General features: G+C 43.0%; 34 protein-coding genes and 1 riboswitch. Of the genes, 14 read left to right on the forward strand and 20 right to left on the reverse strand.

The genetic code is table 11. From position 1 onward, the window contains the following. Nucleotides 1-180 (forward strand): hypothetical protein (locus TY49_RS25275; RefSeq protein WP_041966471.1); only part of this gene is annotated, 180 nt, incomplete at its 5' end. Beyond that, a riboswitch (cyclic di-GMP riboswitch) is annotated at nt 157-242 on the forward strand. Its footprint overlaps the gene before it by 24 nt. 20 nt (nt 243-262) lie before the next feature. Next, nucleotides 263-400, forward strand: coding sequence for a hypothetical protein (locus TY49_RS24695; RefSeq protein ID WP_156972684.1), 138 nt, complete (start codon nt 263-265; stop codon nt 398-400). A 120-nt stretch (nt 401-520) separates the two neighbouring features. Here the strand turns inward: TY49_RS24695 and TY49_RS13640 are convergent, their stop codons facing one another. The 4 genes from TY49_RS13640 to TY49_RS13655 all read right to left on the reverse strand — a co-directional run bounded on the left by TY49_RS13640 (nt 521) and on the right by TY49_RS13655 (nt 4,809). Further along, the gene (locus TY49_RS13640) at nt 521-1,879 is read right to left on the reverse strand and encodes an ABC transporter substrate-binding protein (protein WP_041966494.1); all 1,359 of its coding nucleotides are present in this window, start codon (nt 1,877-1,879) and stop codon (nt 521-523) included. Nucleotides 1,880-1,943: 64 nt separating this feature from the next. Further along, the gene (locus TY49_RS13645; protein ID WP_041966495.1) at nt 1,944-2,756 is read right to left on the reverse strand and encodes a carbohydrate ABC transporter permease; all 813 of its coding nucleotides are present in this window, start codon (nt 2,754-2,756) and stop codon (nt 1,944-1,946) included. A 2-nt stretch (nt 2,757-2,758) separates the two neighbouring features. Continuing rightward, nucleotides 2,759-3,679 carry a carbohydrate ABC transporter permease gene (locus tag TY49_RS13650; protein WP_041966472.1) on the reverse strand — a complete coding sequence of 307 codons (921 nt, stop codon included), beginning with the start codon at nt 3,677-3,679 and terminating at the stop codon, nt 2,759-2,761. After that, nucleotides 3,676-4,809, reverse strand: a complete 1,134-nt coding sequence (locus tag TY49_RS13655; protein ID WP_041966473.1) for an ABC transporter ATP-binding protein — start codon at nt 4,807-4,809, stop codon at nt 3,676-3,678. The genes TY49_RS13650 and TY49_RS13655 overlap by 4 nt, the downstream gene beginning before the upstream one ends. A gap of 204 nt (nt 4,810-5,013) precedes the next feature. Between TY49_RS13655 and TY49_RS13660 the strand changes: the two genes are divergently transcribed. After that, complete coding sequence (locus tag TY49_RS13660; RefSeq protein WP_041966474.1) at nt 5,014-5,853, forward strand: glycerophosphodiester phosphodiesterase; 840 nt, start codon at nt 5,014-5,016, stop codon at nt 5,851-5,853. A gap of 26 nt (nt 5,854-5,879) precedes the next feature. Here TY49_RS13660 and glpK read toward each other — a convergent pair whose 3' ends face one another. Both glpK and TY49_RS13670 read right to left on the reverse strand, forming a co-directional pair. Next, nucleotides 5,880-7,370 carry a glycerol kinase GlpK gene (gene glpK, locus TY49_RS13665; RefSeq protein WP_041966475.1) on the reverse strand — a complete coding sequence of 497 codons (1,491 nt, stop codon included), beginning with the start codon at nt 7,368-7,370 and terminating at the stop codon, nt 5,880-5,882. Nucleotides 7,371-7,645: 275 nt separating this feature from the next. Then, nucleotides 7,646-8,200, reverse strand: a complete 555-nt coding sequence (locus TY49_RS13670) for a competence protein ComK (protein ID WP_084135480.1) — start codon at nt 8,198-8,200, stop codon at nt 7,646-7,648. A 668-nt stretch (nt 8,201-8,868) separates the two neighbouring features. On the opposite strand from TY49_RS13670, the gene TY49_RS13675 reads away from it, so the two are divergent. Then, nucleotides 8,869-9,360, forward strand: a complete 492-nt coding sequence (locus TY49_RS13675) for a sigma-70 family RNA polymerase sigma factor (protein WP_041966477.1) — start codon at nt 8,869-8,871, stop codon at nt 9,358-9,360. A gap of 109 nt (nt 9,361-9,469) precedes the next feature. Here TY49_RS13675 and TY49_RS13680 read toward each other — a convergent pair whose 3' ends face one another. Then, on the reverse strand, nt 9,470-9,736 hold the full coding sequence (locus TY49_RS13680) for an IDEAL domain-containing protein (protein WP_041966478.1): 267 nt from the start codon (nt 9,734-9,736) through the stop codon (nt 9,470-9,472). A gap of 344 nt (nt 9,737-10,080) precedes the next feature. Here TY49_RS13680 and TY49_RS13685 point away from each other — a divergent pair, with 344 nt between their 5' ends. Together TY49_RS13685 and srtD are read left to right on the forward strand one after the other, a co-directional pair. Then, a complete protein-coding gene (locus TY49_RS13685) occupies nt 10,081-11,271 on the forward strand; it encodes a processed acidic surface protein (protein WP_041966479.1) in 1,191 nt (396 codons plus the stop codon). Continuing rightward, nucleotides 11,264-11,911, forward strand: a complete 648-nt coding sequence (gene srtD, locus TY49_RS13690) for a class D sortase, LPxTATN-specific (protein WP_041966480.1) — start codon at nt 11,264-11,266, stop codon at nt 11,909-11,911. Before TY49_RS13685 ends, srtD begins: the two co-directional genes overlap by 8 nt. A gap of 81 nt (nt 11,912-11,992) precedes the next feature. On the opposite strand, the gene TY49_RS13695 is transcribed toward srtD, so the two are convergent. Both TY49_RS13695 and TY49_RS13700 read right to left on the reverse strand, forming a co-directional pair. Continuing rightward, on the reverse strand, nt 11,993-13,210 hold the full coding sequence (locus TY49_RS13695; RefSeq protein ID WP_052442190.1) for an N-acetylmuramoyl-L-alanine amidase family protein: 1,218 nt from the start codon (nt 13,208-13,210) through the stop codon (nt 11,993-11,995). A gap of 217 nt (nt 13,211-13,427) precedes the next feature. After that, on the reverse strand, nt 13,428-14,129 hold the full coding sequence (locus TY49_RS13700; protein WP_041966481.1) for an N-acetylmuramoyl-L-alanine amidase: 702 nt from the start codon (nt 14,127-14,129) through the stop codon (nt 13,428-13,430). Between the two features lie 373 nt (nt 14,130-14,502). Here TY49_RS13700 and TY49_RS13705 point away from each other — a divergent pair, with 373 nt between their 5' ends. Then, nucleotides 14,503-16,137: a bifunctional metallophosphatase/5'-nucleotidase gene (locus tag TY49_RS13705; protein WP_052442191.1), complete on the forward strand. Its 1,635-nt coding sequence runs from the start codon at nt 14,503-14,505 to the stop codon at nt 16,135-16,137. A 96-nt stretch (nt 16,138-16,233) separates the two neighbouring features. Here the strand turns inward: TY49_RS13705 and TY49_RS13710 are convergent, their stop codons facing one another. Then, a complete protein-coding gene (locus TY49_RS13710; RefSeq protein ID WP_041966482.1) occupies nt 16,234-16,683 on the reverse strand; it encodes a VanZ family protein in 450 nt (149 codons plus the stop codon). A gap of 391 nt (nt 16,684-17,074) precedes the next feature. Here TY49_RS13710 and TY49_RS13715 point away from each other — a divergent pair, with 391 nt between their 5' ends. Then, nucleotides 17,075-23,386: a pullulanase gene (locus TY49_RS13715; protein WP_084135483.1), complete on the forward strand. Its 6,312-nt coding sequence runs from the start codon at nt 17,075-17,077 to the stop codon at nt 23,384-23,386. A 303-nt stretch (nt 23,387-23,689) separates the two neighbouring features. On the opposite strand, the gene TY49_RS13720 is transcribed toward TY49_RS13715, so the two are convergent. The 4 genes from TY49_RS13720 to TY49_RS13735 form a co-directional block, all read right to left on the reverse strand. Then, on the reverse strand, nt 23,690-23,872 hold the full coding sequence (locus TY49_RS13720; RefSeq protein ID WP_041966483.1) for a hypothetical protein: 183 nt from the start codon (nt 23,870-23,872) through the stop codon (nt 23,690-23,692). Between the two features lie 363 nt (nt 23,873-24,235). Further along, nucleotides 24,236-25,039, reverse strand: coding sequence for a carbohydrate ABC transporter permease (locus TY49_RS13725; RefSeq protein ID WP_041966499.1), 804 nt, complete (start codon nt 25,037-25,039; stop codon nt 24,236-24,238). 79 nt (nt 25,040-25,118) lie between these two features. Further along, a complete protein-coding gene (locus TY49_RS13730; RefSeq protein ID WP_041966484.1) occupies nt 25,119-26,006 on the reverse strand; it encodes a carbohydrate ABC transporter permease in 888 nt (295 codons plus the stop codon). An 89-nt stretch (nt 26,007-26,095) separates the two neighbouring features. Continuing rightward, on the reverse strand, nt 26,096-27,361 hold the full coding sequence (locus tag TY49_RS13735) for a sugar ABC transporter substrate-binding protein (protein WP_232310457.1): 1,266 nt from the start codon (nt 27,359-27,361) through the stop codon (nt 26,096-26,098). Nucleotides 27,362-27,816: 455 nt separating this feature from the next. Here TY49_RS13735 and bglX point away from each other — a divergent pair, with 455 nt between their 5' ends. The 4 genes from bglX to TY49_RS13755 all read left to right on the forward strand — a co-directional run bounded on the left by bglX (nt 27,817) and on the right by TY49_RS13755 (nt 36,299). Next, on the forward strand, nt 27,817-29,988 hold the full coding sequence (bglX, locus tag TY49_RS13740; protein WP_041966485.1) for a beta-glucosidase BglX: 2,172 nt from the start codon (nt 27,817-27,819) through the stop codon (nt 29,986-29,988). Between the two features lie 253 nt (nt 29,989-30,241). Continuing rightward, the gene (locus TY49_RS13745) at nt 30,242-33,601 is read left to right on the forward strand and encodes a GH36-type glycosyl hydrolase domain-containing protein (protein WP_232310458.1); all 3,360 of its coding nucleotides are present in this window, start codon (nt 30,242-30,244) and stop codon (nt 33,599-33,601) included. Between the two features lie 52 nt (nt 33,602-33,653). Next, nucleotides 33,654-35,264, forward strand: coding sequence for a glycoside hydrolase family 13 protein (locus tag TY49_RS13750; RefSeq protein WP_041966486.1), 1,611 nt, complete (start codon nt 33,654-33,656; stop codon nt 35,262-35,264). Between the two features lie 60 nt (nt 35,265-35,324). Continuing rightward, nucleotides 35,325-36,299: a LacI family DNA-binding transcriptional regulator gene (locus TY49_RS13755; RefSeq protein WP_041966487.1), complete on the forward strand. Its 975-nt coding sequence runs from the start codon at nt 35,325-35,327 to the stop codon at nt 36,297-36,299. A 301-nt stretch (nt 36,300-36,600) separates the two neighbouring features. On the opposite strand, the gene TY49_RS13760 is transcribed toward TY49_RS13755, so the two are convergent. The 3 genes from TY49_RS13760 to TY49_RS24700 all read right to left on the reverse strand — a co-directional run bounded on the left by TY49_RS13760 (nt 36,601) and on the right by TY49_RS24700 (nt 38,243). Next, nucleotides 36,601-36,972 carry a hypothetical protein gene (locus tag TY49_RS13760; RefSeq protein WP_041966488.1) on the reverse strand — a complete coding sequence of 124 codons (372 nt, stop codon included), beginning with the start codon at nt 36,970-36,972 and terminating at the stop codon, nt 36,601-36,603. Between the two features lie 110 nt (nt 36,973-37,082). Beyond that, nucleotides 37,083-37,958 carry a UTP--glucose-1-phosphate uridylyltransferase GalU gene (galU, locus tag TY49_RS13765; RefSeq protein WP_041966489.1) on the reverse strand — a complete coding sequence of 292 codons (876 nt, stop codon included), beginning with the start codon at nt 37,956-37,958 and terminating at the stop codon, nt 37,083-37,085. A gap of 129 nt (nt 37,959-38,087) precedes the next feature. Then, entirely contained in the window at nt 38,088-38,243 is a 156-nt protein-coding gene (locus tag TY49_RS24700; RefSeq protein WP_156972685.1) for a YwzD family small protein, read from the reverse strand. A 192-nt stretch (nt 38,244-38,435) separates the two neighbouring features. Between TY49_RS24700 and TY49_RS13770 the strand changes: the two genes are divergently transcribed. Further along, the gene (locus TY49_RS13770) at nt 38,436-39,500 is read left to right on the forward strand and encodes a C40 family peptidase (protein WP_041966490.1); all 1,065 of its coding nucleotides are present in this window, start codon (nt 38,436-38,438) and stop codon (nt 39,498-39,500) included. Between the two features lie 185 nt (nt 39,501-39,685). On the opposite strand, the gene TY49_RS13775 is transcribed toward TY49_RS13770, so the two are convergent. The 3 genes from TY49_RS13775 to TY49_RS13785 all read right to left on the reverse strand — a co-directional run bounded on the left by TY49_RS13775 (nt 39,686) and on the right by TY49_RS13785 (nt 42,187). Continuing rightward, nucleotides 39,686-39,967 (reverse strand): hypothetical protein, encoded by a 282-nt coding sequence (locus TY49_RS13775; protein ID WP_041966491.1) that lies wholly within the window; start codon nt 39,965-39,967, stop codon nt 39,686-39,688. A gap of 304 nt (nt 39,968-40,271) precedes the next feature. Next, nucleotides 40,272-41,507 (reverse strand): efflux RND transporter periplasmic adaptor subunit, encoded by a 1,236-nt coding sequence (locus TY49_RS13780; protein WP_041966492.1) that lies wholly within the window; start codon nt 41,505-41,507, stop codon nt 40,272-40,274. 14 nt (nt 41,508-41,521) lie between these two features. Further along, the gene (locus tag TY49_RS13785; RefSeq protein ID WP_156972686.1) at nt 41,522-42,187 is read right to left on the reverse strand and encodes a hypothetical protein; all 666 of its coding nucleotides are present in this window, start codon (nt 42,185-42,187) and stop codon (nt 41,522-41,524) included. Nucleotides 42,188-42,509: 322 nt separating this feature from the next. On the opposite strand from TY49_RS13785, the gene TY49_RS13790 reads away from it, so the two are divergent. After that, the coding region (locus TY49_RS13790) for an SWIM zinc finger family protein (RefSeq protein WP_052442192.1) at nt 42,510-43,922 on the forward strand (1,413 nt) is incomplete at its 3' end.

Genomic DNA, 43,922 nt, shown 5'->3' on the forward strand with positions numbered 1-43,922 from the left:
CTTGCGTTGGCGCTTGATTTTTCCGAAGTCGGGAATGGTTCGGACATAATTACTAGCTGTGGCGCAGGTTGCCCGAAGGTGAACGAGGTTCAGAGATGTAAAAAAGTAGAAAAAGGGACAAAAGACCTATTGAAAGGCTTTTCACAATTACGATACTTTTATATAGGGCAAAATCATTGAAAAATGATGACGCAAAGCTATAGGGACCTCTTTCCATTGGAAAAAGTCTGCCAGCTACCATCAATCATAAAGGAGAAAATTGATGTCTAATAACGTTTGGCTAACGCCAGAGGAAATGCAGAAGAAAAAAGCAAGACAAAAAACCCTTCTATATGCGGCATTATTATTAGCTACTGTAGTGCTCAGTGCAGCAGTCACAGTCCTTGCTAATCAAATTTAAGCACGAAACGAAAAGCTCCGATAATCCGGAGCTTTTTGATTTTCAATAAAAAAGGAGGCCCCTTCCTCCCGCTGCAAAAACAGCCGTGAAAAAGCGGTTCCCCCTATCCAATAACTCTTGTTACTTCTTCTTCGTCTTATTCGCTATCTCAATCGCCCTGTCTGTTCCTTCAGCCGCCTGGTCCAGCGCTTCCTGAGGCGGTGTTCCCTGGTATAAGTTCTCTAAGGCAGTTACGACCTGCTGGCGTGATTCAGGGAAAACGGAAATCAATGCACCCTGTGTCGCGAAGGATGGTTTTGTATCCTGCAGCTGGTCTACTGTAACCTTGAACTGCGGGTATTTTTCCCACTCTTTTTTCACGATGTCTTCTTCATATGCTGCAGGGTTGATTGCGAAGTACCCTGTTCCGATATGCCATTTTGCCTGGCTTTCAGGTGATGCGAGGAATTTCATGAATTCCCATGCTGCCTGCTGCTTATCATCACCGATTCCTTTACTCATCCATAATGACGCTCCGCCAATCGCTACGCCCTGTCTTTCAACTTCATCCGGGTATGGGATATAGGCAACCCCGACATCGAATGAAGAGTTATTGATCGCGCCGGCTACACCTGCGGATGAATCCATGTACATGGCGACTTTTCCTGTCTGGAAAGCGGCACGGATGTCATCCCAGTTCGTTCCGTAGTTGCCGAAGGTTCCTGCTTTGTTCATGTCGTCAAGGAACTTGAAGACTCGCAGTCCTTCTTCCCCATTGAACACAGCTTTTGTTGCGTCGTCAGAACGGCCATTATCATTGTCGACATACAGACCGCCTTGTGTCGCTACAAGCTGTTCAAAGAACCAGCCATATGTCAGCATCGAGAATCCAAATCGTTCGTCTTTCTTCGTCAGTTTTTCAGCAGCCGCTTTTACTTCACTGAATGTTTGCGGCGCTTTTTCCGGGTCAAGACCCGCTTCCTTAAAAGCATCCTTATTATAGATCATCACCGGTGTCGAAGAGTTGAACGGCATCGAATACAGTTTGCCATCGACCTTATAGTAGTTCAGGATATTTTCCTCCAGCTGGGACAGGTCATAATTGTCCTTATCGATGAATGTTTGCATTGGCTCGATAAAGCCGCTTTCAATCATATACTTAGTCCCTACTTCAAATACCTGCATGATCGCCGGCGCATTATCGGTGCCTCCAACACTGCGCAGCTTTGTCAGCGCTTCTTCGTAAGTACCCTGGAATTCTGCATTGACCACAACTTTATCCTGTGAATTGTTAAAATCTGCGACAATGCCATCAAGCGCTTCCTGGCCCGGTCCGGACATCGCATGCCAGAACGAGATTTCTGTTTTCTCGCCAAGCTTCGTGCCGCCATCCTTCTCCTTGTCTTTGTCATCTCCCTTGCTTGCATCATTGGAACATGCCGACATGACGATTAAGCTGAAAATCGCACTGATCACGAGAAACCATCGAAACTTTTTCATCATCTTGCTGAACACCCCTTTTATTAAAATACTTCTGGATACCAGAAGTTGAACCCGAAATGAACTACTTGAGCGCTCCCTGGGTCAGGCCTTTTTGGAGCTGCCTCTGTCCGGCAAAAAGCAAGAGCAGTGTCGGGATGATGACCACAATCACTCCCGCCATGACGACGCCCCATTCTGTCGCGACTTCCTGGGACTGGAGCTGCTTCAAGCCGATCTGGACCGTCCTTACCTGGTCCGTGCTTGTTACGAGTAACGGCCATAAATACATATTCCATGTCGTAAGGAACCCGTAGGCACCTAATGTAACAAGGCTCGTTTTTGAAACTGGCAGGATCACTCTCCAAAAGAAGGCGAACTTACCGAGCCCTGCCACCTCTGCCGCTTCATGCAGCTCTTTTGGAATCGTCTTAAAATGCTGGCGCAGCAGAAAGGTACCGAAGGCCAATGCGAAAAATGGCACGGTCAATCCTTGATACGTATTCATCCAATCAAGCTTTTGGATGGTAAAAAAGTTAGGGATCATCGTCGCTTCCCAGGGAATCATCATTGTTGATATAAAGAGGAAGAAGATGAAATCCCTTCCCTTAAACGGGATGAACACAAATGCATAGGCCGCAAGACTGCAGACCACCAGCTGGCCGAGCATGACCCCGAACGACACGACGAAGCTATTGATCAGGTAATTCATCAACGGCAGCCGGTCGAACACTTTTACATAGTTATCAAAATGAATCGATTCAGGAAAAAACTTTCCCTGGAGGATTTCCCCGCCAGACATGAAGCTGATCATGAAGGCATACATCACCGGGAAAAAGACCAGGAAGGCAGAAATGACCAGCAAAATATAAAACAGGATTTTTTTCGGTGTCGACATCATCATTGATAGTGCACCTTCTTTTCTCCGAGCTTGAATTGCAGGATCGTCACGATTAAAATGCAGATGAACAAAAAGACAGCCTGCGCACTTGCCGTACCGAACTGGTAGTTGATGAATGCCTCCCGGTATATGGAGTAAACAATCAGGTTTGTCGCCTGGGACGGCCCGCCTTTCGTTAAAATATCGACCTGCCCGAAAGTCTGGAACGCATTGATCAAGGAGATCGTGATGATGAAAAACAGTGTCGGCGACAGCATCGGAATCGTAATCCTGCGTAATTGATACCAGTAGCCGGCACCGTCGATCTTGGCGCTTTCATATAAATATTCATCAATATTCTGCAGCCCGCCAAGCAGGATGAGAAACGAGAAGCCGATATTCATCCAGATCGTTGAAATCGAAATTGACACGAGCGCCCAATCCGGATCAAGCAGCCACTGCACGCCCGGCAAATTCATGACATTAAGCAGCCGGTTGAACATGCCGATGCTTGGATGGAACAGGAACAGCCAGACGACAGAGGAAGCAGCGACCGAAATGCCCATCGTTGAAGAATAGACAGTCCGGAAGAAGCCGATTCCTTTCAGTTTTTCATTCGCAATCAGCGACAAAAAGAGCGCAATGATGACCCCTGTCGGCACGGTGTAGAGAACAAACAGTACCGTCGCCTTGATACTGTTGCGGAATTCCCTTGACTCAAATAAATAGGCATAATTTTCAAAGCCGACAAAAAGCGCAGCTGCTCCCTGCTGGTCAGTAAGAAAGAAGCTCAGGTAAATCGTCCGGAACATCGGATAAAAGATGAACACCGAAAACAGAAGAATTGACGGAAACAGGTACAAAAGAGCCGTGCGTGCATTAAGAGATTTCCTCCATAAGCCAAACTGCTTTGGAGGAGTACTGGCTGCGTCTGCCTTCATATGAACACCTCTTTATCAAAAACATGGTTCTCGATATCCGATGGAGTTTTGATGATTTTTTCCGTCTCACTGTCAAACAAACAGAGAGAGTCGTAATTGATGACAATCGGGACCATGTCCCCGACATCAATCCGCCATTGGCCGGTCCATTTCGCCATCCATTCCCTTCCTCCCATATCGAAGGAGAAGATCGTTTCATTTCCAAGGACCTCTACATTGGTCGTTTTTACATAGACTTTATCTTCTGCTTTCGTCTCTTTTGTCGCCGCCTTCAAATGCTCAGGACGGACGCCGATGATGATTGTGTCGGATTTTAATAATGGCCAATCTTTTTCTGGAACAGCTATTTTTGCTTCCTCGCTGAAAACAATCTCATTTTTTGCACTGCCCACCTTCCCTTCGCCAATATTCATCGGCGGCGAACCAATGAATGTCGCGACAAAAGGATTGGCGGGATTGTTATAAATATCGATTGGCTGGCCAATCTGCTGGATTTTGCCGTCATGGAGGATCATGATCCTGTCTCCCATCGTCATCGCCTCGACCTGGTCGTGGGTGACATAGATCATCGTGATACCAAGACGCCTTTGGATCTGCCTGATTTCCGAGCGCATATGGGCCCTTAATTTAGCGTCCAGGTTGGATAAAGGTTCATCCATCAGGCAAATCGGTGCCTGGTTGACGATGGCCCTGGCCAGGGCGACACGCTGTCTTTGGCCGCCGGACAGCTCTCGGGGTTTCCTTTTCAAATAAGGAGTCAACCCGAGCATTTCCGCCACATCTTCGCATCGCTTTTTTCGTTCAGGCTTTGGCACTTTTTTTACATGGAGGCCGAAAACGATATTCTCCTCAACCGTTAAATGAGGGTATAATGCATAGTTTTGGAAGACCATCGAAATATCCCTTTTGCTGGGCGGGAGCCAGTTCGACTCGACATCGCCGATTTTCAGGACACCACCCGTGATCTCTTCCAGGCCGGCAATCATCCGCAGCATCGTACTTTTCCCACAGCCGGAAGGACCGACGAGGACGAAGAACTCTCCTGGCTCAATACTGACTGTAATATCTGAAATGACTTCAGTTTTTTTATCGTAAGATTTTGAGACACCTATCAATTCCACCTTCTTCATGATTGCCACCCTTTCCGCTTAAAAGCGCTACTCTATGAAAAAGGAGACCACAAATAATGCCTATTCGATAAAGGCAGTAGATGTGGTCTCCTGGTCTCCGTCACAAGTATTAACTTGTCAAGTTTGTAATATATATTGAGAGTATATGTTTTTTATTTTGGTAGTATGTTAGAAAATTACATTTCACAAAAAAGTGAGGGAATCATGAGAAATATATCGCTTTTATTCCTCTGTTTGATTTTGCTGGTAAGTGCCGGTTGTGAGAATCGCAGTGCTGCGCCTGCCTTTGTTTTAACAGATGATTTCATCATCATCGCTCATAGAGGGGCATCAGCCTACGCGCCTGAACATACATTGCCTGCATATAATCTAGCGGTACTATCGGGTGCCAATTATATCGAAATCGATTTGCAGATGACAAAAGACGGCGAATTGATCGCCCTGCATGATGCGGAGGTAGACCGGACGACGAATGGTTCTGGACTGTCAAAAACGCAAACTCTTGATGAAATCAAGGCGCTGGAAGCCGGTTCGTGGTTCAATGAACAGTTTCCGCAACTCGCCGACTCTGCCTATGAAAGTGTCGAAATCCCTACACTCGAGGAAATCTTTCAGCGTTATGGGAGAAGCGCGAATTACTACATCGAAACCAAATCGCCAGGGATGGAAGTGAAATTAATAAATCTGCTAAGGAAACATTCGCTGGTTCACTCTAAATCGAAAGTTATCATTCAATCCTTCCACAGCAATAGCCTGAGGAAAATTCGCAAGCTGGAACCGGGAATTCCACTTGTCCAGCTTTACAGATATTCAGAGAAGGTGAGGTTGACAGACCGGGAGCTACGGTCGCTGAAAAAATATGCCTCAGGAATCGGAGCCAATTTTGGGAAGGTGGATGAAGATTATATTCAAAAGGCCCATCTTCATGGGTTGGCGGTCCATCTTTTCACCGTGAATACGGACGAGGATATTCAGCAGGCTTATGAGATTGGAGCGGATGGAGTGTTTACGGATTATCCTGAAAAAAGGCCAGACACCTATTAGGAATCTGGCCTTATTCGTATAGAGTTTTATTTAAACGCCATCGCAGCATTGACGGCTTTTTTCCAGCCGCTGTACAGCTGATTCCGGTCCTCTTCAGTCATCTTTGGTTCAAACTTCCTGTCAATCGCCCACTGGGAAGCAATTTCCTGCTGATCTGCCCAATATCCCACCGCAAGACCGGCTAGATAAGCGGCACCGAGGGCTGTCGTTTCATTGACGACAGGCCGTTCGACAGGAACGTTCAGTATATCACTCTGGAAATTCATCAGGAAATTGTTTTTAACCGCGCCACCATCCACGCGCAAAGTTTTTAGTTCAATGCCGGAATCAGCCTCCATAGCGGATAGTACATCTCTTGTTTGGTAGGCGAGTGACTCAAGAGTCGCGCGGACAAAGTGTTCCTTACTCGTTCCCCGGGTTAGGCCGAATACTGCTCCTCTGACGTCGCTGTCCCAATAGGGAGTTCCCAGCCCCACGAATGCAGGTACCACATATACGCCCTCGGTGGAATCCACGTTTTCAGCATACGATTCGCTATCGCTCGCGTGCTTGAGCATTCTCAAGCCATCCCGCAGCCACTGAAGTGCCGATCCGGCGACAAAAATACTGCCTTCGAGCGCATATTCCACTTTTCCGTTCAGTCCCCAGGCAAGTGTAGTCAATAGTCCATGCTCTGATTTGACCGCTTTTTCACCGGTATTCATCAGCATGAAGCAGCCTGTGCCATACGTGTTCTTCGCCATGCCTTCCTCAAAGCATGCCTGTCCGAATAATGCGGCCTGCTGGTCACCCGCTGCACCGGCAATCGGAATCTCATGGCCGAAGAAATGGTGCGTAACAGTATTTGCGTAAACATCTGAAGAAGGCTTAACCTCTGGAAGCATGGAAGCCGGCACTCCGAGAATTTCAAGGAGCTCTTCATCCCACTTCAGGTCATATATATTGAACATAAGCGTGCGCGAAGCATTGCTATAATCCGTCACATGGGCACGTCCGCCAGAAAGCTTCCAGATGAGCCAAGTGTCAATCGTTCCGAATAACAGCTTGCCTTCCTCCGCTTTTTGTCTTGCGCCCTCTACATTGTCAAGAATCCATTTCACTTTCGTCCCTGAAAAATAAGCATCAATCAGGAGGCCTGTTTTTTCACGAAAAAGGTCATTGTAGCCCTTTTCCTTCAATTCATCACAATTCCCGCTCGTTTGACGTGATTGCCAAACAATCGCGTTATAAACAGGAATACCTGTTTCTTTATCCCATACAACCGTCGTTTCACGCTGATTCGTAATCCCAATTCCCGCTATTTGCTCTGGCTTAACATTTGATTCTGATAAAACTCCTGCGATGACAGCCAGCACGGAGCCCCATATTTCATTCGCATTATGCTCTACCCAACCCGGCTTGGGAAAATGCTGCGTGAATTCCTTTTGTGAAACGTGTACGACCTTCCCTGCTTTGTCAAAGAGAATCGCCCTTGAGCTTGTCGTTCCCTGGTCTAAAGATAGAATGTACTTTTCCATAAAATAATTCCTCCCCTTGTCAACTTAACCGCTTTCAATTTATCGTTATCTTAACGCGCCAACTTTAGATGTATCCAACTGTCCTGCCTGTTTTTTACCTACTGTATTAACTAATGCTAGAGTTACTGCTACTATACCAATTACCAGCTAAAAAGTCCCTGTGATTGCATTTAAATATTGAGATTTGTAAAGGATTGCTCTATACACTCTCATCTATTGCGCTAGCACTAAATTCACTAAAAAAGAGACATCCAAAACCGGATGCCTCTTTCCTACTATTTACGAATTCTGTACCTATTGATCCCTTCACTCTCACGTATCATCAAGCCTTTTTTAGGCTCCACGTAAAAAGTCAGAATGCCCTGGGAGTTTTTCGTCATTTCATACCGCAGATCTTTCGCAGCCTGTTTTCTTTGGTTGAACTTAGATTCTTTCATGTTAATCACAAAAGTATGGTTGTAACTTAAATATACTTCTGTTTTCCGAATTCCTACAGCTTTTGTTTTCTTTACATGCGTGAGGGAAAACCAGACGCAAAATTCATTATTGTAAGATTTGGTTGGAAATAACCAGATGCCCAGATTGCAGTTTATCTTGATTGGGCACATGTATATATCACCGAGTATTTCCCTGGAACTTTTCCTGCCAGCATTAAAATTTGAACCCAAGCCAAGCAACGTCTTATTAATGACATCAATTGGTTTCATATCGACGAGAAATGTGTCTTCCCCTTCGATTACTCTTGTACACAGCTTTCCATTTTCGTTGTATTCCCCTGTCAGCAACACCGTCTCCTGATTAATCGTGTAATCACTTAATAGGTTCATCATTGAATCCTCCTATGTATTGCTTTATCTGACAAAAAGAGTATACTAACATAGTTGGTATACCCAACACACTTTGTCCTCGGGATTTGTCCGCCACGACTTTATTCCCGGGGATTTTTCAATTCTCTTCGCATCTCAACCTCCTGTCTGATTAAACAGGGCTGCTTGTGTAATTGATCTCGGTGTTGGAAGAACCCCTATAGGTATTATTATATTAATAATGACATTTAAATGTAAATCTGATTTTTTGTTATTGCCTAACACTTAGATCTAATGGAATATTGCTAAAATTATACTTTTTTAGTATAATATATTTTTCTACGGGCCTGGATTCAGGTCCGTTTTTTTATTTATATACGGAGTTTTTCACAAGAAATAACTGGGTTAATTCTACTTCAATAGTAGTAAATACTTTCCATTTAACCCGAAAAAAATTTATCAATAATTGTCTAAAAAATTTCACAATTCGCAATTCTGATATTTGTTACTAATATAGGCATTCTCTTTTAATAGGTCATGAAAATTGAATTTACAAGCCTTTTTTGTTTGTTTTTTAGCCATTTTGACCTCCAAAATTGAATTTTCGTGATTGGTGCACTCTCTCATTTCCAAGTATGTTTTAGCTACCCGGGAATAAAATAGATAGCGCGCGATCTCGAAAGGATTGCAAAGTGGAAAGCTTTGAACAGTTATCCAGACAATATGAGCCAATGATCCACAAGATTATCTCCTCTCTCAATATTTATAAAAACAAGGAAGACTACTTCCATACAGGGCTTGTAGGGCTTTGGGAAGCGGCAGAAGCCTTTGATCCAGAAAAAGGTGATTTTACCAATTATGCTTATTCGTATATAAAGGGACAAATTCTGAATGAGATGAATCGGAATAATCGGTTTGAAGAACGAAGTGTCTATCCGAAAGAAGAATATTGGGAAACCGTTGAAGAGCCAAATGCCAAATATCCGCTCGAACTTGATTTTTTGTTGAGCTACTGCGAGGACCTCACCGAGAAAGAAACAAAGTGGGTCATATACACTTGCGTTCATTTCCTTTCCGTAAGAGAAATAGCAGAAAAGGAAAATGTCTCATTGTCAGCAGTCAAACAATGGAGGAGCGGCGCTAAAAAGAAGCTCAAGGAGCAAATGATAGAGGTTTTAGATTAAGAGGTTTTTCGTGAGCAGTGTCATCCAGCCAAAAAAAGCCTGAAACCGGGTATTCTACTCTTGGTTTCAGGCTTTTTATATTCGCAATATCCCATTCATCACATTCACTCTATAAAGCATCCTTCCAGTTCTCTGAAGTCAATTCCATGAATCTCCCTTTGTCCTTGTTAACTAATGCCAAATCAATTTCTTCCGCTCTTCTCCGCTCCAGGAATTCATTCTGAACCTTCTGGATGATTTTGTTTGCTCCATCTGTATATCTTGTTTTTTTACGAGTTAAGATCAGCTCAGTATTGTCAGGATCCTGCATGGTGTCCATGAACATATTCACGTCTACATTTTGTTTATAAAAATTAGAGTTCTTATCGTTTTTCATGATTATCCCTGCCTTTTTTTGGGTTATGTGTTAGTTACTATTTACCCGATTTTACAGGAATATAACTTTTTGAAGAGTCTTTCATGAAAGAAAGTTCCTACAAACAGGGACAATCCTGTTGCAATAGCCCATATCTCTCGATTTTAATGCTGTTTTTGTCATAGGACGGTAAATTTCTTTAAAATAAAGATTACTATTTACCTTTAGGTAAATACGCAAAGAAATTTGTCAATAGTTTTACCTATAAAAAAGTTATAATTTTACAAAAATACCCACTATCTGGATTTACAGAAAGATTATATAATTCTTTTGTAATATATTTGAATTGTAGGAGGAAGAATTACTTGAAGCGCGTTTTATCTTTTATTTTGGCTTTCACATTGACAGTGGGCCTGCTTCCAATTGCTGCTTTTGCCGCGGTCGATCCACAGGATCAAGAGTTCCAGGATTATCTCCAGAAAATTGGTATGTCAGAGGAAGACTTCATCGCCTATCTGAAAGACTGGCATGATTACACTCTAGATGAGTTTGAGACTTTGGATGCATTGATAGAGTATCTCGGACCTGTGTTAGACGATGAGAATTTACAAGAATTGCTTGCAGAGTTTGAATTGACTGAGGAAGAATTCAATCAACTGCTTGAGGAAAATGCAGCAACATTGGATCAATTCGTTTTTTATGAAGATTTATACTTCAGTATATCTGACTGGCTCTACACAGAAGAACTTACACCGATTACAGACGAAAACCTGCAAACGCTTCTTGAAGACTACGAATTTGAATCAATCGAAGAATTGGAAGCTTTCTTGAATTCCTATGATGATTCAATCGAAAACTATGAATATATTGAAGACCTTGAATTCGCTATTGCTGAACACTATTTTATGGACGCTAAAGATGACTTGATCAACACTTTGGATTCTTTTGGTCTTTCTCTTGCAGAAGCCAATAATCTTGCTAATCATCTCATTTATATTATGGAGAACCCTGACCTTGATCCAGAACAATTTTTCACAGCGCTGGAGGAATACGGTACAAGACTAATGGATTTCCCTGAGTTCGACAGCGCATCAGACCTTTCTGCTGAAGACATTGCCGAATTCATTGACATTTGGGATGGCATGCTTACCTTATTGGATCTAAAAGTGGAATACTACTTGGTAAAGGATGGAGTTGTGACTCCTGTATCATTTGCCTCCCTAATGGAATTGAACTCTACTAACGGAGCCGACTTAATGATAAAAATCCTTTCTGGCAATGGTAATCTTTTAGCTGACATGGTCATCACAAAGGAAATGTTCGACTCTGAATTCATCGAGGAAACCGGAGAAAATCTGGAAGATACAACTGACGCAGCCGAAGAAGTAAAAAAGGCTGCTGAAGAAGTGGCAAAAGCAGAGAAGAAAGCACCAGCAAAAACTGTCAAAGGCGGCAAGCTGCCGAACACTGCTTCAGATTACCTGCAAAATACAATGGCGGGACTAGCTATGGTCCTTCTAGGCGCTTTTGTATTCAGGAAAGTTAAACGTGCATAAATATTTCAAAGAGAGAAGAATCGGAAAACTGGTTCTTCTTTCCCTATCCGTTGTCATAATTGCATTGGGTTTCTGGTTCAGCGGAACAAATGCTTATAAGTTTATGAAGGGCTATTGGCTCTTTAAAACTGGCGAACCGAAAACAGAGGTTGCCTTTGCGGATAAGCCTGTTAAGACAGCAGATAAAACGCAAAGCAGTCCTAAAACCAGCCTCTATACTGAAAGGCCGCAAAAGGGCGAAATGATTGGCAATCTCTCCATTCCTAAACTTAGTGCCGATTTGCCAATCTACCATGGCACTGATGAGGATGAGCTCGAAAAAGGAGTGGGACACTTCGCTGGCAGCGTGCTTCCCGGGGAAAAGGATAATTCTGTTCTTTCAGGCCACCGTGATACAGTCTTCCGCAAACTTGGTGAAGTTGGCAAAGGTGATTTGCTGGTTGTCTCGACCGGTGCAGGAGAATTCACTTACAAGGTAAGGAAAGTCCGGATTGTTGATGCTGATGACAGAACGGTGATCGTTCCAAAACCTAGAGCGACTCTGACCGTAACCACCTGTTATCCCTTTGATTTCATTGGGGACGCACCGGAGAGATATATTCTGGTAGCTGACTTAATTGAAGCTATTGAACAAGAATAAAACCTGAGCGAAAACTAATCTGCTCAGGTTTTTATATAGCTTATAAAATATATTTCACCAAAGTTCTTTTATTTCCTCCCGTTACCTTGTCAGGAAGTAACGAAATAAACCGTTGTAAATCCCTTTAGCTGCTTTCTTTTGGTATGTTGTTGTAGCTACGAGCTTTTCTTCTGTCGGGTTGGACAGAAAGCCAAGTTCCACTAGTGCTGCTGGCTGTTTATTTTCACGGACGACGTGATAATTTCCGTACTTGGAACCCATATTCCGCAGCTGGGTTGAGGCTGCCAAAGAACTTTGGATCGAGCCAGCCAGAGGTGCATCCTTAGAGCTGCTATAATAGAACGTCATGACTCCACTGCTTGTTGAAGAATACGCATTATAGTGAAGACTTATGAACGCATGAGCTTTATAATTATTGCTGATATTTACCCGTTGTGTCAGGCTTAAATAGGTGTCGGAGCTTCTTGTTAAAATAACTTTCGCCCCCGCATTTTCCAACAGAGGTTTAAGTTCCAAAGCCGTTCTCAGCGTCAACGTTTTCTCCAGATAGGTTTTTCCCATTGTGCCGCTGTCATAGCCTCCATGGCCTGGGTCAAGTACAATAACCTTTCCCTTTAAAACAGTATTCGGGTCACGGACGAGGGGTCCATACACCCAGCCGACGACGCCACCCGGACTTTTCACTTTTACCCAGCCGTTGCTCACACCAAGCTTCTCCATGAACGTTCCTGCTTTTTCTGTATACAGGATTGGATACGACGTACTTGGCCCTTTGCGAATGTTGGTATTCACTTTTAAAACTACCTTTGTCACTGTCGTTGCAGGCTTCTGTTTGGTGATATAGGAACTCGAAACCCACCCAGTTTTATTGAGAGTGGATGCATATACTTTCAGCCAAGATCCATCAGCCCCATAGACTTTGACAGCAGTTCCTTTTGGCAGTGACCCCAAAATACTGCCGCCAGGAGCACTTCGGAAATTAAGGTTAGTAGCTGTTACGTAACCCGTCCAGGTTGTTGCAGTTATATACTGTGAAGCAACCCAGCCCTTCAACGAGCCATAAGAAATCCTTGACCAGCCGTTTTTCTGTTCATACACAGTTACAACCTGACCTTGCTTGAGTTTCCCTACTATTGAATAGGCTGTACCTGGTTGTGAACGGACATTGAGTACATCAGCATTAACCTTAGCCTGGAAGCTATAGGCAGCCTCTGTACGATCGGCATAGAAAGATAATGAAAATGATAAAAGGACCAAAAAACTAAGAAGCAATTTACCAAAAGAAGCGACTTTCAACATTTCCCCACCTTTTGTCTAAATTTGTCTTTTTTTAAGGACACTACCACTATAAGACATTTATGGAAAGAGAAAGAGGGTAAAAAGACCCGAATATAAAAGGTGGTATAAATTAACAAATATGATTTTCGGAAATAATGTTTCGCAGGAATTAGAAGGGGAATAAGAAGAGGTGGTTAATTTTTTCACAGATAAAAAAAGAGCAACCCTTATTTTAGGGTCACTCTCCTTCCAACATTATTCTGTCCCAATCAAATAAACTTCCTGGATCTGTTTTTCGTTCCGGTGCATATTCATCATGCCCGATAATATGTATCCTGTCTTTTTTAATTTCCTTATTTCTTGCCATTATATCTTCTAGCAAAAGATTAAGAGCTTTATATTGTTCTTCAGTATATCCAATATGTTCTTGGGGTATTTTTTTATAGTGATCCGCCGACATCATTGACTCCATTTCAGCCTCTGTGCCGATAGCTAATAATTCGATGCCAATGGAATACCTATTCAAGTGATCTTTATACTCGGAGAATGCAGAAAGTTCGCCTTTCCCTGAATGACGTGCGGCCCTGCTTTCCGGCATTAAAAAGTAGATTTTCCCATCACGGTCGATCATATAATGCGGCGAAACATCGTAATCAATGAAGATTTTCCTGATATCCTCATACACATAAGGATTCTCTGGATTATTGGCAGCATTGCTGATAAAGTGCAATACCACGTGAGTAGTTACATTGCTTCTTGGCACAAAATTCATATTTGGCAAATAGTCTTTAATCAGAGGAATCTTTCTCTCAATATTAAGGCTTCCCTCCGATTCTTTCACATCGGCTTTGGCAACGGCCTCTTCATGCAGACGTTCAGAACATCCACCAATTATAAATATTATAAAGCTGAGGACCAACAGTACTAACCTCTTATTCATCTTTTTCCCCCAGATACTTCTATTAATCTAAGTATTAATTCGATTCAATCATCTAAAACCCCTTCTATATGGATGGTTCTTTTTGCTAAAATCCGCTTGGATTGAGTATATAAGTTCCTGCTCAGTAAAAGGTGCTGAATTATATCCAACAATTTGTGTTCCAGGAAAACACAGACTTTAGTACCTTTAGTCGTTTCCCGCCTCCCTAAATATCCCAAAATAAAGGATATCTCTCCTATGCCTTTTTAACTAATTTAATGAATATTCAATTTATTCATTTTTTACCAGGTTGATTTTGATAGAATAAGGGTGATTTGCCACCATGGTTAGTAGCTTATTAGCAAAAATACCTTTTATAAGGGGGAAACTATTAATGAATTACCGCAACAAGTTCTACCGTAAATTATTATCAGTAGCTGCTTCTGCTGCTCTATTGACTTCGATTGCTGTTCCTGCAGCCTCTGCAAACATGAAGGGTGTTAAGCCTGGCAAGCCTTACGAGCTAACGATCATGCATACGAATGATACACATGCTCATTTGGACACTGTCGCTAATCGCGTGGCAGCAATTAAGCAAGTACGTGAGGAGAAAGCTAACACACTTTTATTAGACGCTGGGGATGTATTCTCTGGAACATTGTATTTTAATGAGTTTAATGGATTAGCAGATTTAGAGTTCATGAATATGGTTGGCTATGATGCCATGACATTTGGAAACCACGAATTTGATAAAGGTACCGAAACTCTGGCGAATTTTGTCAAAGAAGCAAATTTCCCATTTGTCAGCGCGAACGTAAATTTTGAGAATGACGAAAATATGAATCCGCTAGCCAATAATGGGATTTCTTCGGAAGCGAATGATGGAGAAGTCTACAAAGGCATTGTAAAAGAAGTGAATGGGGAGAAAATCGGGATATTCGGTCTTACAACTGCTGAAACGGTTGACATCTCCAGTCCGGGAGAGGATGTCGAATTCACTGATTACATCAATGAAGCAAGAGAAGCTGTTAAAGCCTTTGAGGAACAAGGTATTAACAAGATTGTTGCGCTTACGCATATAGGTTTGAACGATGGCGGCGGCGATAATGACCTAACGTTAGCTGAGGAAGTAGATGGCATCGATGTTATTGTTGGCGGACATACCCATGTTAAGTTAGAAGAACCAATTGTCGTGAAAAATGGCAGTGAACCAACTGTCATTGTACAGGCAAATGAGTATGGTAAATTCCTTGGAACACTTGATGTAAGGTTCAATAAAAATGGGAAGATCATCCAACATAATGGAGAGCTCTTAGATATCACTACTTTTCCAGAAGATGCTGAAGCTGCGCAAATCTTGAATGAAAACTATAAACCAGCAGTTGATGAAATTAAAAAGACAGCAATAGGACATACAAATGTTGAATTAAACGGTGTGAGGGAATTTGTACGATCAAGTGAAACAAATTTAGGTAACTTAATCACTGACGGAATGCTTGCGAAAGCAAAAACCATTAATCCTAATACGGTAATCGCCCTGCAAAATGGCGGCGGCATTCGTGAATCGATTGATGCTGGTGAAATTACATTGGCAGAGGTCCTCACAGTAATGCCTTTCGGAAACTCTTTAGCCATCATGCAATTGACAGGCGCTGAAATCAAAGAAGCATTGGAGCACAGTGTTAAAGAGGCCCCGAGTACATCTGGAGGCTTCCTGCAGGTGGCTGGATTGAAATTCACATACAACAGCACACTTCCTGTTGGCCAGCGAGTTCAGTCTATTGAAGTAAAAGAAGATGGCGTCAACTACGTAACCCTGGATCTTAACAAGACATACGCAGTAGCAACAAACACCTTCACCGCTAAAGGCGGAGACGGATACGATGTATTCGCAAATGCTTACAATGAAGGCCGGGTAAGCGAACCAGGTTTTGTGGACTGGGAAGTATTCACGGAATATGTGAGTCAACAAGAAGAGCAAACTGTTAGTCCAGAGGTAGAAGGACGAATTATCGATATAGCGAATTAAGTAAGAAAATAATGCCCAGCAAACCTAGAGAGTTTGCTGGGCGTTTATTTATCATATATGACGGTCCATCCATATAGAGAAGCATACTTCATCTCTTTACCAGCCAATAAAAGCTGACAAGGTTCTTAGCTTTTCCAAAAAATTTTCCTCAAAAGAATAGAATGGTCTCTCATTAAGAAAAAGTAAGCCAATTAAAAATGTCATCATGATCAGTATGTAGTTCTTGAAAATCTTTGAAAAAAATAGTTTTCGATGTTCATTCAAATATAATAGCAGCACAGGAATCGCCAGCCCCACTGTGACGCCAAGTATATTGGCTAATGCGTCTATGAATTCCGCGCTTCTGTCAGGAAGTTGATATTGCCGATACTCTTCAAAGATACCGATCGACACTAATGTCATCCATACAACATTAATATGTTGTTTTACACGAGGTCCGTTGAAGATTAATATGATCATTACTCCGATAGATGCAGATATAACAGCATAGCTTACAAAATGCAGCTGTTTATCCAATCCAAATAGTAGTTGATAGTCGAGTACCACTATTCATCACCCTTTCACCCATCAGCCTAACCATCAGTCATTGTTGATAATCAGTTTTTTATCGGTTCATCAATTACCTGGTTTATATACCTCCTGCCACCCTACCAATGAGAGTTTTTAAAGCATAAATCCATTCCGCAGCGACTATTCATTCCTCTTTTTTCAATAGAAGACGTTTGCCTTGATATTTCTTCACAGTCTTTTCACTTTACTCCATTGAAGTTCAATAATAAATATTGTAATATTAAGAGGTAAATATTTTTGCAAGCGTTTGCATTAAATGTTCTAATTTTTTTGACCATTTGCGCAAACGATTTCACAAGTAAAGTAGCAGATTGATATCAATCATCTATTACTCTACTACCATATTACATAGGAGGTAGAAAAGTTAATGAGAAAGAACACAAAGCGTAATTTCTCGATCTTCATGACTGCGATTATGCTGTTGAGCCTATGGCTGCCATTCGTTCCTGGTCCACAGGCATTTGCAGAAGACACCGGCACTGCTGTAGATTCAACTGACCGCACTGTCCGTGTCACTTACATTCGTGAAGATCAGCAGTACGAAGGCTGGAATATTTGGGTCTGGGGTACTGGCAGACAAAATGATCAGATTAATTTCCAATCATATGAAGGTGGAGTGGCAACAGCTGATATTGCAGTTGCACCTGAAACCAGCAGCATTGGTCTTTTGATCCGCAGCACAGACAATTGGGACACTGCGGTAAAAGAATTCGATAAAGACCGCAATATTCCCGTCAATAAAAATGACTCCATCACTAAGGCATTCATTACTAGTGGTGTTGAACAGATGCATATCGTCCCTGATGGATCTGCTCCTAAAATCGACCAGGGAAATGCCACTTTCTTCTATCGTGACAAAGAACTTTTCGCTAAAGACGAAATGGATACGATTGAAAAAGTAGACTTGAAGTTTAATGATAAAATCATTCCAATGAACTATGAGTCAAAGAATGAGAGATTCGTAGCTACTTATGAAAACATTCCTAATGGTACAACTGCCTACACTTATGTTGTAACCATGAAAGACGGCACTACAACTGAGGTTAAGGATCCATACAATCCGACTTCAGAAATCGTCTTCCAAAAGGCTGAATTAACTGTTTCAGGAACAGTTAAGCCCGCAGCGATTGATTACAACCAGAACGCTGTATTAACCGTTGATGTGCAAGGAATGACTGATGGCCTATCCATCAGCAAAATCACAGCTGACATTTCGGCACTTGGCGGCACGGATAAGCTGGAAATCGACCCTGCCTTAAATGCAATCACCATTGCGGTGGATGACACTGTAACAGCTGGAACAAAAGAAATTCCACTAACTGTTGTAGACTCTTTTGGAAACCCTTACAACGGTACTGCCACAGTAGAAGTTAAAACAAGGCAAGCTGTCGGCGAAAATGATTTTGACTGGGATGAGTCAATCATTTACTTCATGCTGACTGACCGTTTCTTTGATGGTGATGAAACGAACAACGACCCTTACAACCAGAACTATGATGCTAAAAATGACCGCGGTACATACCAGGGCGGTGACTTCAAAGGGATTACACAAAAATTAGATTACCTTAATGACTTAGGTGTAAACACAATCTGGATCAGCCCGGTTGTAGAAAACATCAAGCACGATGTGCGCTACGACAATGAAGAAGGCCACTCTTACTATGCCTACCATGGCTATTGGGCTAGTAATTTTGGCAAGTTGAACCCTCATTTCGGTTCAATGGATGATTTCCATAACCTGATTGACGCAGCTCACGAGCGCGGCATTAAAATTATGGTGGATGTTGTATTGAACCATACTGGTTATGGTCTGAAAAATATTGATGGTCAAGTGGCTAATCCTCCTGCCGGATTCCCGACAGATGAAGAAAGAGCAATGTTCAGCGACCTGCTTCGCCAGGGAGAGGTTGGCGAGGATACAGTCGTTGGCGAACTATCTGGTCTTCCTGACTTGAAGACAGAAGATCCTGCAGTGCGCAATGCGATTGTTCAATGGCAAACTGACTGGATTGAAAAAGCAACAACTTCTAAAGGCAACACAATCGACTACTTCCGCGTGGACACTGTAAAGCACGTTGAAGATGCAACTTGGATGGCATTCAAGAATGCGATCACTGAAAAAATGCCGGAGCATAAGATGATCGGTGAAACTTGGGGTGCAAGCGCAGGAAACGACTCTGGATACCTTGAGTCAGGTATGATGGATTCCCTGCTTGATTTCGGATTCAAAAGCATTGCCCATAATTTCGTAAACGGCAAGCTGAAATCAGCAAACGATGCCCTGATTTCCCGCAATGGACAAATAGATAACACAGCTACACTCGGCCAGTTCCTTGGCAGCCATGATGAAGATGGATTCCTGCATGCTGTAGGCAATGACGAAGGCAAGCTGAAGGTTGCTGCTTCCCTGCAGGCAACAGCAAAAGGACAGCCAGTCATTTATTACGGTGAAGAGCTTGGTCAAACAGGCGCAAATAACTATCCGCAATACGATAACCGTTATGATCTTGCCTGGGATCAGGTTGAAGGCAACGATGTCCTTGCACACTATAAAGAAATCCTGAACTTCCGCAGCGATAACTCTGAAGTTTTCGCTAAAGGTGAACGTACGACAATCGGCGGTGCAGACGCTGATAAGTTCATGGTTTTTGCGAGAACATACGGAAATGAAGCTGCATATGTTGGCTTGAACGTTGCTGACACAGCAAAAGAAGTGAAATTGACTGTTGATGCCGGAGCGGTCGTTACAGACCATTACTCTAGCAAAACTTACACTGCTTCAGAAGCGGGAGAAGTTGTTTTAACAATTCCTGCAAGAGCTGATGGCGGTACTGTTTTACTGACAGTGGAAGGCGGTGCAATTACGGCGGCTGAAGCTGCAGGCACTGGAGATGGCGGCGGAGAAGCTACTGTTGATCCAATTCCTGAAAACCATGTCCGCATCCACTACAAGCGCGATGACAACAACTATGAAAACTTCGGTGCATGGCTGTGGAATGATGTAGCCTCCCCTTCTGCCAACTGGCCAATGGGTGCTACAATGTTCGAAAAGACTGACAGCTATGGCGCTTATATCGATGTAGAACTTAAAGAGGGCGCAAAGAACATCGGCTTCCTCGTCATGGATATAACAAAGGGTGATGCTGGTAAGGACGGCGGAGACAAAGGCTTTACAGTCACATCACCAGAAATCAATGAAATCTTTATCAAGCAAGGCGATGACAAGGTTTATAAATACGAGCCAGTCAACCTGCCTGAAAACACTGTCCGCGTTCACTATGTACGTGAAAACGCAGACTATGAAAACTTCGGTCTATGGTTCTGGGGTGATGTAACATCTGCTCCAACAGACTGGACTGCAGGCGCTCCAAGCTTCGAAAATACAGACCGTTATGGTGCGTATGTCGATATCGAGCTGAAAGAAGATGCCAAAGAAATCGGCATGATTACCCTAAACAAATCAACGCAAGAAAAGGATGGCGGAGACAAGAAGTTCAACCTCCTGGACAAGTACAACCATGTTTGGGTAAAACAAGGCGATGACAATGTCTATGTTTCTCCATACTGGGAGCAGGCTACAGGTCTTGTATCTGCAGAAGTTCTCAATGAGAAAACAATTCTATTAGGCTTCACGCTAACAGACGGTCTCACACCTGAATCTTTAGCTGAAGCACTTGAAATCAAAGACGCCGACGGTGCTGAGGTTAAAATCAACGGCGCCGAAATCTCGAGCGCAACTTCTGTAAAAGTTACAGCAGATTTCTCATTAGACAAGCTTCCATTGTCCGTAACATATGCAGGCAGAACGGTTTCAGCTGCTTCAGGCTGGAGAATGTTAGATGATATGTATGCATATGACGGAAATGACCTTGGTGCAACTTACAAGGATGGCGGAGCAACATTGAAGCTGTGGGCTCCAAAGGCAAGCAAGGTTGTGGCAAACTTCTTCAATAAAGCTAATGCAGCTGAAGGAATCGGCAGCATCGAGTTAACGAAGGATGAAAAAGGAGTCTGGTCTGTTGACGTAGCTCCTGGAAATCTTGGCGTAACTGATTTTGAGGGTTATTTTTATCAGTATGATGTAACAAATGACGGAGTCACTCGTCAGGTTCTTGACCCTTATGCAAAATCAATGGCAGCTTTCACAGTGAATACGGAAGGCGAAGCTGGTCCAGACGGTGACACTGTTGGTAAGGCAGCAATCGTTGACCTTAGCGATACAGATCCTGAAGGATTCAGCCACGCGAAAATCGATGGCTATGAAAAGCGCGAAGATGCAGTCATCTACGAGGTCCATGTACGTGACTTCACATCCGATCCTTCAATTGAAGGTGACCTGAATGCAAGATGGGGTTCTTATGAAGCATTTGCTGACAAGCTTGATTACATTAAGTCCCTGGGCGTGACACATGTTCAACTGCTTCCTGTAATGGCCTGGTATTATGGCGACGAAACAAAGATGGGCCAAAGAGAGCTTGATTACTCTGCTGGCGGCAACGAATACAACTGGGGCTATGACCCACACAGCTATTTCTCGCCGGATGGAGCTTACTCACTTGACCCGACGAATCCTGAACAACGCGTAAAAGAACTGAAAGAAATGATTGATGCAATCCATGATGCTGGAATGGGTGTCGTCCTAGACGTTGTTTACACTCATATGGCAAAAGCCAGCCAGCTGAATGATATCGTTCCAGATTACTATGCGTTCCAGGACGCTCAAGGCAATTTCCTTGGCGGCTTCGGGAACAATCTGGCAACAAGCCATACAATGGCTGAAAAGCTGATGGTAGATTCAGTGAAATACTGGTTCGAAGAGTACAAGATTGATGGTATGCGCTTCGATATGATGGGTGACGCAACCTATCCATCTGTTCAAAATGCATATGATGCAGCAGCAGAAGTAAATCCTGATGCATTGTTCATCGGTGAAGGCTGGAGAACATTCGCAGGCCACATCGCTGAGCCAGAACTAACTGGCATGGGCGCTGACCAGGATTGGATGAACAAAACAGATGACGTCGGTGTATTCTCTGACGAAATCCGCAACGAATTGAAGTCTGGCTTCGGTTCTGAAGGTGAACCTCGTTTCATTACAGGCGGAGCAAGAGACATCAACACAATCTTCAAAAACATCAAAGGTCAGCCAGGCAATACAGCTTGGGATGATCCAGGCGATATGGTCCAGTACATCGCAGCGCATGATAACCTGCCGCTTCACGATGTTATTGCACAATCGATCAAGAAGGATCCTGCAGTACCGGAAAATGAGCTAGAGATTCACAAGCGTATCCGCATAGGAAACTCGATTATTTTAACATCACAGGGAACAGCATTCCTTCACGCAGGCCAGGAATATGGCAGAACGAAGCAGTGGAAAGGCGAAGGCGTTCCTGAACAGAAGTACCACGAACTGAAGGATGCACAAGGAAAATCATTTGGATACTTCGTCCATGACTCTTATGATTCATCCGATGCGATCAATATGTTCGATTGGGAAAAAGCAACAAACAAAGAAGAATACGAAGTAAACACAACAACACAAGCCTTCACAAAAGGTTTGATTGAGTTAAGAAAGTCAACTAACGCTTTCCGCCTCGGCGAGAGTGATTTGGTCGACCAAAACGTAACATTGCTTGATATCCCTGAAATCCAGGATACAGACCTAGTCATCGCATACGAAAACGTATCGACTGACAACACTGGCAACTACTATGTGTTCGTGAACGCTGATACACAGACACGCACACTGACACTTGGCGATTACAACTTCGCTGGCGGCAAGGTACTTGTCGATAGTGATGAAGCAGGTGTGAAGCCGGTTGCTGAAAGATCTGGATTCACGTTAACAAACGACACAATGAAGATTGATCCGTTGACTACAGTCGTAATCAAGCTGGATCGAAAAGCGACAGAGGCACCAGGTGAAAACCCTGGAATTCCAAACACTCCGGGACTCCCTGGTCTCCCAGGCCTTCCAGGTAGTGAAAAACCTGATAATAAATCCGTTGAAGTAAAGCCTGAAACGGAAAATGGTGTCGCAAAGATTGAACAAACAGTCATTGATGATCTGGAAAAAGATTCATCACTCATTGTGAACCTTGAAAAACAAGTACAATTTGAAGTGGAACTGACAAAAGAACAAATTAAAATCTTGAAAGAAAAAGGCATTACCATCATTATCAAAAACAATGATGCAGAACTGCATATCCCTGCTTCCGTTCTTCCAGATGAGGATATTTCCATCAAGGTTAAGCGATTGAAAGATATCCAGTCTGCAGTAAGTGCTGTTTACGACTTCACAGTCACTGCAAACGGACAGGTGTATCACCAATTTGACCAGCCATTAACAATCAAATTTAAAGTTGATAGCAGAAAAGTCAAAAAGCCAGAAGATGTTAAAGTATATTACTACAATGAAGAAAAGAAAGAATGGGAATTAGTTGGCGGAAAGTACAAAGATGGTTATGCAGTCGCAACAACCAAACACCTAAGTACTTACGCAGCCTTTGAAACAGTATCTGCAGAGGAAGTATCTAAGCCAGAAGAAGGCTATGAACTTCCAGACACAGCAACTAACAGTTTCAACCTGATCCTTTTAGGATTGCTTTTAATTGCTTCTAGCGGTACAGTTTTATTCCTGAAGCGCAGACAAGGTTCTCACATATCCGTGAAGTAACCTTATAAACAACATTAAAGAGGGTGTCCCAAAAGTATAAACTTTTTGGGCACCCTCTTTTTTTAGACTAGCTTATAAATTTGGTCCGTTTATTTCCGTTCCAGGCGCTTCGCTTTCCGCGGGGCCGGCGCTGAGCCTCCTCACCGCCTTCGGCGTCTGCGGGGTCTCACCTGTCCAGCTGATCCCGCAGGACATTGAATGAGCTTCCCTGAAACTGCCCACGCACGATGGAAATGCGTTAGCATTTTCGGAGGAGTCTTCGCGCCTTCCACTCCAATCAACTCAGGTTAATATATTCATTTTTTATCGCAAATTAAAATTCCGACTGCTCTTAGGTCGATGTAATTCGACCTTTTGAGTCAGCCTCATCTTTTTAATCAGTTTCTTACTCTTTTGTGCTGCCAGTTTGATTGATTTTTCGTTAATTGCACCATGTAACGACATAATTGCACCGTAATCGAAGCTAATTGCATCGTCAAAAGTCATAATTGCACCCTCATTCTTATTTATTGCACGGTTAACTGACTGAATTGCAACTTTATCCTAATAATGGAAAAACCTCACCAAATGGAAGAGGAGGTTTTTATCATACACATACTCTATTTTCCGTACAGCATTTATGCTGTAAGCTCATATTCCTCGAAAATATCGTAGTACTCCGTGACGGCAGTCGTAGGAAAACTCCTTTATTGATGGGTATGGAAGCTTTAACTTTGAATGTGAAGTCGTACGTTCCTATTTGGTATCTAAAGAGCTCGTGTTTTACCAAGCTTAATTCAAAGGTTTAATAATTATTTTTCAACAAACAAAAAGGACAGTGTTCTCTCAAAGAATCACTGTCCACAAATTTTATTTCATCCCGGAAATCGTATATCCATCAATAATATGTTTTTGGAAGATGATGAAGATGATGACGATTGGAACGACCATGAAGGTTGATCCGGCCATTTGCAAGGCGAAGTTGCCTCCGTATTGGCCTTTCAATAACTGTAATCCTACTGATAAAGTATACAAACTTTCATCGTTCGCGATAATCAACGGCCATAGGAAGCTGTTCCAGCCTGCGATGAATGTCAGAATTCCCTGTACAGCTAGGATTGGCTTGGTCATCGGGAGGACAATTTGCCAGAAAACCCGTAACTCACTTGCCCCGTCCAATCTGGCTGCTTCAAGCAGTTCATCTGGAATGGTCGTCATGAACTGTCGGAACAGGAAGATGCCGAATGCCCCGACAAGACCTGGCAACACAATCCCCGCCATTGTATTCGTCAGCTGCATCTGGTTCAGGATCAGGTATACAGGAATCATCGTTACCTGGCCCGGAATCATCATTGTCGCGAGGACCATGAAGAATAACTGATTCCTTCCCTTGAATTCAAACTTGGCAAATGCATACCCTGCCATTGCATTCAAAAATAATCCTACGAAAGACCAGAGCACAACAATGATTGTATTTTTCAAATAGAGGCCAAAGTTCATATTCACAAAAAGGTTCTTGAAGTTTTCTATTGTCCATTGTTCCGGAAACAGTGTCGGCGTCAGCTGCATGACTTCACTTTCCGGCTTGAAGGATGAAAGGATCATCCAAATAAAAGGTACGGCCACTAGTAAACCGCCGATTGTCAAAATGATGCCGACAACCCACTGCTGCATTCTTTCCTGCTTCACACTGCTGCTTAAGGACTCTTTAGGAAGTGCACTGGATTTCATTTGTCTTCCACCTCTGCTTTCATCAATAATCCTGTTGTTTGTTCTGGATCTTGAATTGAATCATTGTAATGATAATGATGGCAATGAACAATAAGAATGATCCAGCTGCCGCATAGCCAAAGTTGCTGAACTGGAATCCATTGCGGTAGATGAACAACGCTACAGATGTAGTACTGTCAAGTGGACCGCCATTGGTCATGACGAATGGCTCTTCGAAGAATTGCAGCCAGCCGATCATTGTCGTAATCGATACGAAGAAAATCGCGTAACGAAGCAATGGAATCGTAATCTTTGTCAGCTGTTTCCAATTGTTTGCGCCATCTAGTTGTGCAGCTTCATAATAGGTCTTTGGTATACCCTGCAACGCCGCGAGGAAAATAATCATATTTATTCCGATTGCTCTCCAAAGCGCAAGTAAAATCAACGAAATTTTCGCCATAATCGGGTCTTGCAGCCATGGTACATCAGGAATGTTAAGAAGATTTAATACATGGTTAAACAATCCAAGATGAGGGTTGTACAGATAGCTCCAAACAACAGCAACCGCAACAACGTTTGTGATAGAAGGCATATAGAAGACAACCCGGAAAGCCTTGAAGATTCGTGCTTTCCCAAAATTGATCAGCAGCGCTATTGCCAATGATAAGACGATGACAAGCGGAACACCGATCACGACATAAAATAAGGTGTTAAAAATTGATTTTAAAAATACCGGGTCACTTACAACATCTTTATAATTCTCCAGGCCAACAAAACTAATTGATGACCAATCAGAAATGCCGACTAAATCAAGATCCGTAAAACTGATGATCAGCGCTACAAAGATAGGCAGAATCGAAAATAATGATAAAAGAATAATGGCAGGAGCTATAAAAAAGTAAGGAGTCTTGTTTGCCAAAAAGCTTTTCATTGTAAGTCCCTTCTTTCTCAGTCCAGACTCGCTTGGACTAATGTAGTTGGCCGGCAGGCAGAAGCCTGCCAGTCAACCTGATTTTAAAATTACTTGGCGAGGATTTCCTCTGCCTTCTGGTCAAATGCATCCATTTCTTCCTGGATGTCAGCACCGCCGCGGTAAATCTTTTCGAAACGGCTCAGGAAATCCTGGGCGATTTTTTCGAAAGGCTTAATCACAGGCATTGGCTGTGCATTTTCCATTTGCTCACCAAACACTTTATAGTACTGGTTTTCTTGAAGCTGCTTGTCATTCCAAGCCTCTTTGTTGGCTGGCAGGGAGTTTGTCATTTCAAGCCATTTCACCTGTGTTTCTGGTTTGCTCATATAAGCAAGGAATTTAAGTGCTTCTTCTTTGTTCTTAGTGTGCTCGAATACAGACAGGTTAGATCCGCCTAGTGTAGATGTGTTCGTTTCTTTTGCAGGAAGAACAGCTGTTGCCCACTTGCCTTCCAACTCAGGTGCCTGATCATTGATGATTTTAACCATCCAAGGTCCGCTGATGAACATCGGCAGGATGCCATCACCTTTGAATGCCTGGACGATGTCAAGTCCAAGGTCAACAGGTGCAGAGCCATCCTTGAAGAAACCATTCAGGTATTCAACAGCTTCTACAAATTCAGGTTCGTTAAAGTAAGCCTTATTTCCTTCAATCAGTTTAGAGCCATTTTGGCGTGCAAGCATGAATGATAAGCTTTGCTCATTTGTATCGATACTAATGCCGTATTTGTCATCGCCACGGTCATTTAGTTTCTTCGCTGCGTCACGAAGCTCATCCCAGGTCTTTGGCGCTTCTTTGTAACCAGCTTCTTCTAATAGGTCTGTGCGGTAAAAAAGAACGCGAGTATCAACATACCAAGGTACGCCTACCACTTTGTCCTCATATTTTGTTGTTTCAATAGAACCATCATAGAAATTTTCGGCTGCTAATTCCGGATACTTCTCTGTCTGATCGGACAGATCCATCAATGCATTCGCAGATGCGAATTCAGGAATCCACGTTGTCCCCATTTGCACAACATCAGGACCTTTTTTAGACGCAACCGCTGTTAAAAGCTTGTCATGTGCCTGATCCCATGGAATCGCCTGTACTTTAACATCGATTTCCGGATTTTCTTTTTCAAACTCCTCAGCAATTTTCGGAAGTGTTTTTGCTTCTTCCCCCATGCCCCAGACATTGATGACTTTCATGCCGTCTTTCTCGGAACCAGAATCAGAAGAACACCCTGCAAGTGCACCAGATACAACCAATGTACCTACCATTGCAGCTGCTGCAAATTTCTTGCTGAATACATTAAACATTTTTCGGCTCATTCGTAAAACCCCCATAATAATGTGATAAGGTCTTGCATTTAAATTTCCCGCTATAGCAAATAATTACTTATAACCTGTGAAATTCTGCCTTCGTTTACGAAAACCCCCTTATAGAAACGTTTCGAGAGCTAGTAAAAAAATAAATGAGTGTAACTGGCGAAACGATTCAAGATTGCCTGACTCTTTTTCCGAAAAGAGGAGACCGAATCAATTGAAACGTTTCGATAGGGCTATTATATTTCATAGTGTAATCGTTTTCAAGTAGAAATTTGAGTTGGATTTTACTTTTTTTCGTAAAAACCTGTTATTACTGGCTTCGCTTTCATTTTTCAATAGAAACGTTTCGATAATTTATTGACTACAGAAAAGAAAGCGCTTATAATGCAGTTGTATTCTTATTCGAAACGTTTCTATTGAATTTTATTCATACTATATTTTACGGGAGGTTCACCCCTATGAACAGTCAGAAACTTACTTCTTTATTAAAAGAAATGACGCTAGATGAGAAAATCGCACAATTGCTTCAGTTAGCAACTCCCTTTTTCGAAGGATCCAAGGATGAAGGACAGATAACCGGTCCTCTTGCTTCTATGAATATATCGGAAGAAAACGTCCTCAACACCGGCTCCGTCCTCGGTGCTTCAGGAGGAGCAAAAGAAGCGATCAGCATACAGAAGGCCCACCTAAAAAAGAATCGATTAGGCATTCCCCTCTTATTTATGGCGGATGTCATCCACGGGTATAAAACGATTTTCCCTGTACCTCTTGCAGTCGGCTGTTCATGGGATTTGGATAAGGCGCAACAGAGCGCGGAAATTGCAGCAAAAGAAGCTGCAGCTGCAGGCGTCCATGTAACCTTTTCGCCAATGGTTGATTTAGTTCGAGACCCTCGCTGGGGACGCGTGATGGAATCCACTGGTGAAGATCCATTTTTAAATGGTGAGTTTGCCAAGGCGTTTGTCCGCGGCTTCCAAGGGCAAGACTTGAAAAACAATAAAGATTCGGTTGCCGCATGCGTGAAGCACTTCGCAGCATATGGTGCTGCTGAAGGCGGACGTGATTACAATACCGTCAATATGTCGGAACGCCAGCTCAGGGAATCCTATCTCCCTGCCTACAAAGCAGCATTGGACGAAGGCTGTGAAATGGTCATGACCGCATTCAACACGGTTGATGGCATCCCGGCTACTGGCAACGTAAAACTGATGCGCGACCTGCTTCGCGAGGAATGGGGCTTCGATGGTGTCCTCATTTCCGACTGGGGAGCGGTAAAAGAAATGATTCCTCACGGCGTCGCTAAGGATGAAGCGGAAGCTGCATACAAAGCGATCCAAGCTGGTGTCGATATCGAAATGATGACATCCTGCTATGTCGACCATTTAAAAGAGCAAGTCGAGAGCGGAAAAGTGGATGAAAAGCTAATAGATGAATCAGTTATGCGGATTCTGACTTTGAAAGATAAATTAGGATTGTTTGAAAATCCATACCGCGGTGCGGATGAAGAGTTGGAAAAGGAACTGATCATGAGTGACGAGCACCGGCAGGCAGCTAGAGAGCTGGCAGTTAAATCTTCAGTTTTATTGAAGAATGACGGAGTTCTTCCTATTAATAGGGAAAAGAAAATCGCTTTGATCGGTCCCTTCGCACAAAGCGGCGATATTCTTGGGCCTTGGTCATTCCTTGGTTCAAAGGAAAAAGCGGTCCAGCTCTACGATGGATTAATGGCGAAGCTTGACTCCTCACTTCTTTTCACGGCAAAAGGCTGTGACATTGAAACAGGATCTGAAGAGCAATTCGCGGAGGCAGTGAAAGTGGCGGAAGAAGCAGATGTGATTGTGCTTGCTCTAGGCGAGGCATCGGAAATGAGCGGTGAAGCCGGCTGCCGTGCGGATATCCGCCTGCCGAAAGTACAGCTCGAGCTTGTCGCTAAGATGAAAGAGCTTGGCAAACCAATAGTGGCGGTATTATTCAACGGACGTCCGCTTGATCTCCACGGAATCTGGGACGAAGCCGATGCAATTTTGGAGACGTGGTACCCAGGCACAGAAGGCGGAAACGCGGTAGCTGACATCCTGCTCGGCGATGCAAATCCATCAGCGAAGCTGACGATGTCCTTCCCTTACTCCGTTGGACAGGTACCGGTTTACTACAACCATTTCAACACAGGCCGCCCTCAAGGAGCGCCTGATGCCCAGGAACGATATGTATCTCAATATTTAGATATACCAAACGAGCCATTACTCCCATTCGGATACGGATTAAGTTATACAAGCTTTGAGTATAGCGATGTAAAACTGAGTGCCGCGACGATGTCTGCTTCCAAGTCATTGAAGGTTTTCGTAACAGTCGAGAACACCGGCGAGTTGGCTGGAGAAGAAATCGTCCAGCTATACGTACGAGACGTAGCTGGCGAAGTCGTTAGACCGATGAATGAGCTGAAAGGCTTCAAGAAAGTCGCTTTAGAACCAGGCGAAAAAATGACAGTTGAATTTGAGATTAACGAAGAACAATTGCGCTACCACCATGCAGACCTCACTTTCAAGAGCGACCCAGGAAAATTCATCGCTTTTGTGGGGCCAAACAGCAGGGATACGGTGGAAATTGCGTTTGAACTTGTAAATGAGTAATTATTATATGAATTTGAACAATATATAGCCGATTTATTATCCATCAACCGAATAAATGGCCGGTTTTAGTCAGCTAAAATGAATAAATGATAATTTATCTACGGTTGCAGGCAATATATCACCGGTTGAGCACAATTTATCTCCAGTTGAGCGTAATTTATCTACGGTTGGAGCCATTTTATCTACGGTTAACTGAAATTTATTAACGGTTGTTGCTGATTTTAAACTTCAGCCAGCAAAAGTAGTATTACGAATGAAAAACCTAAAAGGAAAGAAGTTGACACCGATGACACAGTCAAAGTTCACCATACAGGCAAATGATGTAAGCTTTACGTTTTTAAATAGCGGCGATGTTTATGAGATCGCCAATAAATCGACGATGATCAACCAGTGGCTTTCGAATCCGATCGATGGCTCTATGAATAACTTATATTTGAGAATCCATGGGGAAAATGGAATCCAGTTCTATCCCCTGCTTGGTTTGAAATCAGAAAGTAAAGTCAGCCACTCCGATAATCAAGTTTTCTATCAGGGCGAGGCAGCCGGTCTTCAATACCAGGTGACTTTTACCCTGGCTGAGGGCGGAATCTGGTTCTGGGACGTTAAAGTGAAAGGAAGCAATGCGGTGATCGATTTCGTCTACGGGCAGGACATGGGCCTTGCTGACAAGGGCGCTGTCCGTACGAACGAAGCGTATATGTCACAGTATATCGACCACAATGCTTTCACTGACTCTGAAAAAGGCTATGTCGTCTGCTCGCGTCAGAACCAGCCAATGAGCGAAGGACACTTCCCATATATTCAACAGGGTTCCCTAACAAAATCAACAGGCTACTCAACAGACGGCTTCCAGTTTTTCGGATTGTCTTATAAAGAAACAGACGTGCCTGAGATTTTAGCAAAGGAAAACCTTGCGAATGAAGTCTACCAATATGAGTTTGCTTACACTGCCTTGCAATCTGAAAAAGTAACTCTGGATGGCACTGCGCAATTCGTATTCTATGGAATTTTTAAAGAGAATCATCCAACAGCTATAACCGAGTTGGAATTTACTGAAGAAGTGGGTGCAGCCTGGGAAAGTGTTCAGTCTCTCAATGGTGACCAAGCAGCTGAACTACCAGCAGTACAGCTGTCCCCTTCTTTCGGAGCGCCTATAGAAACACTTTCAATGACAAAAGAAGAAATCGACGAGCTGTTCCCGAACCGCCATCAGGAAGAAACATCCGGCGATGAATTGTTGTCTTTCTTCACTGAGCAGCATGAGCATGTCGTTTTAAAGGAAAAAGAATTGCTGGTTGAACGTCCACACGGTCATATCCTGATGACAGGCGGAAATGTCGACAACATCAAAAATGTCCTTACTACTACTTTATATATGTACGGAATTTTCAACTCTCACATCGTCGTAGGCAATACATCTTTCAACAAGATGCTGACGAATGCCCGCAGCGCGCTGAATGTCATGAAGACTTCCGGTCAGAGGGTTTATATTGAAATTGAAGGAGAATACCGTCTGCTGACGATGCCTTCGATGTTTGAGATGGGCTTCAATTATGGTCGTTGGTACTACAAGACAAATGATGACATGATCATCATCACAACCCACACAGCCGTGGAATCACCGCAATTGCAGTTGCAGGTACGATCTGCAAACGGTAAAGCGTACCGCTATCTTGTGACAAACCAGGTGTCGATGAACAACAATGAATATGCACAGCCTTATAACCTGAAGCAAAACGGAAATGTCCTTACTTTTACAGCGGCAGAAGGTTCCGACAGCTCGAACGTCTTTCCTGACCTCAGCTATCGCATGCAAATAAGCAGTGAATTCAAAGTGAAGGATTCAAGCGTATTCGGCGAGAATATCGAAGCAGATGCAGTATCATTGGCAGTTGTTGAGATGGAGCCGACGAACGAGTGGAAAATCATCGTCCAGGGTCTCCTGGATGGAAAAGAAATTCCGTTCGTGGATGCTGATGCACATACAGAAATCGAAAAGTACCGCGAGTTTTTCGCAGATACAATGAATGGCTTCAAGCTTGCACAGAATGGAGCAGCGACGGAAGAGCTTAAGAAAATTAACGCACTTGCATGGTGGTACACGCATAATATGCTCGTCCATTACTCTGTGCCGCATGGCTTGGAGCAGTATGGCGGCGCAGCGTGGGGAACGCGTGATGTCTGCCAGGGACCAACTGAGTACTTCATTGCAACGCAAAAATATGAAAATGTGAAAGACATCATCAAGACGGTCTACTCTCACCAATACAATGATGACGGTAACTGGCCACAGTGGTTCATGTTTGACAACTACTACCGCTTCCAGCAGGAGGAGAGCCACGGCGACATCATCGTTTGGCCGTTGAAGGTCATCGTTGAATACTTGCGTGCAACGAATGATTACACTATTTTGAGCGAACAGCTTCCTTATACGGAAAAAGGCAGCTTTGAATTCACAGATGAAAAAGCAACACTCCTTGACCATGTGAAAAAGCAGCTTCAATATATCAAGGATCATTTTTTACATGATACGTATTTGTCTTCCTACGGAGATGGCGACTGGGATGACACACTCCAGCCGGCGAATGCACAGCTGAAGCAGTATATGGCCAGCAGCTGGACGGTTGCGCTGACTTACCAGGTAGTAAGCCATTTCGCGTCACTTTTACAAAAAGAAGATGCGCTGCTTGCAGATGAACTGAGCACGATGGCAGCTGGAATCAAGGAAGATTTCAATAAATACATGCTATCTACAGAAACAATCCCGGGATTCGTGTTCATGGAGCAAGCTGACAAGCCTGAACTGATGGTCCATCCTACGGATTCAAAAACAGGCATTCAATACCGCCTGCTGCCAATGACGCGAAGCATGATCGGTGAGCTCTTGACACCGGAACAGGCGGAATCTCACTATCAAATCATCAGAGAGCGCCTGTACCATCCGGATGGTGTTCGCTTGATGGACCGCCCTGCGACCTATAAAGGCGGAGTCAGCACGAACTTTAAGCGTGCCGAGCAGGCAGCCAACTTCGGACGTGAAATCGGCTTGCAATATGTCCATGCCCACATCCGTTTTGTGGAGGCAATGGCGAAGCTGGGCAAGGTCGATGAGGTTTGGAATGGCCTGCAGACAATTAACCCGATTGGAATCCAGAAGGTCGTTCCGAACGCAGAACTGCGCCAGAGCAATGCCTACTTCAGCAGCTCTGACGGCAAGTTCAATACTCGCTATGAGGCAGCGGAGAATTTCGAGAAGCTCCGTGATGGCACAGCTCCAGTAAAAGGTGGATGGAGAATCTACTCAAGCGGACCTGGAATCTATATGAACCAGTTGATTTCAAACGCGCTTGGCATCCGCCGCGAAGCTCAGGACCTTGTGATCGATCCGATTCTTCCAACGGAAAAAGATGGACTTGAGTTCATGTTTAACATTGATGGCAAGCCTGTTACATTCAATTACCATTTCGGAAACGACAAGGGTGTGAAAATCAACGGGCAGGATGTTGCTGCAGAACAGATTGCCAACCGTTATCGTGACGGCGGCTACCGCATCAGCGCTGCTGAGCTTGAGAAGCTTAATGCTGAGAACAATATAATTGAACTTTACATGTAAAAAAGAGCGGCCCACAAGGCCGCTTCATTTTTCATATTATGGGGGTCGGAAAATGGACAGCAAATGGTGGCATAATAGCGTGGTTTACCAGGTGTACCCTCGCAGTTTCAAGGATTCGAACGGAGACGGGATTGGCGATTTGCAGGGGATCCTCTCGAAGCTGGATTATATTAAGGAACTTGGAGCCGACATGATCTGGCTATGTCCGGTTTATGCGTCGCCAAATGATGACAACGGCTATGATATCAGCAATTATTATCAGATTCATCCCGAGTTCGGCACAATGGAAGATATGGACCTGCTCATAGCTGAAGCAGATAAACGTGGAATTGGCATCATGATGGACATAGTCGCAAACCATACGTCCGATGAGCATCCATGGTTTATTGAATCAAAGAGCAGCAAGAATAATCCGTACAGGGATTATTATGTCTGGAGGGATGGCGTGGACGACGGGCCGCCGAGTGAGCTGCAGTCAATTTTCAGCGGCAGCGCTTGGGAATTAGACTCAGAAACTGATCAGTACTATCTGCATATGTTCAGCAAGAAGCAGCCAGACCTGAATTGGCACCACCCTCCTGTACGCGAGGCGATTTACGAGGTGATGCGTTTCTGGATCAACAAGGGGATCAAAGGTTTCCGTTTTGACGTCATCGATTTGATCGCGAAAGAACTAGACCAGGGGATTATCGCTAATGGCCCCCTCCTTCATACTTATCTACAGGAGATGCACCGTGAAGTTCTTGAGGATGCTGACATCGTCACTGTCGGTGAAACTGGCGGTGCGGATTTGGAACAAGCTATTCTTTTTACGAGCGCTGAACGGAAGGAACTGGATATGGTGTTCTCATTCGAGCACATTGCGCTCGATGAACAGGCAGGCAGACAAAAATGGGACTTGAAGATGCTTGATTTGGACGATTTGAAGAGAGTTCTATCCAACTGGCAGACAGGGCTTGCGGGCAAGGGCTGGAATAGTTTATTCTGGAGCAACCACGATCAGCCCCGCATCGTCTCTCGCTGGGGAAATGACCAGGAATTCCGTTATGAGAGTGCCACGATGCTTGGAACCCTGCTCCATTTAATGCGTGGTACTCCGTACATTTACCAGGGTGAGGAAATCGGGATGACGAATGTACAGTTCCCTGAGCTTGAATCTTATCGCGATATTGAGACTATCAATATGTATAGAGAACGCAAGGAGCAAGGTTTTTCCCATGGTGACATCATGGAATCAATTTATGTAAAAGGCCGCGATAACGCAAGAACGCCTATGCAGTGGAATGCTGAAGACAATGCCGGTTTTACAGAAGGAACTCCGTGGATTGGGATTAATCCTAATTATTCGGCCATCAACGTTGAGAATGATTTAAATGGTGATAAGTCCATCTATCAATTTTACAAAAAATTGATCAAGCTGCGTAAAAACAATGAGCTGATTGTTTATGCAGACTACCGACTTCTTGACAGCGAACCGGAAGTATTTGCTTACGCTCGAAACTATCAAAATGAAGAATGGCGTGTCTTGTGCAATTTTACCGGCAGAGAAGTTGAAAGTTCGTTATTATGTGACGGTGAAATCATTGTCCGTAACTATGACTCTCCTGCTAAAAAATTGCGTCCGTACGAGGCCATTGTATATAAATTAAAAAATAAACTATAGATGAAAACGTTCACAAGTTATAATAAATAGAGAGTTACTGAACAGACAGGAGAGAGTATCGTGGCAAGTATTAAAGATATTGCGAAACAAGCAGGCGTGTCTATATCGACTGTTTCCTACGCTCTGAATGGCAGCCCCAAGGTGACTGAAGAGACGGCGGCGAAGATCCTTGCCATTGCGAAGGAACTGAACTATGTCCCGAACGCTGCGGCCCGCTCCTTGAAAAAGCGGGAAACAAAGATCATCGGAGTCTTCCTTACCAATTATGGGGGCGCGTTTTACGGGCAGCTGCTTCAGGGCATTCAGGATACCCTCAACAACAAGGGATACGAGATGATTGTCTGCAGCGGCAAGGAGTCCCATCGGTTTATTCCTGAACGGATGATTGATGGTGCCATCGTATTAGATTACTTTTTTTCCAGCGGAGAGTTAATCAGGCACGCGGACGCCGGACATAAAATCGTCGTGATGGATAGAGAGCTAGAACATCCTAATATAAATCAAGTATTACTGCACAATACTTCGGGAGCAACCTTAGCGATTGACCATTTGATCGAGAAGGGTCATCGTAAAATCTATGCCGTTACCGGCCCAGAAGGATCATACGATGCCACACAGCGGATTGAAGCAGTGCGCCAGTCGGTTGGTCGATACAGTGACATCGAGTATCAAGAGCTTCCAGGTGATTTCAATAAGCCAGCTGGCGAGAAGGCTGCCAAACAAATCATCAAGGAATTCACTGAACCAGTTGCCGTGTTCTGCCTGAACGATGAAATGGCCATCGGGATGTATAACTATCTTGCCAAAACGAAGTTCGTAATCGGCAAAGACATCCACATCATCGGCTTCGATAACATCGAACTTACTCAATACACCCAGCCAAGACTAGCGACCATCGACTATTCCGAACGGAAATGGGGAGCTGTCTCAGCTGAACACCTCTTGAAGTTGATCGCCAACGAACAAGCAGAAAACGAGCGGATTTATGTAACACTCATCCCTGGCGAATCAGTCGGCAATATATCAGAAAGTTAGGGGCGTTCTGTATTTCGCCCCTATTCTTCAGTTTGTTTGATTCAATAAACCTAAGGTGCTGACACATAATTATCAATTTTAACTAGCGGGAACACTTTAAAAACCCACTAAATAAATGTTAATAAACAGATTAAAGGACGTTTGCTACCAAACCAAACCATAAATGCCCACAACTCTTATTTGGTTGGTGGGCATCTTTGCTTTAATAAAATGGTTATAGTATGTTTTATTGCTGTATGTTATTTCATAGTTTAAGCTAATCTTACAAACGCATTTACTCTAGTCTAATTCACTCGATTCGTTAAGCATTCTTCTCCCAGGCAAAACACATAAATCTTGCATCTTCCGTAAGCCATTTTTGCGAATGACCCATCTGGAATAATTCCTTGTGTTCAAAGAACAGCTTTCTCGCATAAGGAAGTTTAACTTCTCGGACTGCTTCATTTAGCATATTAAGGATTCTTTTATCTTTTTCACTTAGTAAAATGAAATCTGCAATCTCTTGTTCTTTCGCTATCACTTTAACGAACTCTTTTGCTTCGTTATTTAGCATGGAAAAATTGAGAGGTTCTGTGATTCGAGTCCACTCTTTTTTTATCAGGTCTCTTGCATTACCATATTGTCTTTTGCTTATTAAGTTATTAATAATAACAATAACGCTTTCTACTTTCATGTCTTATCCCGTCCATTTTATAGATATATTTACTTACTATGCTATACAGGACTAAAGACCTAGTCAATATAATATTTAGATTATTCTTAAATTATCACCACTAACATCATTTAACGTTCTCGGTGTAATAGCGATTCTAAATAGTTCAATATCTCATTCCGTAATTTATCATCCTGCAATGCAAACTCAATGGTCGTCTTAATGAATCCGATTTTTTCTCCAATATCATATCGTCTTCCTTCAAATTCATAAGCGAAAACTCTTTGAATGTAATTTAGTTGTTGAATAGCATCAGTTAGTTGGATTTCTCCTCCTGCTCCAGGTTCCATATCTTCCAAAAACATAAAAATCTCTGGTGTCAGAATATATCTACCCATAATTGCAAGATTTGATGGTGCAGTTCCAGGTTCAGGCTTCTCTACTAAGCTCTCGACCTGGTAACGTCTTCCTTCCTGCATCGATGGGTCAATAACTCCATATTTGTATGTCTCTTCATCAGGAACTGTTTTAACTCCAATTACAGATGAACGGATTTTTTCATATTGATCAAGCAGTTGCTTTAAGCATGGAGTTTCACTTTTGACGATATCATCACCCAACAGCACAGCAAACGGCTCATCCCCGATAAAATTTCGCGCGCACCAAATAGCATGCCCAAGTCCTCTCGGCTCTTTTTGCCGGATATAGTGAATGTCCGCGAGATTGGTAGAGTATCGCACCTTATCAAGGAGCTCGAGCTTCCCTTTACTCTCTAGATTGCGCTCAAGCTCTGGTGAGTAATCGAAGTGGTCCTCGATGGCTCGTTTTCCTTTACCTGTCACAATCATAATCTCTTCAATCCCGGATGCTACTGCTTCTTCTACAATATACTGGATCGCTGGCTTATCAACGATTGGCATCATTTCCTTAGGCATTGCCTTAGTCGCTGGAAGGAATCGCGTACCCAACCCGGCAGCGGGTATAATTGCTTTCCGCACTTTTTTCAAATGGGCTCCCCCTTTGAAATTAATTTATTCTTAATATACTGCATATGCTGCCGCAATATGACGGACGGGACTATGCAGGTTGCGGATGGCATAAAAAAAACTGGCAGCCCTTTTAATAGGCTGCCAGTTTTACTCTGAACAGGTCTTTAAATCTATTATTAAATCTTCCATAAGCTTTTGGATTGTGATTTCTTGATTATTCTTCCCTTTTTCATAGGTCTTTCTTATGACATCTAAAACAAGTTCCTGATTCATTGCCGTTGTTTTTTCCTCAGATGATCTCACCTTATGATCCTCCTGTTTCTGTCTACAATGACATTATTCTATTAAAATCGATTCCCTTTGTAAATAGTTTTCCAGCAAAGATCATGTCTGCACTGGTACATTTTGCTACTTTTTGTCAAAATCATGTATATTAACCTAGTTCAATATGATAGAATATTTCTATATTTTACTAGAATGGAGTGTTGATGAAAGTTGAAGAAAAAAGCCGCTTCTCTTATGACTGCCGCTATTCTGACTTCTGCCTTCTCCGGTATCGCTTCCGCAGACTCATATACTGTTAAAAAAGGGGATACATTATCCCGTATTGCTCATACATATAAAACAACTGTAATTGATTTAAAGAAAACCAATAAATTATCTTCTGATTTAATTTATGTGAACCAGACATTAACAGTTCCAGGTACTACGATTGTGACTAAGCCCGTTGTTGCGCCAGCAAAACCAGCTGCCAATACGGACGCAACATCTGTTTATGTTGTGATAAGCGGCGATACGCTCGGTAAGATTGCCTCCCAGCATAAAATCACACTTAGTGATCTTATGAAATGGAACAACTTGAGCGGCCACTTGATTTATCCCGGACAAAAGCTTAAGGTATCCAACGGTTCATCCGAAACTACACCGGCACCAATAACAAGTCAGCCAGCACCTGTTTCTAATGCGCCTAAGACACCAGCTCAGCCAGCTGCAACAGCACAATCTGAATATATCATTAAATCAGGTGACACGCTGAGCGGGATTGGCAAGCAATTCGGAATGTCCGTTCACGAGCTTAAAAAACTGAATAACCTTCAATCGGACATGATCTATGTCGGACAAAAATTACTGGTGAGCAAGAAGGCAGATTCAACACCTTCTGCACCAGTCCAGGCACCTGCAAAGCAGCCTGTCCCTACTGTTGATTCAGAAGTACTTGCCATCGCACAGGACCTGATCGGTGTTCCCTATATTTGGGGCGGAAGCACACCAGAGGGTTTTGATTGCAGCGGATTTATCTACTATGCCTTCAACAAAGCCGGCATGAAGATGGGCCGCTATTCATCAGAAGGGTATTACAGTCGTTCTTACTATGTGAACGACCCACAACCCGGCGATCTAGTATTCTTTGAAAATACATATAAACCTGGCATCTCTCATATGGGTATCTATCTCGGAAATAATGAATTCATCCATGCAAGTGATAACGGCGTTGTCATTTCCAGCCTGGACAATTCCTATTACAAGAAACATTTTGACGGATTTAAAAGATTCTATTAAATAACAGGCACCTAAATAGGTGCCTGTTTTGTTTTACCACTGGGTTATCTTAATAAACCAATAATATCTTTTTTATTTTCACGGTCGCACAAGTGTTAAACAACTGTACTATCTTATAGAGTAATATGACTGGTAAAAAAATTCCCATGGCCTCATTCTCATTCTATTTAACGGACGTCAATTCGTTAAACGATCCCAGATTCCCGTTTCACTCGTCTTAAAACTGAATCCCACACCTTTCCTGTTACACCTAAAATAATCAGCATCCAGATAATCTGGAATATAAATTTCAATGTTTCGTTCTTTAAGAATCCTGCGATCCAATTTCCTGCGTAGTAGATTGCTATAGCAGAAAATCCGATAAGAAAAACAAATGCAGCAAACACAATCAGTCGATTTTTAATGCTTACCTTTTTGATTTCCTCCTTGTGTTTGGCCAATAAAAAGATTACTACAGTAACAAACAAAAATACGGCAAACCCAATTGCTCCATCCAGATTGACCTCAACCTTTCATCCCTTCTCATTGAACACTCCCAATGAGTTTTCCTTTAATTTTAAACTTGTAGAATTAAACTAAGCCTATTCCGGTGAGTATCGATTCATAATGTCATTTTGTAGATATACAATATACGTAGAGAACTTGAATGCAGTTTCATAATTTAGGAAATATTACCGAAACGATTTTTTTCATTTAAAAAAGGAACGTTCGATTAAACGTTCCTTTTTTTGTGAGAATAAACTAAGGAAGCAAAAAGAACCGCCTCTGCGCTTACTTAAAAAATCCCACCATAATATGCTTGAATATGGTCCTTTTTCCTTCTTCTGTGAAGGTTTTTTTCTTAAGTGATTCTATGTTCAGCCTGTTGAAGAATGGACTGTTTAATTGCTGGATTTTATCTGGATTTTTCACGACGATTTCTCCAGATTTTGCGCCTTTCTTAACTTCAACCTTGTCATCCTCGGTCAAGCCTTTTTTGATCTTACGTTCCTCAACTACACCTTTTTCATTTAATACATAGATGAAACTGTTCTTCTTGCCTTTTTTTACCGACTTTTCTGGAACAGTAGATGCATTTACAACCTGGTTTGTGACGACATTAACATCGACATGGGTTCCTTTTATGATCGGACCCTGATTCTGGTCCTCCTCTAGTTCGATTTCAAAAGGATAGTTGCTTTCTTTTTTCACAGATGGATCTGTCTCAGGGTATTCAGCAATTTTTGTCAGTGTTCCGCCGACAGTCCCTTTGAATAAGTCAGATTTAATGTAGACTTCCATACCTTCCTCTACATTCTTCAAATCTTTCTCTGTAAAAACCCCTTCAACCTTTGGTCTATCAGAAATAATCGTGATAATCGGATTTTTCAATTCATAATTGATTTTTTTCACTGTACCTGCAACTTCACTGCTTCTGCCAAGCTCATCACTGCCATCATATGAATCGATCAAATCATCGTATTTATCGATTTCAGTCTTCACCCTGCTTTTTTCAAGTTGCTTATCGTATATTTCTTTTTCAATTGACACAAGCAATAAATCTGAGGAGTCGCTTCCCGCAGAGCCGTCTCCGAATACTGGCGCACTGTTATTTGAGGAAGAAATGGAGACAGACTGCAGATAGAGAAGCTGTTGAATTTGTTCTTCAATCAGAGTTGATTCTCTTACAAGTTGACTTCTTTCCGCTTCCAGTTTTGCCAAATCCTCATCAATGTTATCAGAGGAATATTCAAAAAGAGTGGTGCTGCTGTCGACTTTATCCCCTTCTTTTACCAGGAAGCTCTTAAACTCTCCAGAAACCTCATTATAGTATATATGATGCTCATCTTTAGGGGTGACGACACCAGATGCCTGAATTGTCTCTGTCAGGCTTTCCTTGCCCACTGTTGACCACTTGTTAATATAAGAAGAGCGCTCTGCTTTACTGTCATCCTTTAATGCCAAATATAAGTTCGCAGATACAAACAGGATGCCTGCCGTTAGCAGGATTGTGGTTTTCTTTTTCATATGGCGCACCTCCTTTATAGGATCTTTTCAAATTGGATGAATGAAAAAAGTGCTGCAAACAGCCAGATTATGAGATTGATTGAAATGACAATAACAAGGATGATCTTAGGGTTTCTTTCCATCAGCATTTTTAGATATTTATATTCAATGAAAATGATCCAGAGTTTGAATATGGACATGGTCGACAGAAGTTGGATCAAAAACTCGTTGCCTGTTATGTACTGCGCAAGGATGCCCAGAGAGAAGGGTGATGAAATCTCCGTCAGTCCAAGCAATATAGCCAGAGGGATTACAAGAACTTTTTCTAAGAGTAAAACCGGAATGACGAAAAGTTGGACAGCCACCAATTTTTTTAGCTCAAGGTCTGATAAAGTCCAAAAAAATAGAGCCGGAAGGAAAATCATCACTGCACCAAAGAACAGTCCCAGGATGGTTTGACCAATCATGAATAACAACTTTTGCATTTCATACTCTGCTCGTGAAACACTGGTCAGTTGTTTTGATAAATACTCTGACCCGATTCCAAAGTATGCACTAACCCCAAAAACCAGGCCACTGAGCAAAATCAGCAGTGTGGCTTTTTTCCAAACCCCGGGAACTTGTTCTGAATCTCTAAGCTTATATGTATAATAATGATAATTTAAAAGGCCACGAAGTACTTCTATTCGGTTATTCATCATTTGTCCCCCAGATTCAGTTCTGTCTATCTTCTTTATTTTATCTGAAAAAAACCTAATATTAAAATAATATCTTAACTTAAAACGTATTTGTCACTATTTGGTATCCTTGATTGTTTATTCTACAAGTTTCGCGGAAATCCCTTCCCTTTATTTAAAAACACATATCCCCTCCTCTAATACCTCTTTTTTGGGTATAATAGAAGAATATGTTTTTTCGTATAATTGAATATAATTTTAACAAAGCAAGTTTGTTGTGCTTGTCGAATTATGTCTTAAAAGTGCTTTTAATGTGCTATTGATGTAGGTGAACGGGGGAATCGCTGTGACTGTCATACCTGATAACCAGGCACCGATTTTTAAAGAAGCTGCCGAAAAATTGAATATGATGTTCAAACCGGAAGTCGAGGAGGATGCGCGCCTTGTCCAGAAAGGGCTGATGCTCTATCGCCAGGGAACGGTCCACCATCTGAAGTATATGGTGAAGTCGATTTGGGCGACGGTCCAGGACGTGACGCCGGTTCGTGTGTACATAAATGTTTCGGACCCTGAAGAGAGCAGCTGCACCTGCCCTGCTGGGTCGTTTTGCCGCCATCGCCTGGCTGCGTTTTTCCAGGCTTATGGTGATGTCGCGAGTGTTTCCGACTGGGTTGAAGCCTGGCGCAAGCCTGCGAAGGAGCAGATGAATGCTGAAAAATGGGGCTTGCAGCGCGCGAAGGATCTGGTTAAGAAGGATACCCGAGCGGGACATGATTACGATAGCTGGGCCGCCTCTTTCCGCGAGAGCTTCGAAGACATCGCCAAGGGCCAGGGAGAACCGAGGGCTTATGTTGTGCCTGGATTGTTCCGTTCCTATGTTCGACGGGTTGAGGTTTCCGCTCCGCTGGAGGTCGTTTGGAAAAACCTTTATATGATCGCAGCGTCGGTCCATTCCTTTAATCTGCTCACAGAACTGGCCCGTGAATTCGGGCACGATGATGAGCCAGCAATGGACCGGTATTACAGGCCGCTTTTCGAGGATCTGTTCAATGATGCCGAGGAATACATTGAACGGCTTGCTTATGGGACAATGCCGTTTTCGTTTGATTCGTTTCTGGAAAAACTAAAGGACGAAACGATTGGATTAACGGTTCCTGATGCTTCTGTTGGCTATGACCGGATCGATTTATATCGGCTTTTATGGGAAAAACTTTTTAAAAATGGCGGCTGGCGTGATGGAGAGCGAGCGCGGCTTGAAAACTTTGGTGATGGCAAACGGGATCAGATTGAAGAGATTGCTTTGATTCATCAGCTTGTTTTAGCGAAGCAGGACGGAGAAGCATTGAAGCGATTCACTGCTCTCCCTGTCGGTTCCCTTCCATATATGTTTTACTGGCTTGACGGCTTCCGGGTGCAGCGAGAATGGAACCGGATGGGGCCTTTCATCGAATACCTCGTCCAGCAGTTGCGGAATTACCTGAAGCATCTAGGGGATTATTATGCTTGTAAAAAATTCACGCGTTATGCGTTGAAGCTGGTTGGTGCATTTACACGCGAGATTGGCCGCGGCGAGCTGTACGACCGGGCGCTGGCACAGGCAATGCCATACAGCTTTTACGAATATGAAGATTCCTTATTTGAAAAAGAACAATATGAACAATGGGGCGAATTGCAGTCTTACTTTGGCTTTGAATATAACTCGATATCAAGCGAGCGGATTAAGGTTTTACAAAAAGAAGCTCCTGAAGTGTTGATTCCG

Origin of the sequence: Mesobacillus selenatarsenatis SF-1 (assembly GCF_000813125.1) — a bacterium.
In the GTDB taxonomy this organism is placed as follows: Bacteria; Bacillota; Bacilli; order Bacillales; family Cytobacillaceae; genus Mesobacillus; species Mesobacillus selenatarsenatis.

Bases quoted from the DNA above. Each gene is read 5' to 3' on its own strand.
- glpK (WP_041966475.1), bottom strand. From the start codon at position 7,370: ATGGAAAAGTACATTCTATCTTTAGACCAGGGAACGACAAGCTCAAGG.
- TY49_RS13645 (WP_041966495.1), bottom strand. From the start codon at position 2,756: ATGTCGACACCGAAAAAAATCCTGTTTTATATTTTGCTGGTCATTTCT.
- TY49_RS13680 (WP_041966478.1), bottom strand. From the start codon at position 9,736: ATGAAAAACGATAAGAACTCTAATTTTTATAAACAAAATGTAGACGTG.
- TY49_RS13705 (WP_052442191.1), top strand. From the start codon at position 14,503: ATGAATTACCGCAACAAGTTCTACCGTAAATTATTATCAGTAGCTGCT.
- TY49_RS13670 (WP_084135480.1), bottom strand. From the start codon at position 8,200: ATGATGAACCTATTAAGTGATTACACGATTAATCAGGAGACGGTGTTG.
- TY49_RS13730 (WP_041966484.1), bottom strand. From the start codon at position 26,006: ATGAAAAGCTTTTTGGCAAACAAGACTCCTTACTTTTTTATAGCTCCT.
- TY49_RS13785 (WP_156972686.1), bottom strand. From the start codon at position 42,187: ATGATGAATAACCGAATAGAAGTACTTCGTGGCCTTTTAAATTATCAT.
- TY49_RS13695 (WP_052442190.1), bottom strand. From the start codon at position 13,210: ATGTTGAAAGTCGCTTCTTTTGGTAAATTGCTTCTTAGTTTTTTGGTC.
- TY49_RS13745 (WP_232310458.1), top strand. From the start codon at position 30,242: ATGAAAAACCTAAAAGGAAAGAAGTTGACACCGATGACACAGTCAAAG.
- TY49_RS13720 (WP_041966483.1), bottom strand. From the start codon at position 23,872: ATGACTTTTGACGATGCAATTAGCTTCGATTACGGTGCAATTATGTCG.
- TY49_RS13660 (WP_041966474.1), top strand. From the start codon at position 5,014: ATGAGAAATATATCGCTTTTATTCCTCTGTTTGATTTTGCTGGTAAGT.
- TY49_RS13650 (WP_041966472.1), bottom strand. From the start codon at position 3,679: ATGAAGGCAGACGCAGCCAGTACTCCTCCAAAGCAGTTTGGCTTATGG.
- TY49_RS24695 (WP_156972684.1), top strand. From the start codon at position 263: ATGTCTAATAACGTTTGGCTAACGCCAGAGGAAATGCAGAAGAAAAAA.
- TY49_RS13700 (WP_041966481.1), bottom strand. From the start codon at position 14,129: ATGAATAAGAGGTTAGTACTGTTGGTCCTCAGCTTTATAATATTTATA.
- TY49_RS13750 (WP_041966486.1), top strand. From the start codon at position 33,654: ATGGACAGCAAATGGTGGCATAATAGCGTGGTTTACCAGGTGTACCCT.
- TY49_RS13725 (WP_041966499.1), bottom strand. From the start codon at position 25,039: ATGCAGCAGTGGGTTGTCGGCATCATTTTGACAATCGGCGGTTTACTA.
- TY49_RS13760 (WP_041966488.1), bottom strand. From the start codon at position 36,972: ATGAAAGTAGAAAGCGTTATTGTTATTATTAATAACTTAATAAGCAAA.
- TY49_RS13715 (WP_084135483.1), top strand. From the start codon at position 17,075: ATGAGAAAGAACACAAAGCGTAATTTCTCGATCTTCATGACTGCGATT.
- TY49_RS13640 (WP_041966494.1), bottom strand. From the start codon at position 1,879: ATGAAAAAGTTTCGATGGTTTCTCGTGATCAGTGCGATTTTCAGCTTA.
- bglX (WP_041966485.1), top strand. From the start codon at position 27,817: ATGAACAGTCAGAAACTTACTTCTTTATTAAAAGAAATGACGCTAGAT.
- TY49_RS13655 (WP_041966473.1), bottom strand. From the start codon at position 4,809: ATGAAGAAGGTGGAATTGATAGGTGTCTCAAAATCTTACGATAAAAAA.
- TY49_RS13735 (WP_232310457.1), bottom strand. From the start codon at position 27,361: ATGAGCCGAAAAATGTTTAATGTATTCAGCAAGAAATTTGCAGCAGCT.
- TY49_RS13780 (WP_041966492.1), bottom strand. From the start codon at position 41,507: ATGAAAAAGAAAACCACAATCCTGCTAACGGCAGGCATCCTGTTTGTA.